This window comes from Streptomyces sp. NPDC107654, assembly GCF_055639035.1.
In genome coordinates this window covers 450,357-507,358 of sequence record NZ_JBVKBI010000004.1, presented here as the reverse complement: position 1 = coordinate 507,358, position 57,002 = coordinate 450,357, and the positions used below count along the sequence as shown (strand labels likewise).

The following is a 57,002-nucleotide window of genomic DNA, read 5'->3' as shown; positions in this document are numbered from 1 at the left end:
AGTTCCATGCCGACCGGCTCCGCGGTGGCCGCGGCGCCTCCGGGCACCTTCAGTCCGTACGCCTGCCAGGCGCGGCGGGCCAGCGGCCAGTCCTGCAGGGCGGTCGCGGCGATGCCGACGTTCCACCAGTCGGGCGCCCCGGTCTCCCGGTCGAGCAGGGCCACCGCGCGCAGTCCGGCCGCGCGGGCCTGCTCCCAGTCGTGCCGGAACTTGTGCAGCAACGCCAGGTTGAACCAGGACTCCGACAACCAGGGTTCCAGATCGGCGGCGCGTGTCAGCAGCTCGCCCGCGTCCTCGTACCGGCCGTCGCCGATGAGCGTGAACGCCCGGTCGGTGGCCTGCCGCCAGGAGGCGGAGGGCCGGTGCCGTCCCTTGCCGAAGATCCTCACGATTCCCGCCTGCCAGTTCCATTTCCCGCTGTGGGCTGGCTTGTGCCCCCGGACACCCTCTCCCTCGCATCCAACCACGTACGGCGGGAAAGGCGCTCATTACCCATGGGTTACCCAGCCGGGCACGGGGTCAGACAGTTCCGTTCGTCTCACCGGCGCGGGCTCGCGGGTGCCGGGGGGCCGGGCCAGCACCCGGGCGAGCGACTCCACGACCTCGGGGGCGTAGGTGCCGGCGGTGCCGAGCCGCAGCTCCTCCAGCGCGCGCAGCGGACCCTCCGGGCCGGCGCCCCGGGTCCTCTCCTCGTAGGCGTTCACGGCCCGGACGATGCGGGCGGCGAGCGGCTGCTCCGGGTAGGGGTCGGCCTGCCGCTCGACGACCACGGCGACGGCCGGGTCGACGCCGGTCTGCCGGACGACGGCCCCGCCGAGCAGGGCGATCCGCCGCTGCTCCGCTGCGGGCAGGGCGGCGGTGACACCGCCCGGCACCGGGTCGACCAGGCTCAGCTGGCCGATGTCGTGCATCAGCGCCGCGTACTCCAGGACGGTCAGTTCGGGGCCGCTCAGGCCGAGGTCCCGGCCGACGGCCTGGCTGAGCGCGGCGACGCGGTGGGCGTGCCCGGCGGGGGTGCAGCCGGCGATCTCGGTGGCGCGGGCGAGGGAGGCGATGGTCTGCCGGTAGGTGGCGCGGACGGCCGCGTACCGGCGCAGGGACAGCTGGACGAGCAGCATGGGCAGGCAGAACACGGGCAGCGCCCACAGGCCGACGACGGCGACCGCGAGCGCCATCACCGCGCCGGTCGCGCAGACGGCGGAGCCGATGCCGAGCAGCCCGCGCAGTTCCTCGCGCAGCAGCGGGCCGAACGGCCAGCGGGTGCGGCAGTGGGCGAGCGCGGCGGCCAGCACGGCGCCGCACAGGGAGGTGAGGGCGAGCAGGGTGAGCAGCAGCAGGGCGTAGGCGGGGCCGCTCCAGGGGGTGAAGACGCCCCGGTTGTAGAGGGGTTGGAAGCAGACGACGGCGAAGCCGACGGTGAGGAGACGGCGGGCCAGGTGGTCGGCGGTGGGGCTGCCGCCGGACCAGATGTGCGGGACGGCGCCGAGCACGGTGGCGACGAGGACGACGGTGACGACCTGGGCGGCGCCGTGCCGGCTGGGCTGCCCTGCGTCGTCGCCCAGCAGGGCGTACGCGAGGGAGCAGGCGGCACCGAGGGGCGCGGCCTGCCGGCGTCCGTGGGCGTCGCTCCACCGGGTCAGCTCGCCCACGGTGACGAGCACGCCGAAGGCCAGCGCGACGCCCCGGTCGTGCAGGCCGGTCCACAGGGTGCCGGCGAGGGAGCCGGCCGCGAGGAGGGCGGCGGCGCCGTGGATGAGCCACAGAACCGCCATCGGGACGCTACGGCGCCGACGACCGTCACCCCGGACCGGCTTCACCGGAACCCTCCGGTGCCGGCGGCCCGCTCCACAAGCCGGCTTCGCCATGGCCCTCCCCTGCCGACGGCCCCCTTCACGAGCGGCCTCACCGGACCCCTCCGACACCGACCACCGTCTCCACGCGCCGACCTCACCGGGACTCTCCGGTGCCGCCGACCGTCACCGCGGACCGGCCTCACCGGACTCCACCGACACCGACCACCGTCTCCACAAGTCGGCCTCACCGGGACGCTCCCGTGCCGGCGGGTCGCTCCACGGGCGGGCCGGCGTGGGCCGGTTCGTCGGCGGTGACCGCCGGGTGCCAGCCCGAGCGGCGCAGGGCGCGGACGAGGGCGCCGACCATGCGGGGGTCGAAGTGCGCGCCGGCGCAGCGCTCCAGCTCGGCGACGGCGGCCTCGACCGGGCGGGCCCGGCTGTAACTGCGGGTGGAGGTCATGGCGTCGAAGGCGTCCGCGACGGCGACGATCCGCGCGCACTCGGGGATCCGGTCGCCGCTCAGGCCGTACGGGTAGCCGCTGCCGTCGAGCCGTTCGTGGTGGTGGAGGATCGCCGCGCGGGCCTCGCCGAGGAAGGAGATGCCGCGGACCATCTCGTGGCCGTACTCCGGGTGCAGCTCGATGATCCGCCGCTCCTCGGGGGTGAGCGGGCCGTTCTTGCGCAGCAGCCGGGTGGGCACGCCGAGTTTCCCGACGTCGTGCAGGATGCCGGCGAAGCGGAGCACCTCCACCCGGTCGTCGTCCATGCCGAGTTCGCGGGCGATCAGCACGGAGGCCTGTCCGACGCGTTCGCTGTGCCCGCGGGTGTAGCCGTCCTTGATGTCGACGGCCTGCACGAGGGCGCGGATGGTGGCCTGGTGGGCGGCGCGTTCGCGGTGGTACTGGGCGAACACCCACCAGGAGACGCACATCGGCAGCAGCACGAGCAGCGCGGCGACCGAGCCGTACGGGCTGCGCCACAGCACGGCCATCATCAGGCCGGCGAGTCCGTGGACGGCGACGGGCGCGAGGAAGCGGGGAAGCAGCCCGCGCCAGGCCCGCCGCGGCGGCACCAGCCCGGCCGCCGCGCGCAGCCCGCCGTCGAGCGCGGTGAGCACCAGGCAGAAGGCGAGCACGGCCGCGCCGGCGGGCGGCAGAGTGCACGGGAAGTCCGAGCCGGCGAGCGTGGCCCGGCCGCCGAGCCCCTCGTGCACCCGGGCGGCGGCCCACACGGCGAGCGCGGGCTGCGCGGCCCGCCAGACGCGCCGCAGCAGCGCGGGGGCGTGCTCGACCGGCGAGAGCAGGGCGGCGGGCACCGCGACGAGTGCGGCGGCCGACGGGGGCAGCAGGAACGCGCCGGCGAGCAGGACGGGGTAGAAGGGGCCGCCGAAGCGGCGGCGTGCGACGTGCTCGCAGGCCGCGTACAGCGCGGCGAGCAGAGCCGTCGCTCCCCAGGGGCTGGTGTGCGCGACCGGCGGGGGCAGGAGGCAGAGGGCGGACAGCAGGGCGACACCGGTCACATAGCCGCGTGCCCTCGCCGGTACCGCGTCCATCCCGCCCCTCCCCGACCTCCCTGACCGTGCCCGTCCAGGCTCGGAGCGTAGGACGGGGATCGGCGGGCGCGGGGTCTATGACCTGAGGATTAGCACGTTCGGGTGATGCGCCCCTCCCGTGTCCCGGGCGGGTCGGGAGGCGGGTCAGGACTCCTGCGGTGCCGTCGGGGCCTTGGTGACGTCGTGCTCGGGGACGGTCTGCCCGGAGCGGATCAGGTCGATCCGCCCCATGACCTTGGCCCGCAGGTCGGCGGGCACGTCGTCATGCCCGCAGCACCGCTTCACCAGCTTCTTCACGGCCTGCTCCAGGCCGTACTTCTCCAGGCACGGCGAGCATTCCTCGAAGTGGTGCTGGAACTTGTCGCGGTCGACGTCCGGCATCTCGCTGTCGAGGAACTCGTACAGGTGGTCGAGGACCTCACTGCAGTCCGTCTCGTGCGGCTCTCCGCAGCTCATGAGCCCGAGCCTTTCGCTTCGTTCGACTCTCCGGCGCCGGCGGGGACCAGTCCGCGCTCACGGGCGTAGTCCTCCAGCATGCCGCGCAGCTGACGGCGGCCCCGGTGCAGCCGGGACATCACCGTCCCGATGGGTGTCCCCATGATGTCCGCGATCTCCTTGTAGGCAAAGCCCTCCACGTCCGCGAGGTAGACGGCGATGCGGAACTCCTCGGGGATCGCCTGCAGGGCTGCCTTCACGTCCGAGTCGGGCAGGTGGTCGAGCGCCTGCGACTCGGCGGAGCGCAGACCGGTCGACATGTGCGACTCGGCGCGGGCGAGCTGCCAGTCCTCGATCTCCTCCGCGGCGGAGCGCTGGGGCTCGCGCTGCTTCTTGCGGTAGGAGTTGATGAAGGTGTTGGTGAGGATGCGGTACAGCCACGCCTTGAGGTTGGTGCCCTCGCGGAACTGGTGGAAGGACGCGTACGCCTTGGCGTACGTCTCCTGCACCAGGTCCTCGGCGTCGGCGGGGTTGCGCGTCATGCGCAGCGCCGCCGAGTACATCTGGTCGAGGAATTCGAGCGCGTCCCGCTCGAAGCGCGCGCTGCGCTCCGAGGTCGTCTCGTCGGACGCGTCCGCGCCGGCGCCCTGGCCCTCGGGCAGCTCGGCCTGGCCGTTGTCGGTCCCTGCGTCGGTACCGGTGACCGGACCCACCTCCTCAAGATCCCGGGCGGGACCGAAACCGATCCCACTCGTTTCGGAGGATAGAACACGACCCGTGCCCGCCGCCGCTCGGACGGGAGCGGTCCTGGCCGCGGGCAGCACCGTCCAGTCCAGGTCGGCGCTGCGCGTACGGCTCGGGCAAATGGTCGAACCCATGCGGCGGACTTCCTCTCCCACTACGTCGGTGCCGAGACCTCAGCACTTCTGTCCGCCTCAACAGAGGGCCGCCGCGCGGCATTCCCAGGGGTCACCCGAGTGACGCGATCCACTCCACGACACCGTCGGTGATGATCTCCAGGGCCCGCTCCTGGGTGATCTCCGCCCGCTTGGGGACCGCGAACCCGTGATCCCCGTACGGCACCTCGATCAGCCCGAAGTCACCGTCGGGGAACTCCTCCGGCTTCCCGAACGGGTCGTTGCCGCCCTGCACGACCAGCGTCGGCACCGAGGCGGCCGACAGTTCTCCGGCCCGGGACTTCTCCGGCCTGCCCGGCGGGTGCAGCGGGAAGCCGAGCGCGAGCACGGCGTGCGCGCCCAGCTCGGCCGCCGTACGGCAGGCGACCCGGGCCCCGGCGCTGCGGCCGCCGGAGATCACCGGCAACCCCGTCCCTGACAGGACGGGCCAGATGCCGCGCCATCCGGTGTCCAGGGTCTTCGGGGCGGGGGCGACCTTCTTCCCGGCGACGCGCCAGGGCTGTTCCACGAGGGCCACGGTCACCCCGTGCCCCGGGAGCACCCGGGCGAGCGCCTGCAGGTCCCGTGCCTCGATGCCACCGCCCGCGCCGTGGCTCAGGGCCAGCACCAGCCGTGCCCGCTCCGCCTCGTGCCAGGTGACGCGGGCGGTGCCGGCGTCGGTCTCGACCATCTCGTTCACGCTAGAAGAGTGTGCCCTCTTCCGGCGCCTCGAGCTCCTTCAGTAGCTCCGGACCGTTGTTGCGGACGTTGCTGACGGCCGTGGAGACCGGGTAGGCGCGCATCAGGCCGGGCGGGGGCGGGGCGAGCAGCTCACGCAGGTCGTCGGGGTCGGTGCGGGAGGGGTCGAGCCAGGCGTCCCAGCGGTCCGGGGTGAGCATCAGCGGCATCCGGGGGTGGATCTCGGCGAGGGAGTGCGGGCCCTCGGCGGGGGCGACGGCCAGCGGGGTCCGCTCCGCCTCGGTGGTGATCACCGAGCAGGTCACCCACCAGGCCTGGGGGTGGTCGTCGGGCAGGGTGCCGTCGCGCCAGAACTCGTACAGGCCGGCCATCGCGAACACCGAGCCGTCGGCGGGCAGCACGAAGTACGGCTGCTTGCGGGGCCGCTTCTTCCTCCCCTCCACCTCCAGCTCGCGCTCCTGTCTGCCGGTGACCCATTCGTAGTAGCCGTCGGCGGGCAGGATGCAGCGGCGGGCGGCGAAGGCGCGCCGGAAGGCGGGCTTCTCGTGCACGGTCTCCGCGCGGGCGTTGATCATCCGGGCGCCGCCCTCGGGGGTCTTGGCCCAGGACGGGACCAGGCCCCACCTCAGCCTGCGCAGCTGGCGAACCGGACGCGGGGAGTCCGCGTCTTTCAGGGGACGGTCGAGGACCGCGTAGACCTCCTTGGTGGGAGCGACGTTGAAGTCGGCCTCCAGAGTCTCCTCCGGCTCCCATTTCTCGATCTCAAAGGTTCCCGCGAGATCCTCGGGCCTACGACTCGATGCAAACCGTCCGCACATACGTGCCACACTGCCAGATTCCGCACAGGGAAAGGGAGCCATCAGCCCCCATGGACAGCCTCGCCGCCACCGCGCTGCCCGACCTCTGGGACCGGCTCACCGGGACCCAGCCCGATCCCGACCTGTGGGTGGTGCTGGCCACCCTGGGCGCGGCGCTCGCCGTGGTCGTCCCGCACCCCGTGTGGCGGATATCCCGCAACGCGGTCACCATCGCGCACGAGGGCGGCCACGGTCTGATCGCCTTGCTCACCGGCCGGCAGCTCACCGGCATCCGGCTGCACTCCGACACCAGCGGGCTCACCGTGAGCCGGGGCAAGCCCTACGGGCTGGGCATGATCCTGACGGCGGCCGCGGGGTACACCGCGCCCTCCCTGCTGGGCCTCGGCGGGGCCGCGCTGCTGGCCACCGGACGGATCACCCTCCTGCTGTGGGCGGCCACCGCCCTGCTGGTGGTGATGCTGGTGATGATCCGCAACGCGTACGGCGTGCTGACCGTGGTCCTCGCGGGCGGGGCGTTCCTGCTGGTGTCCTGGCTGGCGGGACCGCAGGTGCAGGCGGCGTTCGCGTACGCGGTGGTGTGGTTCCTGCTGTTCGGCGGGGTCCGGCCGCCGTTCGAGCTGCAGGCCAAGCGGTCGGGTGGAGGTGCGGCCGACTCGGACGCGGACCAGCTGTCGCGGCTGACGCACGTACCGGCGGGCCTGTGGCTGTTCCTGTTCCACGCGGTGTCGCTGTGCTCGCTGATCGGCGGGGGCCGCTGGCTGCTGGAGGGTTGACACCGGGCCCTCCTTATAAAGTGGCCTCATGGCCCCGAACACCGCCTCTCCCGCCCTCTGGCCCGCCCCGCACGCGAGCGGAGCCGTCGACGCGACGGTCCACGTGCCGGGGTCCAAGTCGGTCACCAACCGCGCCCTGGTCCTGGCCGCCCTGGCCGCCGAGCCCGGCTGGCTGCGCCGCCCGCTGCGGTCCCGGGACACCCTGCTGATGGCCGGGGCCCTCAGGGCCATGGGCGTCGAGATCGAGGAGGGGGTGGGCCCCGACGGCACCGGCGAGGCCTGGCGGGTGCTGCCGACGGAGCTGCGCGGCCCGGCCACGGTCGACGTCGGCAACGCGGGCACGGTGATGCGGTTCCTGCCGCCGGTGGCCGCGCTGGCCGACGGCCCGATCTGGTTCGACGGGGACCCCCGGTCGTACGAGCGTCCCCTGCACGGTGTGATCGACGCGCTGCGCGCGCTGGGCGCCCGGATCGACGACGACGGCCGGGGCGCCCTGCCGCTGACCGTGCACGGGGGCGGCGCCCTGGACGGCGGCCCGGTGTCGGTCGACGCCTCCTCGTCCTCCCAGTTCGTCTCCGCGCTGCTGCTGTCCGGCCCCCGCTTCAACCAGGGCGTCGAGGTCCGTCACACCGGCGCGAGCCTGCCGTCCCTGCCGCACATCCGGATGACGGTGGACATGCTGCGCGCGGTGGGCGCCCAGGTGGACACCCCGGAGTCGGGCGGCGAACCGAACGTGTGGCGGGTGACGCCGGGCGCGCTGCTCGGCCGGGACCTGACGATCGAGCCGGACCTGTCCAACGCGCAGCCGTTCCTGGCGGCGGCCCTGGTCACCGGCGGCAAGGTGCTGATCCCGGACTGGCCGGCCCGCACCACCCAGCCGGGTGACCGGCTGCGGGAGATCTTCACCGAGATGGGCGGTTCCTGTGAACTCACCGAGTACGGGCTGGAGTTCACCGGTTCGGGTGCGATCCACGGCATCGACGTGGACCTGGGCGACGTCGGCGAGCTGACCCCGGGCATCGCGGCGGTCGCCGCGCTCGCCGACTCCCCCTCCACCCTGCGGGGCGTGGCCCACCTGCGGCTGCACGAGACGGACCGGCTGGCCGCGCTCACCAAGGAGATCAACGAGCTGGGCGGCGACGTCACCGAGACGGCCGACGGCCTGCACATCCGCCCGCGCCCGCTGCACGGCGGGATCTTCCACACCTACGAGGACCACCGCATGGCGACCGCCGCTGCGATCATCGGCCTGGCCGTGCCGGGGGTGCGGATCGAGAACGTGGCGACGACGGCGAAGACCCTGCCGGACTTCCCCGAGCTGTGGACCGGGATGCTCGGGCAGTAGGGACGTACGCCATGCGCCGCTACGGCAAGCACACCGACGAGGACGACATCCGCAGCCGTCCCAACCGCAAGGGCAACCGGCCGCGGACGAACATCCGGCCCAAGCACGAGGACGCGGCCGAGGGGATGGTCCTCACCGTCGACCGGGGACGGCTGACCTGCCTGGTCGAGGACCGGATCGTGATGGCGATGAAGGCCCGCGAACTGGGCCGCAAGGCGGCCGTCGTCGGTGACCGGGTGGCCCTCGTCGGCGACCTGTCCGGCAGCAAGGACACCCTCGCACGGATCGTCCGCATCGAGGAGCGCACGTCGCTGCTGCGGCGCACGGCCGACGACGACGATCCGTACGAGCGGGTCGTCGTGGCGAACGCCGACCAGCTGGCGATCGTCACGGCCCTGGCCGACCCCGAACCACGCCCGCGCCTGATCGACCGCTGCCTGGTCGCCGCGTTCGACGGCGGCCTGGAGCCGCTGCTGGTGATGACCAAGTCGGACCTGGCCTCCTCGGACAAGCTGCTGGAGCTGTACGGCGACCTGGACATTCCGTACGTCGTCACCAGCCGCGACGAGCTGGAGAACGGGGACGCGGCGGACCGGGTGCGCGCCCACCTCGACGGCAAGATCACCGCGTTCGTGGGCCACTCGGGCGTCGGCAAGACGACCCTGGTCAACGCGCTGGTGCCGGAGGAGCGCCGGCGCGTGACGGGCCATGTGAACGCGGTGACGGGCCGCGGCCGGCACACCACCACCTCCGCCCTCGCCCTGCCGCTGACCGGTGCGGAGGGCTGGGTCGTCGACACCCCGGGGGTCCGCTCCTTCGGCCTGGCCCACATCGATCCGTCCCGGGTGATCCACGCCTTCCCGGACCTGGCACCGGGCACGGAGGGCTGCCCGCGCGCGTGCAGCCACGACGAGCCGGACTGCGCGCTGGACACGTGGGTCGAGGAGGGGCACGCGGACCCGGCGCGGCTGTACTCGCTGCGCCGGCTGCTGTCCACCAGGGAACGCAGGGAAGGCGACTGAGGAAGGCTGCTGAGCCTGGCGTTGTTTGCCGTGGCGTGAGTCCGGTAAGTGCATAATCGCACCAGCCGGAGATCCGGACCAACGGGAGGAACGCACATGGCGTGGCTGCTGGTCATAGTGGCCGGGATGCTGGAGACCGGTTTCGCCGTGTGCCTGAAGCTCTCGCACGGGTTCACGCGCCTGTGGCCGACGATCGCCTTCGCGTCGTTCGCCCTGGGCAGTTTCGGTCTGCTCACCCTCTCCCTGAAGAAGCTGGACGTCGGCCCGGCCTACGCCGTCTGGACCGGCATCGGCGCGGCGGGCACCGCGATCTACGGCATGGTCTTCCTCGGCGACCTGGTCTCCACCCTGAAGATCGTCTCGATCAGCCTGGTCATCGTCGGGGTGATCGGACTTCAGCTGTCGGGGTCGGCGCACTAGGGGGACACGGGGGCACGGATCGTTCCCGGGGGGCCACGGGGAACACGGATCCGTCCCGGGGAACACCGCAGGCACGGATCCCTCCCGGCACTGCGACACCGACGCCGCGCACGGACACGGGGACCGGCCCCCGGCACTGCGCGGCCCTGTACGTCCGGAGCGGCCCCCACGAGGACGGCGTCCGAGGCCGGCCTCACACCAGGTGCCCCGGCAGTGCCGCCCGCACCAGCTCCCCCATCCCGCCCTCGCCGGGCGGGGCCGCCACGCAGGACAGGGCGAGGCGTACGACCAGTTCGCAGGAGCGCAGCAGTTCGGCGGTGTCGGCCGGGTCCGCGCCGGGGCCGGCCAGCGCGGTCGCCGCGCGGTCCCGGACCATCCGCACGAAGTCGCGGGGCGCGGGCAGCGGCCCGTCCGCCCGGCGCTGCGCCGGTACCGCGGTGGTGGTGGGCACGGCGGTGAGCGGCGGACTCGGCAGCCACTCGGTCCAGCAGCCGGTGAGCATGGCCCGGACCAGCGCGTTCTCCCGGGCCGCCGTGGCCGTCCACTCGGCGGTGGCGGTCAGCCGGTCCCGCGCCCCGGCCGCGCCGGCGAGGGCCCGCTCGACACCGGCGAGGTATCCGTCGGCCTCCCGCCGCACCAGCGCCCTGGCCAGGCCGTCCTTGCTGCCGAACTCGTTGTACAGGGTCTGCCGGGACACCCCCGCCTGCACGGCCACGTCGACCATCCGCACGGCGGACCAGGGCCGGCGCAGGAGCGCCCGGTACGCGGCGTCCAACAGCGATTCCCGGGCAGCAGGCATCCTCGCCTCCCTGGAGCACAGCGACTCTGCGCCCAGATTTGACGCGCTCGTATGCACTGTCAAGGGTTCGCACCCGTCGTACGCGGGTCGTCGGCAGCTCTCACGCGGGCGTACGACACCGCGTACGGCCGTGCCGCCACCGCCCCCTGTAGCCCGGCACCGGCCCCGGCGGATACCGTGCCTTACATGCCCGACTACCTCGACGACCTGCGCCTCGCCCACGTCCTCGCGGACGCCGCCGACGCCGCCACCATGGCCCGCTTCAAGGCCCTCGACCTGAAGGTGGAGACGAAGCCGGACATGACGCCGGTGAGCGAAGCGGACAAGGCGGCGGAAGAACTGATCCGCGGCCAGCTCCGGCGCGCCCGCCCCCGGGACGCCGTCCTCGGCGAGGAGTACGGCATCGAGGGCACCGGCCCCCGCCGCTGGGTCGTCGACCCGATCGACGGCACCAAGAACTACGTGCGCGGCGTCCCGGTGTGGGCCACGCTCATCTCGCTGATGGAGGCGGGCGAGGACGGCTACCAGCCCGTGGTCGGCGTGGTCTCCGCCCCCGCCCTCGGCCGCCGCTGGTGGGCTGCCAAGGGCCACGGCGCGTTCACCGGCCGCAACCTCACCTCCGCGAGCCGCATCCACGCCTCCCGGGTCGGCAAGCTCGCGGACGCCTCGTTCGCGTACTCCTCGCTGTCCGGCTGGGAGGAGCAGGGCCGCCTGGACGGCTTCCTGGAGCTCGGCCGCCAGGTGTGGCGCACGCGCGCGTACGGTGATTTCTGGCCGTACATGATGGTCGCCGAGGGTTCCGTGGACATCTGCGCCGAGCCGGAGCTGTCCCTGTGGGACATGGCCGCCAATGCGATCATCGTGACGGAGGCGGGCGGCACGTTCACCGGTCTCGACGGCCGCCCGGGCCCGCACAGCGGCAACGCGGCGGCCTCCAACGGCCTGCTCCACGACGAGCTGCTGGGGTACCTCCAGCCGCGTCGATGAGATGCCGCCGAGGGGCCGCTGGGACTCCGTGAGGCAGGGGAGTACTCCCGGTACGCCCTCAACGGGCCTCGCGCGCCCCCTTGTTGACTCTTCCTTTACCTGGCACTCTGGGTCCACCCCCACATGTGAACTTGTGAATCCCCGAATCGACCGGGGATTCCTAGGAGGTGGCCCATCCATGCTCGTCCGTGACGCCATGAGCACGGTGATCCTCACCCTCGGCCCCGCCCACACCCTCCGCCAGGCAGCCGCCCTGATGTCCGCCCGCCGCATCGGCGCCGCCGTGGTCCTGGACCCGGACGCCGGCGGCATCGGCATCCTCACCGAACGCGACATCCTCAACTCCGTCGGCCTGGGCCAGAACCCGGACGCGGAGCGCATCCACGCCCACACCACCACCGACGTCGTCTTCGCCGCCCCGACCTGGACCCTGGAGGAGGCGGCCCGGGCCATGGCCCACGGCGGCTTCCGGCACCTGGTCGTCCTCGACCGGGGCGAGGTGGCCGGGATCGTCTCGGTCCGCGACATCGTCCGCCGCTGGGCCCCGGCCCGCGAACCGGCCCCCGTGCCCTGAACGCGCGAAGCGGGCCGGACCCCGAGCACCGTGGGGTCCGGCCCGCCCAGCCGCGAAGGCGGCCGGCTCAGCCGCGCAGCGCCTGCACCGCCGCCTCCAGCCGCTTGCCGAAGTCGGCGTCGGCGTTGCGGAAGTTGCCGACGGCGCGCTCGACGATGTCCTCGCGCGAGACCTTGGAGAGGAAACCGGCCAGGTTGGCGACCAGCCGCTCCTTCTCCGCCTCCGACATCAGCCGGTAGAGGTTGCCCGCCTGCACGAAGTCGTCGTCCTCGGCGTGCAGGGGCGTCGGGTGGTCGCCGGTGCCGCCGGTGAAGCCGTCGAACGGCTGCCACAGCGGACGGCCGGTCTGCTGCGGCCCGCCGAAGCTGTTCGGCTCGTAGTTCTTCGCCGCGCCGTGCCGGCCGTCGTAGAGGAAGCCGTCGCGGGAGTTGGTGCGCGCCTCGGTGGCGTGCGGGCGGTTCACCGGCAGATGGTCGGCGTTGATGCCGACGCGGTAGCGGTGCGCGTCACCGTAGGCGAAGAGCCGGCCCTGGAGCATCTTGTCGGGGGACGGTCCGATGCCGGGCACGAAGTGCGCCGGGGAGAAGATCGACTGCTCGACCTCGGCGAAGACGTTCTGCGGGTTGCGGTTCAGCTCCAGCTTGCCGATCTCGACGACCGGGTAGTCCGCGTGCGGCCACACCTTGGTCAGGTCGAACGGGTTGAAGCGGTACGTCGCCGCGTCCGCCGCCGGCATGATCTGCACACCCACGGTCCAGCTCGGGAACTCGCCGCGCTCGATCGCCTCGCGCAGGTCACGCTGGTGCGAGTCGGGGTCCTTGCCCGCGAGGACCTCGGCCTCCTCGGCGGTGAGGTTCTTGATCCCCTGGTCGGTCTTGAAGTGGTACTTGACCCAGAAGGCCTCGCCCGTCGCGTTGTTCCACTGGTAGGTGTGCGAGCCGAAGCCGTCCATGTGCCGGTACGACGCCGGGATGCCGCGGTCGCCGAACAGCCAGGTCACCTGGTGGGTCGACTCCGGGGACAGCGACCAGAAGTCCCACACGTTGTCGGCCTCCGTGGAGCCGGTGTACGGGTCGCGCTTCTGGGTGTGGATGAAGTCCGGGAACTTGATCGCGTCCCGGATGAAGAAGACCGGGGTGTTGTTGCCGACGAGGTCGTAGTTGCCCTCCTCGGTGTAGAACTTCAGCGCGAAGCCGCGCGGGTCGCGGACGGCGTCCGCCGCGCCGAGGTTGCCGGCCACGGTCGAGAAGCGCAGGAAGACCTCGGCCTGCTTGCCGACCTCGGAGAGGAAGGCCGCGCGCGTGTACGGCGTGACGTCGGCGGTCACCGTGAAGGTGCCGTAGGCGCCGGCGCCGCGGGCGTGCACCACGCGCTCCGGGATGCGCTCGCGGTTGAAGTGGGCGAGCTTCTCCAGCAGCAGCTGGTCCTGGACCAGGACCGGTCCGCCGACGCCGGCCGTCTCGCTGTTCTGGTTGTCGGCGACCGGAGCACCGGCCTCCGTGGTGAGCGGTCCCTGCGTCACGTGCGCCTCCTGCGTCATCACTGACTAGTCCTGTCCTGTGGTCAAAGCCGTTCCCGATCCTACAATGGACTTTGTCTAAGTCAAGCGTCGATCCAAAGTCACACCTATTCCCGACCTGGTACTCCTTCCTGTTAGGCTGGTGGCCATGAGCGACCTACTGGAACGGCTGCGTGGACGCGGATGGCGGATGACCGCGCAGCGGCGCGTGGTGGCCGAGGTCCTGGACGGCGAGCACGTCCACCTGACGGCCGACGAGGTCCATGCGCGCGCTGTCGCGAAGCTGCCCGAGATCTCCCGGGCGACCGTCTACAACACCCTGGGCGAGCTGGTCACGCTCGGCGAGGTGCTGGAGGTCACGACGGACAAGCGCGCCAAGCGGTACGACCCGAACGCGCACCGGCCGCACCACCACCTGGTCTGCGCCCGGTGCGGTGCGATCCGTGACGTGCACCCGATCGGCAACCCCCTCGCCGACCTCCCCGACGCCGAGCGCTTCGGCTTCACGGTGTCGGACGTCGAGGTGACGTACCGGGGGCTGTGCCCGAACTGCGCGAGCGCGTAGCGCACCTGCTTCGCAAAGGAGCCCCGGCATCCGCCGGGGCTCCTTTGCCGTATGCGCGCACGACAAAAACCGAGGGCCGGAACCCATCTCTGGATTCCGGCCCTCGGCCTTCAGTAGCGGGGACAGGATTTGAACCTGCGACCTCTGGGTTATGAGCCCAGCGAGCTACCGAGCTGCTCCACCCCGCGTCGGTAAACACGACACTACGTGACTCCTACGTCCGGATGCAAATCGCTTCACGGCAGTGCCCCAGGTCACGCCGACAGCTCCTCGCGCAGCGCGTCCCGCAGCCGCCCGGCGCGCTCCGCCACCTCCGCCGGCCCCAGGGCCACCGCCCGGTCGGCCCACCGCTGCCCCTCCGCCAGTTCGCCGCGACGCGCGTAGACCAGGGCCAGCCGGAGGGCCGACCGGCCGTGCCCGGCGTCCGCCGCGCGGGTCCACCACACCGCGGCCTCCGGCTCACTGCCCTCGCGGGCGAGCAGCAGGCCCAGGTTGAAGGCGCCGTTGCGGGAGCCGGCCTCGGCCGCCGCCCGGTACCAGCGCGCCGCCTCCACCACGTCGCCCCGGGCCGCCGCGAGCATGCCGACCCGGACCTGCGCCCGCCGGTGCCCCTGCGAGGCGGCACGCTCGTACCACTCCTCGCACTCGGTCTTCTCCTGGACGGTCTCCCCCAGCTCGTGCGCGGGCTCCGGCGGCCGGCGCGCGTCGAGCAGGGCGGCCAGCCGGTATGCGCCCTCCGCGCTGCCGCCGCCCGCCGCACAGCGCAGATGCCGTTCGGCCTCCTGCTCGTCGCCCTCGCGCAGCCGGGCGATCCCGACCTGGAGCGCGGCCTCGGCGTGACCCGCGGCCGCCGCCCGCTCGTACCAGCGCAGCGCCGTCTCCTCCTCGCCGCGTCCGGCGTAGAGGATGCCGAGGTTGAACGCGGCGTCCACGCTGCCGGCCTCGGCGGCCTTGGAGAACCACGGCTCGGCGCCGGTGGTGTCGCCGCCCTGGAGCAGCAGGATGGCCAGCGCGTTCGCGGCCTCCCGGTGCCCGGCGTAGGCGGCCCGCCGGTACCACTGCTCGGCCTGGGCGGTGCGGCCCTGCTCGGCGCAGAGCAGCCCGAGGTTGTAGGCGCCGTTGTCGTCGCCGGCGTCCAGCGCGGCCCGGTACCAGCGCTCGGCGGTCTGGGTCTCGCCGCGCTCGGCGTGCAGCGCGCCCAGCGCGTTGGCCGCGTTGCCGTCGCCCTCCTGGGCGGCGCGCAGCCACCACACGGCCGCGCTCTCGGTGTCGCCGGCGTCCCGCAGCAGGAAGCCGAGCGCGCAGGCGGCCCGGGGCTCGCCGTCCTTGGCCGAGGTCAGGTACCAGCGCCCGGCCTCTTTCAGCTCGCCCCGCTTCTCCAGGATCGCCCCGAGGTGCAGCGCGGCCCGCCGGTGACCGCGCGCGGCGGCCTGCCGGTACCACTGCTCGGCCTCCGCGACAGCGTTGTCAGTCGCGCTCTCCTCCCCCGGCACGGCCGTGCGGTCGAGCGCGCGCGCCAGCCGGTAGGCGGCCTCCCGGTGTCCGCGTTCGGCGGCGGCCCGCATCCAGTGCTCGGCGCCGACGTCCCCGCGGTGCTCCAGCAGGTCGGCGAGCGCGTAGGCGCCGAGGACATGGCCCTGCTCGGCGGCCTGGCGCAGCCAGTACTCGGCGGCGGGCTCGTCCCCGCGCTCGCGGTGGTGGCGGCCCAGGGCGTGCGCGGCGGCGGCGGAACCGGCTACGGCGGCGATCCGCCACCAGCCGGCCGCCTCCTCCGGGTAGCCGCGCTGGTGCAGCAGGACGCCCAGGTTGTTGGCGGCGGCCCGGTCACCGGCCGCGGTGGCCGCGCGCAGGTGGGGCTCGGCTCCGTCGAGGTCGCCGCGGCGCAGCAGCATGGCTCCGAGGACGCTCGCCGCCTCGACGTCACCGCTCTGCGCGGCGAGCGCGAGGCGCGTCTCCTCGGCGGCCTCCCCCATGTCCGCCATCTCGTCGCGGGCCGGCTCCGTACCGGCAGGTTGCACAAATCGCCCTGTCCCGAACAGATTTGCCTTGTCCCCCATAACGTCCATCGTCGCACCACCTGCAACCTGGGTACACCCGGTATACCGCAGCCCGTGAGGTCACTTCAGCGTTTTGTCGACATGCCCACAGGGAGACAAGTCAAACACATACCGCCCAACTCCCCACGGCGGCGCGTCCGTCCCCTCCCCCAGTACATGAGTTCGCACACCACGAAGGCCCGGATCCCTGTTGGATCCGGGCCTTCGACTTCAGTAGCGGGGACAGGATTTGAACCTGCGACCTCTGGGTTATGAGCCCAGCGAGCTACCGAGCTGCTCCACCCCGCGCCGTTGCTGGTCAACCGTACCACGGCGCGGAGGCGTCTTGATCAATTCCCGTTCTTGCCGTTGGTTCTGTCACCGGTCTTGTCGCTGGTCGCGGCCTTGTCGCCGTTCTTGCCACCGGTCCGCTCACCGGTCTTGCCGGCCTTGGACTGGGCTTCCTCGGCCCGCTTCAGCGCGTCCTGGAGCTCCTTCTGCGCCTTGGCGTACGCACCCCAGTCCGGCCCCTCCTGCAGCGCCTTCTGCCCGGCGTCGAAGGCCTTCTGGGCGTCCTCCAGGGCCTGCCTGACCGTGGGGTTGGCGGTGCCCGGCGGGTTGGTGGTGCCGGTCCCCGGTGGCTCGGCGGCCGAAGTCTTCGTACCGAAGACCTTGTCGAGCGCCTCGCCGAGCGTGTTCTCGAACGCCGTCTCGCCCTCGTAGGTGACCAACACCTTGCGCAGCAGGGGGTACTTCAGACCACCACCGCGGACGTAGACGGGTTCGACATAGAGCAGGCCGCCGTCCAGGGGCACGGTCAGCAGGTTGCCGTACTCGACCTCCGAGTCGCCGCCCTTGAGGAGTTTGATCGCGGCGGCGATGTCCTGTTCGGAGTTGAACTGGCTCTGGACCTGTTTCGGTCCGTCGACGGTCGTGCTGGTCGGCAGTTTCAGGATTCTGATCCGGCCGTAGTCGGACGTGCCGGCCTCGGCGTCGACGGACATGAACGCGCTCAGGTTGTACCGCCCGTTGGGCGTGAACGTCGTCGACAGCGAGAACGCCTGCCGCGTCTGGTCCGGCATCTTCATGCTCAGGTAGTAGGGCGGCACCGCGTTGCCCGACTTGTTGGTCGGGTCGTCCGGCACCTGCCACACCTCGCTGCCGGTGAGGAAGGTCTCGGCGTCCGTCACGTGGTAGCGGGTGAGCAGCTCGCGCTGCACCTTGAACAGGTCCTGCGGGTAGCGCAGGTGGCCCATCAGCTCCGGGGAGATCGCGCCGCGCGGCTCCACCGTGCCGGGGAACGCCTTCATCCAGGTCTTGAGCACGGGGTCCTTGGTGTCCCACTCGTACAGCTTGACCTCGCCGGTGTAGGCGTCGACCGTCGCCTTCACCGAGTTGCGGATGTAGTTGACCTGGTTCTGCTGGGCCACCACCGCGCGCGAGTTGTTCGTCGCCGTCAGCGAGTCGGCCGTCGTGTCCCCGAGGGTCGTACGGGAGGAGTACGGGTAGCCGTTGGTGGTCGTGTAGGCGTCGACGATCCACTGGATGCGGCCCTTGACGACGGCCGGGTAGGCGTCGCCGTCGATGGTCAGCCAGGGGGCGACCGCCTCGACCCGCTCCTTGGGCGTCCGGTTGTACAGGATCCGCGAACCCTTGCCGATCGCACCGGAGTAGAGGATCTGCGGCTCGTTGAACGCCACCGCGTACGCGGCCCGGTTGACCGGGTTGTCGAGGTTGACCCCGCTGCCGCCCCGGTAACTGGTGGTCTTCTCACCCTTGTTGTCGGAGTAGTCGATCTCCTTCTGGGGGCCGCCGACGATCGAGTAGGCGGTGGTCTTCTCGCCGTAGTAGACCCGCTGCTGGTACGTGCCGAGATCACCCCGGGACGGCAGGTCGTACTCGGTGAAGACCGGCTCGCCGTTGCCGTTGGCCTCCGTGCCCTTGGCGGCGACCACGCCGTAGCCGTGCGTGTAGCGGAAGTGGTCGTTGATCCAGTTGTTCTTCGGGATGCCGTCCAGGTTCAGCTCGCGCAGACCGAGGACGGTGTCCTGCTCCTTGCCGTCCTTCGTGGGGTACCGGTCGACGTCCAGGTTGGTCGGGAACCCGTAGTAGTTCTTCATCTGCTGGAGCACCTGGAACGTCGGCGAGACGATGTTCGGGTCCAGGATGCGGATGCTCGCCGCGTCGTTCGCGTCGTCGCGGAGCTTCGCCTTGTCCGTGGCGGTCGACTTGCCCGCGTACTCGGTGACCTCGGTGTCGTCGATGCCGTACGCGTCGCGCGTCGCCTTCAGGTTCTTCTGGACGTACGGCGCCTCCTTCGCCTGCTCGTTCGGCTGGACCTGGAACTTCTGCACGATCGCCGGGTACAGACCGCCGATCAGGATCGCGGACAGCACCATCAGACCGAAGCCGATGACCGGCAGCTGCCAGGTGCGCCGCCACAGCGTGGCGAAGAACAGCAGCGCGCAGATGACGGCGATGCAGAACAGGATCGTCTTCGCCGGCAGGTAGGCGTTGGCGTCGACGTACCGCAGCCCGGTCCAGTTGTCGGTCGCCTTGAAGTCGCTGGACTTGACCGCGAGGCCGTACCGGTCGAGCCAGTAGGCGACGGCCTTGAGGGCGACGAAGATGCCGAGCAGCACCGACAGGTGCCCGGTCGCGGCGGCCGTGGCCCGCGCGCCGGGGCTGGTGACGCGCAGCCCGCCGTACAGGTAGTGGGTGAGCGCGGCGGCGATCAGGCACAGGATGGCGGCGGCGAAGCCGAAGCCCAGCAGGAAGCGGTACCAGGGCAGGTCGAAGGCGTAGAAGGAGACGTCCAGGTGGAACTGCGGGTCCTTCTGGTGGAAGGGCACGCCGTTCACCCACATCAGCCAGATCCGCCACTGGCTCGACGCCGACGCGCCCGCGATCAGCCCGACCAGGGCGGTCACCGCGAGCAGCAGCCACTTCTTGTACGGCGCGACGGCCATGCGGTAGCGGTCGAGGCTCTGCTGTTCCATGGACATGGCGCTGAGCGGGGGCCGCAGCCGGTGCGCGAGCCAGATGTTGAGGCCGACCGCGGACGCCATCAGCAGACCGAAGACGAAGAACAGCCCGATCTTGGTGGACAGGGTGGTGGTGAACACGGACGAGTAGTGCACCGACCGGTACCACAGCCAGTCCGTCCAGAAGCCCGCGAACATCGTGAACGCCATGCCGAGGACGGCAAGGACGCCCAGTGTCACGAGCAGGACTCGGACCCTCCGGGACGGGCGGCCCGCTCTGATCCGTGGCCCCGTCGGGCCTCCGCCGCGGTCCGGCATCTGGAAAGCCAAGGTGCGCACCTCGAAGTTCGCTGTCGATCCGTCAGGCCCCCGGGTTCGCGGGCCCGCCGTGGCCCCCCGTGATCGCGGGCCCACACTTATGCAACTTACTCACGGTTTACTCGGTTCCCGATTCCGGCCGGGAACGAGGCAGGATTGTGACCATGTCCAACACTCCCATGGCAGCGAGCCCGCTCACCCGGGCCGTACTCGAAATCGACGAGTACGTCTCCGGCCTCGGCTGGGACCAGCCCGCTCGCCTCTTCGCCCTCGTAGACACCGCACGGCTGCGGGCTCAGGAACCCTCGCTCGCGGCCCAGCTGGGCCTGGACGACGAGTCCGTGACCGCCGGTCTCACCCCGATCGAGCAGGACGAGATCCCGTCCGGCAAGCCACTCGACGAATTCCTCGGCACCATCGCCTGGCCCGACGCCGTGGTCGGCTGCGCGCTCTCCGTGGAGCGCCTGATGCTGCCGCCGTCCGCCGAGGCGCAGGTGCCGCAGGGCCTGAGCGAGGCCAAGCTGACCAAGTGGGTGGCGGAGCACCCCGAGCGCCAGGAGGTCCGGATGACGGTGGCGGTGCTGCGCGACGGCGGCCGCGAGTCGGCGCTGCGGCTGCGCGAGAAGGACTCCCCGACGGAGGTCCTGACCGGCCCGGACCTGGTGCCGGGTCTGGCGGAGGCGCTGGCGGCCACGTTCGCCGACTGAGGTCCTCTTCCGGTACGGCGACGGGGGCGCCCCTGGTGTTCAGGGAGCGCCCCCGGCCGTGTCACGGTCCGCTCAGCCCTTGGTGGTGCACTTCGGCAGGTCGGCCGTGTCCCCGCTGCGGATGTCCTTCAGCGCGTCGAGGGCGTCGCCGATGGTCTTGACCCGGACCAGGGTGAGCCCGCCCGGGGTGTCCTTGGCGGCCGCCGCGCAGTTGTCGGCGGGTGTCAGGAAGTACCGGGCGCCCTTGTTGCGCGCGCCGACGGTCTTCATCTCGATGCCGCCGATCGGGCCGACCGTGCCGTTGTCGTCGATGGTGCCGGTGCCGGCGACGAAGCTGCCGCCGGTGAGGTCGCCCGGGGTGAGCTTGTCGTAGATGCCGAGGGCGAACATCAGGCCGGCGCTGGGCCCGCCGACGTCGGCGAGCTTGATGTCGATGGTGAACGGGAAGGTGTGGTCGGTCCCGGCGGAGATGCCGACGATGGCCCGCTTGGCCCCGGTGTCATCGGAGGTCGCGGTCGTGATCGTGACGTCCTGTGTCCGGGTGGCCGCCTTGTGGGTCTTCTCGGCGGCCTCCTGGTCCTTGGCGGGGACGACGGTGAAGACGACGTTCTGCCCGGGCTTGTGCTTGGTCACCAGCTTGGCGACGTCGGCCGGCTGCTTGACCGCCGTACCGTCGACGGCCTTGATCACATCGCCGGCGTGCAGCCTGCCCTCGGCCGGGGAGCCCTTGACGACGGTGGAGACGATCACCCAGGACTTCACCGGGACACCCAGTTCCTTCAGGGCGGCGACCTTGGCGCTCTCCTGGGACTGGCTGAACTCCTCGGCGTTCTCCTGGGTGGACTGCTCCTCCGTCTTGCCGTCCGGATAGAGCGTGTCGTGCGGGACGATCTTGCTGTCGTGGGCGAGCCAGCCGTAGACGGCCTCGACGAGATTCATCCGGTAGTCGGCGCTGGTGACCCGGACGGTGGTCATGTTGAGATGACCGGACGCCGGATAGGTCTTGTGCCCGGCGATCTGCAGCACCGGCTCGCCGTCGTGGTCCCCGAGCGTGTTCACGGTCGGGCCGGGGGACATCTCCGCGTACGGCACGGGGATGAGCACTCCCGCGCACAGGAGCGCGATCAGCATCAGGGTCGAGGCGAGCATCGTCGCGGTGCGGCGTGGCATGCCTCGACAGTACGGGACGCCTCTGTCAGCGCACCGTCAGGGCACCCCGGTCACGCGCCGCGCGCACCCGGGTGCGACTTCTCCATGGCTTCCCGGAACCGGGCGTATCCGTCCAGCTCAGGACCATCGCTGCGGGCCTTGCGGGTCCGATTGGCCCAACTGCCCCACAGCCCACCGCCGATCGCAGCCACAAGCGGAATCAGCAGCCAGACAAGCACCCCCATGCCGACCTCCCATACGCCATGAGCGTCCGCAACTGACTGATCAGCAGATTAACCATCCGCACGGACAACGCTCACGCCAGGGGGGCGGTTACGCAACCGGAGTGCACGGTTGGCGCAATGTGACCGGAGGGACGGCCGGTGACGACGAGGGGTACGGCCGTGGCTCGGCGGGCCCCGGTCGGCTCGGCACGGCCGGGCTGGGCGGGCCCCGGTCGGCTCGGCACGGTCAGGCTCGGGGCGGTGCGGCGCGGCCCCTGGCGGCGCGGTCGGCGTCAGCAGGCGCCGACCCACTCCTCCGTGCCGTCCGAGAACGTCTGGTGCTTCCAGATGGGCACCTCGTGCTTGAGGTCGTCGATCAGCTTGCGGCAGGCGTCGAAGGCCTCCCCGCGGTGCGGGCAGGCCACGGCGACGACGACGGCGAGATCCCCGACCCGCAGGTCCCCCACCCGGTGCACGGCGGCCAGCGCCCGCACCGGGAAGTCGGCGACGACCTTCTCGGCGATCCGCCGCATCTCTGCCTCGGCGCTGGGGTGGCACGAGTACCCGAGCGCGTCCACGTCGGCGCCCCCGTCGTGGTTGCGCACGGTGCCCACGAACAGCGCGACGCCCCCGGCCGCGTCGTCCCCGACGGCCCGGAACACCTCCTCCACGGAGAGCGGCGTCTCGCGGATGCCGATCAGCTTGATGGGATCCTGAGCGGCCTGCTCACCCGGGTGGTCGTTCGTGTCTGCCATGCGTCCATCGTGCCGTACGGGTCCGACAACGCGGAATACGAGTTTCGCCCGTCACCCGCGCGGGGCGCTTTGGAGGCTCGTACAGCGCCCGTGGCTCACACGCGCCGCCGGACCTTGCGGGCCCGCCGCACGACCGCGGCCGCGCCCAGCAGAGCGACCGTCGCGCCCGCCGCGCCGGCCGCCGTCGCGTCCTTGCGTCCGAGCCGCCGCCCGGCCACGGTGTGCCGTCCGGCGACCTCCTCCAGCAGCTCGGCGAGCACCTCCTCGTTGGTCCACCTCGGCCGCCATCCGGCGTCGTGCAGCCGGCTGCCGCTGACCACCCAGGGGTACATCGTGTAGGCGAGGTCGCCCGCCGGGGACGGGGTGAGCCCGATCCGGTGCAGCCGGGCCGCCGCGCCGAGCGCGACCGCCGACGGCAGCTCCATGCGCCGGATCCCGCTCAGCTCCTCGACCTCCTCCTGCTCCAGCCAGCCGTCGCAGCCGACGGCCAGCTCCCCGTCGACCTTCTCCAGGACGGCGTACTCCAGGGCGCTGCACAGGTCCTCGACATGGCAGAACTGCCACACGGGCCGCGAACCGGCCACGACGAGCAGCCGCGGTGACTCGAAGTACCTGGTCAGCGCGGTGTCGGTGCCGCCGACCAGGACGGCCGGACGGACCACGGTGACGTTGAGCCCCGGGTGCGCGCGCGGGGCTCGGCGCGCCAGCCGTTCGATCTCCAGCAGGTCCCCGACCCCGGTCGCCTCGGCGGTCGCGCGCAGCTCGGCGTCCTCCGACAGGGGCAGCTCGTTGTCCGGCAGCGCGCCGTAGACCATCGCCGAGGTGCACAGCACCACGCGGTGCACCCCGGCCGCGGCGGCGGCGGTCAGGACGGTCTGGGTCCCCCGGACGTTGTAAGCGGTGCGCGCCGCCGGATCGGTCTCCAGGTCCAGGTCGAGCGCGAGGTGGACGACCACGTCGGCGCCCCGCAGCTTGTCCGCGATGGCGGGGTCGCGCACGTCGAGGATGTGCCACTCGGCGCCGGCGCACTCGCCGCGCCGCTCGTCGATGGCGACGACCTGTTTGATCTCCTCGGAGGCGGCGAGCCGCTCGGTGAGCAGCGCGCCGACCCCGGTGGCGGCGCCGGTCACCGCGACGACGGGCCCGCGGGCGGCGGTCGTCCCGCCGGCGCGCAGCGCCGTCGTCGAGGGGCGGTGGTCGGGCGACGGACGGGCTGAGGGGTTTCGCGCTGCGCGAACCTGTGGATCTGGGGAACTCACCGGGCGTCTCCAGCGGTTGTCTTCAGTACGGGCGCGAGTGACGCGCGCGTACCAGGTGCATCCATCCTGCCGCAGGCCTTCCGCAGGCGAAGCACCGAGGCCCGATCGGGTCCGGGTGTCTACGCTGGGTGGTGTTGTCGGGCAGCCGCGCCGCCGGAGGAGACCGGTGGCCTTACCAGCCGAGGAATCCCGTGAGTGACACCCCATTCGGTTTCGGCCTTCCGCCGGAGGAGCCGGAAGACGGCGACGAGGGCAAGAAGAAGGACCAGCAGAGCGGTGGTGAGCAGGGACCGGCCAATCCGTTCGGTTTCGGCGGCCTGCCCGGAGCCGGCGGCTTTGGCGGCCCCGGCGCCGACAACCCGCTCGCTGCCATGTTCGGTTCCCTGAACCCCACCGACCTGGGCGCCGCGTTCCAGCAGCTGGGCCAGATGCTCTCGTACGAGGGCGGCCCGGTGAACTGGGACATGGCCAAGCAGATCGCCCGCCAGACGGTCGCCCAGGGCACGTCGGACGGCACGAAGGACTCCAGTGTCGGCCCGGCCGAGCGCCGGGCGGTGGAGGAGGCCGTGCGCCTGGCCGACCTGTGGCTGGACGACGTGACGTCCCTGCCGTCGGGTTCCGCCTCGGCGGTGGCCTGGTCCCGCGCGGAGTGGGTCGAGGCGACCCTGCCGGCCTGGCAGGAGCTGGTCGACCCGGTCGCCGAGCGGGTCGGCGCGGCCATGGGTGACGTCCTGCCGGAGGAGATGCAGGCCATGGCGGGCCCGCTGATCGGCATGATGCGCTCGATGGGCGGCGCGATGTTCGGCACGCAGATCGGGCAGGCCGTGGGCGTGCTGGCGGGGGAGGTCGTCGGTTCGACCGACATCGGCCTGCCGCTGGGTCCCGCCGGCCGGGCCGCGCTGCTCCCGGTCAACGTGGAGGCGTTCGGCAAGGACCTGAGCGTGCCGCAGGAGGAGGTGCGGCTGTACCTGGCCCTGCGCGAGGCGGCCCACCAGCGGCTCTTCGCGCATGTGCCGTGGCTGCGCTCGCACCTGTTCGGCGCGGTCGACGGCTACGCGCGCGGGATCAAGGTCGACACCGCCAAGCTGGAGGACGTGGTCGGCCAGTTCGACCCGCAGAACCCTGAGCAGCTGCAGGACGCGCTCCAGCAGGGCATGTTCCAGCCGGAGGACACGCCCGAGCAGAAGGCGGCCCTGGCCCGTCTGGAGACCGCTCTGGCGCTCGTGGAGGGCTGGGTGGACGCGGTGGTGCACGCCGCCGCCAAGCCGCGCCTGGGGTCGGCCGACGCCCTGCGCGAGACGCTGCGCCGCCGCCGCGCGACCGGCGGCCCGGCGGAGCAGACGTTCGCCACGCTGATCGGTCTGGAGCTGCGTCCGCGCCGGCTGCGCGACGCCTCCCGGCTGTGGGCCTCGCTCACGGACGCGCGCGGCATCGACGGCCGGGACGGTCTGTGGGCCCACCCGGACATGCTGCCGACCGCGACCGACCTGGACGACCCGGACGGCTTCGTCCACCGCGAGCAGCTGGACTTCTCCGAGCTGGACAAGATGCTCGGCGAGGCGGCGGGCGGCGCCCACGGCAAGCCGGACCTGCGCAAGAAGGACGACGGCGAGACCGAGGACGACGACACCGAGTGAGCCTGTACGACGACGCGGTCCTCGTCCTGAAGGGGTACGAGGGCCAGGGAGAGCTGCGCCAGGCCTACCTGGACCATCTGGCGGCCCACCCGGACGGGATGTGGAAGGCCTGTCACGCGGGCCATGTCACGGCCAGCGCCCTGGTGATCGATCCCGAGCGCGGCCGGGTGCTGCTCACGCTGCACCGGAAGCTGCGGATGTGGCTGCAGATGGGCGGCCACTGCGAGCCGGGCGACCCGACGCTGGCGGCGGCGGCCCTGCGCGAGGCGGCGGAGGAGTCCGGGATCGCGGGGCTGACGCTGCTGCCCGGCGGCCCGGTGCGGCTGGACCGGCATCCGATCCCGGCGCCGTGCCACTGTCACTTCGACGTGCAGTACGCGGTCCTGGCCCCGCCCGGCGCGGTGCACGAGATCAGCGACGAGTCGCTCGACCTGCGCTGGTTCGCCTACGACGAGGTGGCCGGTGTGGCCGACGAGTCGGTGGCACGTCTGCTGGAGGCGACCCTCGCCAGGCTCTGACCGGGTGAGGGGCGACCGCAGGTGACCTCGGCCGCGCCTGGCGTCACCGACGTCACCTGGCCGCCAGTGACCGTCGCCGGCCGCCGGGGCGGACGCGGGCGGCGGGCGTGGGCGCTGGTGGACGCCGGCGGTCACGGATGGACGCGGGCGGGCGCGGCCGTCGCAGACGGTCGCGCCCGCCTCTCCGGTGGCTCAGCTCCAGACGTTGCCCTGGTTCTGGGCGCGCGCCCCCTGCTGGCCCATGCCGAACTGGGCGGCGAGGCCCTGCCCGATTACGGCGTTCTGCGGCGGCAGCAGCTCGCTGGGCTGCACGAGCGCGAACCCGGTGCCCATGAAGCTCAGCTCCCAGCCCTCACCGGTGGTGCCGCGCCGCCGCCACACGCCGGAGGAGTGCGTCTGGGCCTGCATCTGCACGCGCAGCCCGGTGGACCAGGCCACGATCGCGTCGGCGTCGCAGTTGACGTACCGGTCGGGCGTGACCTGCATCAGCAGCGGGGCGCCCGAGGTCATCAGGGCGACCTTGCCGCGCCCGGTGATGTTGAGCTGGTACTTCCCCGAGCCGGAGATGCCGTAGAGGCTGTCGACGGCGATGACCTCGTGGTGCAGCGAGGAGTCCATCGCGAGGACGTAGGAGCTGTCGACGGTCAGCCCGTCCTGCTCGACGTCCATGATGTGCACGTGCTGGGCGAGGTTGGCGAGGTAGACCGTGCCCTGGCCGTGACAGCGCATCAGGTCCAGGCCCTCGCCGGTGCGGGCACGGGCGCGCGCCTGGTTGTTGCTGCGGTACTCGGCGTCGAACTCGACGAGGCCCTGGTAGGCGACCATGGTGCCCTTACGGGCGAGGAGGTCGTCGTGGCCCCCCAGGGTGATCCGGAGCATCTGCTGGTTCTGCAGGCTCCAGCGCTCCTGGGTCTGGAGGTCGTTGTGTGCGAAAAGCGGGCTCTGCATGGTGTTCTGGCTCCCCCTCAGCCCCGGAACCGGAGGCGGTCGGTGCTGTCCTCGCTGGGCTGGACGACGACGATGCCCTGGCCGGAGAAGGCCATCTGGTAGGCCTCGCCGCTGCCCCGTCCGATCAGCGACTGCGCCTTGAAGCTGCGCTTGCCCTTCACCTTCAGGTTCGGCGACCAGGCGACGAGCGCGTCCGGGTCGACGTACGTCTCGTCCTCGCCGCCGCCGCAGTCCACGACGATCGGCTTGCCCCGGGAGGTCAGCGCGACCCAGCCCTGCCCGGAGATCTTCGTGTTCCACAGGCCCTGCCCGGCGAACTTCGCGAGCCCCTTCACCCGCTCCACGCCCCAGGTCAGGTGCGCGTCGAAGGCGAGCAGGTTGGTGGCGTTGACGGAGATGCCGTCGCCGTTGAGGTTGATCACGACGACGTCGGCGCCGTAGTCGGCGAGGTAGAGCAGGCCGTCGCCGGTGCACTTCATCAGCGGGGCGCCCTCGCCGGTGACCCAGTCGCGGGCGATCTGCCGGACGGCGGGCGGGTTGGGCTCGTACTGGATGAAGCCCTCGTAGGCGACCATCGAGCCCACGCGCGCGAGGAGGTCGTTCCCGGTCTGCAGGGCGACCTTCAGCATGTGGCTGCCGTGGTTCTCCATGCGGGCGGTGACGGGTGCGGGGGCGTAGCCCGCGAGCGGCTGGTTCATGACGGGCTCCCCTTAGACCTCGTACGGCTGGACGACGATGAAGTTGCCGGGCGCGCCCCGGAACTGGAGGTTGACGCTCTCGCCGGTGTCGCCCGGGTAGGCGTTGCGGCGCATGCGGACCTGGCTGGAGACGATCACCTGGGAGGCGGCGGACCAGGCGACGACGGCGTTGCAGTCCGCGAAGGTGGTCGGCGTGACCGGCAGCACCACGGGCGTGCCGTGGGTCTTGACGACGATCGTGCCGGTGCCCTGGAACTGCATGGTGAACAGCGCGCCGCCCGGGATGCCGTGGCCCTCGACGCGGCGGACCTCGTACTGCAGGCTCTCGTCGAAGGCGAGGACGTTCTCGGCGGAGACACAGATCGCGTCGCCCTGCAGCTCCACCGGGTGCAGGTGGGTGGAGTTCTCGGCGAGGAACACCTGGCCCTGGCCGGTGCAGCGCATCAGCTGCATCTCCTGGCCGGTGGCGTTGCCCACGACCCGGCCCATGAAGCCGGCGCCCTTGTAGCCGAAGTCGACCTTGCCCTGGTAGAGGACCATGCTGCCCTGCCGGGCCAGCACGGGCTGGCCGCCGATGCCGAGGTCGACGCGGACCAGCTTCTTGTTCTGCTGCGTCCAGCGCTGGCCGGTCGGCGTCTCCTTGAACGCCTGGAGCGCGGCCGTCACCCCGGCACCGCCCTGGGGCACGCCCTGCGGCACTCCGTAGGGGGCGGCCTGCTGTCCGGGGACCTGCCCGTAGCCCGGGGGCATGGGCGGGGCGGGCTGGCCGCCGCCGTAGGGGGCCTGCTGCTCGCCGTAGCCCGGGGGCAGCGGCGCGCCGGGCCCGCCGTGGGAGGGCTGCTGGGGCGGCTGGCCGTAGGGCGCGGGGGCCGGGGCGGTGGGGGCGGCCGGCGGCGGGACGCTGCCGGCGGGCGGGGTCATGGGCGCGATGATCGTCGGCGCACCGTGCACGCCCGGCGCGGGGGCCGGGGCCGGGGGTGCGGGCGGCGTGTGGCCGGGTGGCGGCGTGTGGCCGGGTGGCGGGGCGAAACCCTGCGGTGCCGGGGCGGGAGCGGGAGCGGGCTGTGGGGCGGACGGGGCGCCGAACGCGGGCGGCGGCGTGGTCTGGGCGGGCGGGGCGAAACCGGGAACCGCACCGGGCTGCTGCTGCGGCTGCTGGGGCTGCTGCGGGGCGGCGGGCGTCTCCTCCTCCGCCACCTCGCCGCCGAAGTTCTTCAGCAGCGCCTCCAGGCCGCCGTCGAAGCCCTGGCCGACGGCGGCGAAACGCCACCCGTCCTTGAAGTAGAAGTCACCGAGCATCACGGCCCGCTCGGTGGAGAACTCCGCCCCGTCGAAGGAGTACCGCGCGACCTCCTCGCCGCCCGCCACGATGCGCAGGTAGCCGGGAGCGATCTGCGACATCTGGCCGGCGCCGTCGATGGTCGCCGTGAAGGACAGCTTGCGGATGTGCGGGGGGATCCGGTCGAGCGTGACCCGGAACGACTCCGTGTCACCCGCCTGGGCACCCAGCAGCTGGACGGACTCCTCCGGGGACTTCGGCTGGTTGAAGAAGACGAAGTACCGGTCGTCCGAGAGACGCTCGTCGGCGTCCAGGCCGAAGCAGCTGATGTCGAACGTCAGTCCGGGTGCGGAGATCTGCACGCCTACGTACAGATCCGTGCCCGCCGTGAGGTCACTGATCCTGGCCTTGTGGCCGCGTTGGAATTCCCTGGCCATGCGTTACGACCGTCCCCCATCCCGAATGTGAGTGCGTCGCGCCAGGCTAACGGCAAAGACCGACAACGGCCCCGGAGGGTGGCCGTCGGTACAGACCCGGTACACAACCGCGTCCGGCCGCTCACATCGGGACGCTCAGGCGTCCTGCTCGTCCCGCTCGTCCCGCGCTCCCGGCACGTGCGGCAGCCGCGCGGCGGCGACCACTCCTTCCAGGTAGCCGCGGGCCCGCTCGGTGCGCGGGTAGGCCTCCAGCAGCCGCCAGAAGTCGGGGCCGTGGCCGGGGACCAGCAGATGCGCCAGCTCGTGGCAGAGCACGTAGTCGACGACGTACTCCGGCATTCCCTGCAACCGGTGCGAGAGCCGGATGCTGCCCTCGGCCGGGGTGCACGAACCCCAGCGGGTGTTCTGGTTGGTGACCCAGCGCACGGAGGCGGGCCGGGCCCGGCCGGCGAAGTACTGGGCCGACAGCCGCTCGGCCCGCCCGGCCAGCTCGGCGTCGCCCAGCACCCGCCTGCTCTCCTGGGCGGCGAGTTTGTCGAGCATGACGGTGACCCAGCGCTGCTCCTCCGCCTTCGACATCCGGGCGGGGATCAGTACGACGGTGCGATCGCCCTCGCGGTACGCGGAGACGGTCCGGCGGCGCCGGGCACTCCTGCGGACCTCGATCGCGCTCGCCCCCGAGCCGCCGGGCGGCTGGCTCGTCGTGCTGCGCTGTGGTTCACCGGCGCGGTGCAGTGGGTCGGCGGGCACGCCCCGACGTTACCCGGTGGGCAAGGGCAAAGTCCCGGCTCCCGGACGGTCGGCCGCCGATACCCCCACCATGTGTTTGATTCGTACGACCGACCCGGTTACCCGATTTACACCCCTTCGCCCCGACTTACCGGTATGACAAACCACCCCTGCCTGTGGATAACTCCCGACACCCGCCGCTCCGGGCGGGCATGCTGGCAGGCATCGGCGAAGCACGACCGGCTCCGCCGGCGCATCTCCGCAGACGTACGCGGCACATCCACACAGCCGTACGCGACACACCCGCACAGACTCACGCGACACATCCACGGAACACGTACACGGATACAGGGGGCAGCATGCATCCGGTGATGAAGCCGGCGCTGCGGCGCGGCTGGCGCGACCGCAACACCGTGCAGTTCGGGATGACCCCGGCGCACGCCGTGACACTGGGCCCGATGGACACGGCGACCGGGAGCTTCCTCGACCTGCTCGACGGCACCCGCGGGCTGCCCCTGCTGCGCGAGGAGGGCCGCCGTGCGGACGTGCCGGCCCGCCACGTCGACGCACTCGTGCGGCGGCTGGCCCGGGCGGGCCTCGTCGACGACGCGCGCGGCGGCGGACCGGCCGCGGACGCGCTGCGGGAGAAGACGGACGTCCTCGAACGGCTGCGCCCCGACCTCGCCTCGCTCTCCCTGCTCACGCCCGAGCCGGGCGGCGCCACGGCCCGGCTCGCGGCCCGCCGTGCACTGCGGGTGCGGGTGCGGGGAGCGGGCCGGGTCGGCGCCCTGCTGGCGTCGGTCCTGTCGGGCGCCGGCGTCGGTGAGGTCGACGTACGTGACGTGGGCCGCGTGGAGCCGTGGGACGTGGCCCCGGGCGGGCTGCCCGCCGACTCCCTCCGCGACCGCCGGGACGCGGCGGCGCGGGCCGCCGTCCGCCGCGCGGCACCGGACCGCCCACCCCGCCACGCCCACTCCCCCGGATCCGGCGCCGAGGACCCCGGCCTCTCCCTGGTGATCTTCGCGCCCCGCGACGACGTCGCCGTGCACGCCCCCGACCCGTTCACCGCCGAGCCCCTCATGGCCACCGGCACCCCCCATCTGTACGCCGGTGTCGTGGAGGGCACCGGAGTCGTCGGCCCTCTCGTGCTGCCCGGCGAGTCCGGCTGCGCCGGCTGTCTGCACCGGGACCGCACGGACCGGGACCCCGCCTGGCCCCGGCTGGTCACCCAGTGGCGTTCCGGCCGGGCCCGCCGCGTCGGGGCCTGCGACCTGACCCTGTCCACGGCGGTGGCCGGACTGGCGGCGGCGCATGCCCTGGCCTTCCTCGACGGGGAGTCGCCCTCCAGCGCCGGCGCCCGCTGGGAGGTGTCCCTGCCCGGTCTGACCTGGCGCTCCCGGCCGGTCCCGGCCCATCCTGAGTGCGGCTGCGGGGCCGCGGAGAGAGGTAAACGGGAGCGCCCCTCAACCACGGGGGATCCGCGCGCGACAATGGCGGTGCAACGGCCGTCGGCGCGGTGGCGACACACAGCGGGCGCGGCACGGCCGACTGGGACCTGGAGGGCGCATGTCTGATCTTCCCCGGAAGGCGGTCACCCGTACCGCCAAGCTCGCCGCGCTCCCGCTCGGCTTCGCCGGCCGGGCGACCTGGGGGCTGGGCAAGCGGATCGTGGGCGAGTCCGCGGAGATCGTCGGTCGCGAGCTGCAACAGCGCACCGCCGAGCAACTCTTCAAGGTGCTCGGCGAGCTGAAGGGCGGCGCGATGAAGTTCGGGCAGGCGCTGTCCGTCTTCGAGTCGGCGCTGCCGGAGGAGATCGCCGGTCCCTACCGTGCGGCCCTGACCAGGCTGCAGGACGCGGCCCCGCCGATGCCGACCCGCACCGTACACCGGGTCCTGGAGGAGCGGCTGGGACCGGACTGGCGCGAGCTGTTCGAGGAGTTCGAGGACAAGCCGGCCGCCGCCGCCTCGATCGGCCAGGTGCACCGGGCGGTGTGGCACGACGGCCGTGAGGTCGCGGTCAAGGTGCAGTACCCGGGCGCCGGCGAGGCCCTCCTCTCCGACCTCGGCCAATTGAGCCGCTTCGCCCGGCTGCTGGGTCCGCTTATCCCGGGCATGGACATCAAGCCGCTGATCACCGAGCTGCGGGACCGGGTCTCCGAGGAACTGGACTACGGCCTGGAGGCGCAGGCCCAGGCCGCGCACGCGGAGGAGTTCGCGGACGACCCCGACGTGGTCGTGCCGGCCGTGGTGCACCAGTGCGAGCAGGTCCTGGTGACCGAGTGGATCGACGGCATCCCGTTGTCCGAGATCATCGCGGACGGCACCCCGGAGCAGCGCGACCGCGCCGGTCAGCTCCTGGCCCGCTTCCTCTTCTCGGGCCCGGCCCGCACCGGCCTGCTGCACGCCGACCCGCACCCGGGGAACTTCCGTCTGCTGCCCGGCGGGCCGGCCGGTGAGGACGACTGGCGCCTGGGGGTCCTGGACTTCGGCACGGTCGACCGGCTCCCCGGCGGCCTGCCGGCCCCGATCGGCGTCTCCCTGCGGATGACGCTGGACGGCGAGGCCGAGACGGTCTACGAACTGCTCTGCGAAGAGGGATTCGTCAAGGAGAACATCGAGCTGGAGCCGGACGCCGTCCTGGACTACCTGCTGCCGATCATCGAGCCGGCCCGGGTGGAGACGTTCACCTTCACCCGCTCCTGGATGCGCAGCCAGGCCGCCCGCATCGCCGACCCCCGCTCCCCCGCCTACCAGCTCGGCAAACAGCTCAACCTGCCCCCGGCCTACCTCCTGATACACCGGGTGACCCTGAGCACCATCGGCGTCCTGTGCCAGCTGGGCGCCAACGTACGCCTCCGCGAGGAACTTCAGGACTGGCTCCCTGGCTTCCTGCCGGACACCTCCGAGGACACCGGCACGGAGGAGCCGGCGGCGGGGGCGTGATGGGGGCTGCCTGCGCGGGGTGAGGGGTGGGGAGGGGGGTGGGGGCGGGGGGGGAAGGGGCCCCCACCGCAGCATTTCGCCTTCTGTCGGCCGGCCGAGGCCCTCACCACCAGGGCGAGTCCAGGCATCCCTCGATCGCGCGGAGGTTCTCGCGGGCGCAGGTGGCGCAGAAGTAGTGGCGGACGCCGTTCTCCACGGAGCAGGTCCAGGTGGCCGGCCGGGGGCTGTCGGCGGTGGTGCCGCAGCGGGCGCACACGAGGGGGTGGGGCTGGGGCTCCGGGGTGGAGCCGCTCTGGTCGCTTCCGCCGGGAGGACTCGTCACCCGGTGACGATAACTCCGGGACCCGCCGAGCGCCCTGCATACCGCACCGCGGGGGCCGGTCCGTTCGGCCGGACCGGCCCCCGCGGGAAGGCTTCGCCTCCCGGGTCCGGGAGGCCACCGCTGTTCGGGTGTGTTCCTTACTGCATGACCGCCATGGCGAGCGCACGGCGGGCACGGAGCGAGGCCCGCTCGGCCCGGCGCTGCATGCGCTGGGCTACCGCCAGGCGCATGGCCCGGCGTTCGTGCACCGCCTCATGGAGTCGCTCGTGCATATGCGCACGAGCGAGGGCTTCTTGCATGAGTTGCATTTCTCGGTTCCTGTTCTGACGCGCTTCGGTCGCGCCGGTGGTGGTGAAGTCTGTGGTCGCGGAGCCGGCGGGCTCGCTGGTGGACGGCTTCATCGGGGCCTGCTTCTTGGGGTCGTGCGTGAGGGGGCGGTCGATCGTTCCTGCGGTGTTCATGCGGTGACCGGGTTCTTGCGCGGGCGGCCACGCGGCCGCTTCCGGGCGACGACGACACCCTGGACGAACAGCTCGCCACCCCAGACGCCCCAGGGCTCACGCCGCTCCTTGGCGCCGGCGAGGCAGGCCTCGATCAGCGGGCAGGTACGGCAGAGGGACTTGGCGTACTCGACGTCCGCGGGCGACTCGGCGAAGAAGACCTCCGGGTCGTAGGAGCGGCAGGGAACGGGTACGCCCAGGTTCTCGATGGCGTCGTCGAGCGCGGTGAGCGCGGTGAGGGGGATCAAGGTGGAGTCCTCCGTGAGGCCGGGCGGGGGGATCGTTTGCGAAGGCGGTACGGACGGGGCGTGCGCTTCGAGTTGCACGATTGGTCTTCCTCGTCTGGTCGTTCCGGCCGGTTGACCGGGTGTCGGCTTGGTACCGGGTTCCTTGTCCCGAGGCCCCTTCGCTCCGTCGTCCCCGTTCGGGGAAAACAGAAGGGCCGCGGATCCCGGGTGGGGTTCCGCGGCCCTGAAGGCGCCGGCCTGATCGACGATCAGGCTGGATCACTCCAGGGTTTTGGCCCACGGAAGGCCCACATCAGGTGGTGGTGCGTCGTCTGCTTCCGGAATCCGGCACCGGCCGCCGCAAAGGCATAGGCGTGTGCCTGTGCCGCTACCGCTTCCAGTGCCTTGGTCGGTCGCTCATTGCGCTCACGGATGGGAAGACCCGCGAGGGCAGGGGAGGACGCCGGACGCACGGCACGGATGCCGGACAGACCGGTGCCCTGGTTCGAGGCGCCGAGCATGCACGTGGAGACGGTCGAGCGATCGGTCAGTTTGGCCGTGCTGACGGTGGTGCTGATGTTGATGCTGATCACTGGACTCGCCTCCTCTCGGCGTCTCTGGGACTGGGGTGAGCCAGTCCGTTCGGATATGCAAGTACAACACGGGAGCCGCGCCTTCGAGAAGGCCGCTGCTTCCGTGCCTAGAACCTATGGGGATTGCCGGGGCATGCGCAAACTATTTTTTCGACGAGTTCGCATCAGTCGTTCCCGTCGTCCGCGCCGGGCTGTTGACCTGCGCAGATGGCCAGAACGTCGGCTCCGTAGCTGCGCAGCTTGCGGCTGAGGACGCCGGGGATGCGGGCCAGTTCGGCGGAGCTCTCGGGGCAGGCCTCGGCGATGGCCATGAGGGTCCGGTCGGTGAAAACGCAGAAGTCGGGCTGGCCGCTGCGCTCGGCCTGGACGGCACGCCAGTCCCGGAGCCGTTCGTAGAGCCCCTCGTCCATGTCCGAGGGGCAGTCCTCGCAGCGCATCAGTTTCATCTCGCCCGCGTCGGTGAGCGTGCGGCCGCAGACCCGGCAGCGGGCCGGGGTGCGCTGGACGCGCCGGGGGGCCGCGGCGGCTCTCGCGGTGATCCCGTGTTCGACGCCTCCGCCCGTGCCGGCTCCGGTGCGGCCGACGGTGGGGGTGGTGCCGGGGCGCAGCCCGTCGAGGAAGCGGCTCGGCCGGCGGTTGGGGCGTCCGCCGGGTGAACGGGACAGGGCCCAGGAGAGGTGGAGGCGTTCCCGGGCGCGGGTCACGCCGACGTAGAGGAGGCGGCGTTCCTCCTCGATCTGTTCGTCGGTGCGGGCGTAGGTGATGGGCAGCATGCCCTCGGCGACGCCGACGAGGAAGACGACGTCCCACTCCAGGCCTTTGGCGGCGTGCAGGGAGGCGAGGGTGACGCCCTGGACGGTGGGGGCGTGCTGGGCGTTGGCCCGCTCGTCCAGTTCGGCCACGAAGTCGGCGAGGGTGGCGGTGGGCCGGGCGGCGGCGATGTCGTGGGCGAGGCTGACCAGCGCGGCCAGGGATTCCCAGCGTTCTCTGACGGCGCCGGATCCGGCGGGGGGCTCGCTGGTCCAGCCTTCGCCGGAGAGGACGGCGCGGACCTGGGAGGGCAGGTCCACGGCTTCGTCGAGGAGGGAGTCGTTGCCGCCGAAGCGGGCGGCGCCGCGCAGGGCGATGCCGGCCTTGCGGATCTCGGGCCGGTCGAAGAAGCGCTCGGCGCCGCGCAGCTGGTAGGGGACGCCGGCGTCGGCGAGGGCCTGCTCGTAGGTCTCGGACTGGGAGTTCGTACGGAACAGGACGGCGATCTCGGCGGCGGGGACACCGGCGTCGATCAGCTCGCGGATGCGGCGGGCGGCGCCCTCGGCCTCGGCGGGCTCGTCGGTGTACTCGGTGTAGACGGGTTCGGCTCCCGCGGGGCGCTGGGAGACGAGTTCGAGCCGGTGGTCGGCGGCGCGGCCGCGGGCCTGGGCGAGCAGGCCGTTGGCGAGGCGGACCACCTGGGGGGTGGAGCGGTAGTCGCGGACCAGTTTGACGACGGTGGCTCCGGGGTGGCGGAGGCGGAAGTCGAGGAGGTGGTCGGGGGTTGCTCCTGTGAACGAGTAGATGGTCTGGCTGGCGTCACCGACGACGCACAGGTTGTCACGGTCGCCGAGCCAGAGGTCCAGCAGTCGCTGCTGCAGGGGGCTGACGTCCTGGTATTCGTCCACGACGAAGTGCTGGTACTGGGTGCGGACCTGTTCGGCGATGTCGTGCCGGTCCTGGAGGATGGCGACGGTGAGCAGCAGGACGTCTTCGAAGTCGATGACCGAGCGGTCGCGCTTGAGGTCCTCGTAGGCCGCGTAGAGGTGGGCGATCTCGGCCGGGTCGCGGGGGACCTCGCGGCCGGCCTTCGCGGCAGCGTACGGGTAGTCGGCGGGGACGGTCTGGGTGACCTTGGACCATTCGATCTCGGCGGTCACGTCCCGCAGCTCGTTGCGGTCGAGGCGGGTGCCGAGGGCGGCGGCCGCGTCGGCGACGAGTTGGATCTTGCGGTCGACGATCCGGGGCAGAGAGCCACCGATCGCTTTCGGCCAGAAGTACTGGAGCTGGCGCAGGGCCGCTGAGTGGAAGGTGCGGGCCTGGACGCCGTGGGCGCCGAGCTGGCGCAGCCGGCCGCGCATCTCTCCGGCGGCGCGGTTGGTGAAGGTGACGGCGAGCACGCTGGACGCGGGCAGGATGCCGGCACGCACTCCGTAGGCGATGCGGTGGGTGATCGCCCGGGTCTTGCCCGTGCCCGCTCCGGCCAGGACGCACACCGGGCCGTGCAGGGAGGTGGCGACCTCGCGCTGCTCGGGGTCGAGCCCTTCGAGCACCGCGTCGGCCGTGTCCGGTGCCTGCGGGAAGAGGGGGGAGTGCGTTGCTGCTGTCACACCGCCATGCTGCCAGGTCGGTCGGGACGGCTGCGCCGGTTGTCCACAGGCGGGGGCCTGCGGTCGTACCAATGCGGCCGGTGTCACACGAGGGGCGGGTGTCACTCCGGTGGGGGTGGACACCCCCACCGGGGATGGGCGGCCCGGTGCCGCTCGGGCGGAGGGATACCCCTGCCGGGAATCGGCGTGCCCGGTGGTACTCGGGCAGGGATACCCCCGCCGGGAATGGTGGGCCGGTCGCTTGCGTTCTCCTCGTGGACGACCTTTTCCGAGCTGCCTGAGGAGCGCGAGAGATGCAGGGCACTGTGACGATGTACAGCACGACTTGGTGCGGCTACTGCCGTCGGCTGAAGAGCCAGATGGACCGGGAGGGCATCGCCTACACCGAGATCAACATCGAGCAGGACCCCGAGTCCGCCGCTTTCGTGGAGAAGGCGAACGGCGGCAACCAGACCGTCCCGACCGTGCTCTTCGCGGACGGCTCCACGCTGACGAACCCGTCGCTGGCCCAGGTCAAGCAGAAGCTCGCCGCGTAAGCCCGGGCTGCGCCGGACGGCGGCTCCGGAGCCCGGAAGGGCTCAGGGGCCGCCGTTCGTCGTGTGCGCGGTCCTCCCCCGTCTTCCCGTCTCGGACGGGGGTTCTCCGTCTCATCCGTCTCAGACGAAACTGCGGGTGGGCAGCGGCTTGCCGTACCACATCTCGATCAGTCGGGCCGCGATGGAGATGCCGTAGGGCGGCAGCACCTCGCCGGATTCGAAGGCCGCGTGCAGTTCCTCGCGGGAGAACCAGCGGGCCTCGTGGATCTCGTCGCCGTCGACCTCGATCTTGGTGGAGGTGGCGCGGGCCATGAAGCCGAGCATCAGGCTGGACGGGAAGGGCCAGGGCTGGCTGGCGACGTACTCGACCTGGCCGACGGTGACCCCGACCTCCTCGGACACCTCGCGGCGCACCGCCTGCTCGATGGACTCGCCGGGCTCGACGAATCCGGCGAGCGTGGAGAAGCGGCCCTCGGGCCAGTGGACCTGGCGGCCGAGCAGGATGCGGTCGTCCTCGTCGGTGACCGTCATGATCACGGCCGGGTCGGTGCGGGGGTAGTGCTCGGCGCCGCAGGCCGGGCAGCGGCGGATGTGGCCGGCCGCGGCGATGACGGTGCGCTCGCCGCAGCGGGAGCAGAAGCGGTGGGTGCGCTGCCAGTTCTCCAGGCCGACCGCGTGGACCATGAGTCCGGCGTCGCGCGGGGACAGCAGCAGGCCGGCCTCGCGCAGTCCCGCCGGGCGCGCGGACTGGTCGATACGGCCGGGCAGCGAGTCCTTCTGGAGCGCGAAGTAGCTGACGCCCTCCTCGTCGATGCCGAGGAAGTAGCGGTGCGCCTCGGTGAGCGGGGCCTCGAAGGACGGCGTCATGACGAGTTCCGTCCGGCCGTCCGGGGTCTCGTCGATCAGTACCTGGCCGCCGGAGACCACGAAACAGCGGGTGGTGGGGTGGCTCCACGCCGCCGCGAGCCAGGCCTCGTCCAGCCGGTGGTGGGCGGCGCGGTCGATGCCGCTCGGGGCGGTCAGCGAGATGGGTCGGTCGGCTGTGTCGTCGGTCCAGGTGGTCACGGGTGCTTCCAACTCCCCCAGTACGGCGGTTCTTTCGGCGGGCGGTTCGGCGGGATGTGGGCGGGCGGGCACCGGGCCGGGAGCGGCCGGGGCGGGCGGGGCGGTCCATCCAGTGTGCCCCGCGCGCGGTGCCCCTCCGTACGGCGCCGACCGGTCAGAGTGCGGGACGCCAGTTCCGGGCCAGGTCACCCCACAGGTACGCGCTGGTCTCGACGCCCTTGAGGAGGAGGTCCAGCTCGACCTTCTCGTTGGGGGCGTGCCAGCCGTCGGAAGGGACGGAGATGCCCAGGAAGAGGACGGGGGCGCCGAGGACCTCCTGGAGGTCGGCGGAGGGTCCGGAGCCGCCTTCCCGGGTGAAGAGGACCGGCCGCTCGAAGGCGCGGCCCATGGCTCGGACCACGGACTGGAGCGCTGGGTGGTCGAGCGGCGTCAGGCAGGGGCGGGTGGCCGAGCCGAAGTCGATCTCGTACCGGATCCCGGCGGGTACCTGCTCGGCGGCCCAGGCGCGGACGGCCTTCTCGATGTGGTCCGGGTCCTGGCCGGCGACCAGCCGGAAGGAGAGCTTCACCATCGCCGTGGAGGGGACGATCGTCTTGCTGCCGGCGCCCTGGTAGCCGCCGCCCATGCCGTTGACCTCGGCGGTCGGGCGGGCCCAGATGCGCTCCAGGGTGGTGTGACCCGCCTCGCCGTGGGTGGCGTGGGACTTCGCGGTGCGCAGCCACCGCTCCTCGTCGAAGGGCAGCTGGGCGAAGAGTTCGCGCTCGCGGTCGGTCAGCTCGATGATGCCGTCGTAGAAGCCGGGGATCGCCACGCGCGCGTGCTCGTCGTGCAGGGCGGCGACCAGGCGGGCGGCGGCGGTGGCCGGGTTGGGTACGGCGCCGCCGAAGGAGCCGGAGTGGATGTCCTGGTCGGGTCCGTGGAGCCGGATCTCGCACTCGGCGAGGCCGCGCATGCCGGTGCACACGGTCGGGGTGTCCTCGGACCACATGCCGGTGTCGGAGACGATCACGGCGTCGGCGGCGAGGCGCCCGGCCCGCTCCTCGACGAGTGCCCGGAAGTGCGGGGAGCCTGATTCCTCCTCGCCCTCGATCAGCAGCTTGAGGTTGACGGCCGGTGCGGTGCGGCCGGTGGCGGCGAGGTGGGCGCGGACGCCGAGTGTGTGGAAGAACACCTGCCCCTTGTCGTCGGCTGCGCCGCGCGCGTAGAGGCGGTTTCCGCGGACGACCGGCTCGAAGGGGTCGCTGTCCCAGCCGTCCTCGCGGGCGGCGGGCTGCACGTCGTGGTGGCCGTAGACCAGGACCGTGGGCGCCTGCGGGTCGCCGGAGGGCCATTCGGCGAAGACGGCGGGGGCGCCCGGGGTCGGCCAGATCTCGGCGGTCGGGAAGCCGGTCTCCTTGAGCTTGGCGGCGAGCCAGTCGGCGCTGCGCATGACGTCGGGCGCGTGGTCGGGCTGGGCCGACACGGAGGGGATGCGCAGCCAGGCGGCGAGGTCGTCGAGGAAGGCGGCGCGGTGCTGCTCGATGTACGTGCGGACGGCGCTGTCCGGGGTCTGGCTCATGGTCCGAGCCTATCCGCCCGCACGGACATCCTCGGCGGGCTGTTCGTCACACTCAGCTCGCCTCCTGTGTGCTCTCCGTCTCACCCGTGAGCAGCCGCTCCAGCGCGGCCCGGTCCGGGAGCCCTTCGGGGCGTACGACCTCGCCGCTGCGTACGTACAGGAAGGAGGCCGTGACCGACTCGAGGGGTATGCCCTGCTGCTCGGCCCAGGCCAGCCGGTACACGGCGAGCTGGAGCGGGTCGGCGGTGCGGGCGCGGTTGGTCTTCCAGTCGACGATCTCGTACGTCGCCCCGTCGCCGTCGCCGTGCCGGTAGACGGCGTCGATGCGGCCTCTGATGACGCGGCCGGCGAGGGTGAGCTGGAACGGGGTCTCGACCCGGTAGGGGGTGCGCCGGGCGTACTCGGTGCGCTCGAAGGCCTCCTTGAGGGCTTCCAGGTCGCGTTCGTCGGCGATCTCGGCGTCGGTTCCGGGCAGTTCGTCCGGTTCCAGCAGGGGCAGGGTCAGCTCCTCGAAGCGGGCTTCCACCCAAGCGTGGAACCGGGTGCCCCGGCGCGCGGCCGGTTGCGGGGGGCGCGGCATGGGGCGCGCGAGTTCCTGCGCGAGCCCGTCCGGGTCCTCGGCGAGCCGCAGCAGCTGGGAGGCGGTGAGGGTGGCGGGCAGGGGCACGTCGGTGACGGTCTGCCGGGCGCGCAGCAGCTCTCCGGTGAGCGCGTCCAGGTCGCGGTCCCAGGAGGCGACGGTGCGGGTTTCCTCCGGGGTGAGGGAGGCAGGGGGCGGCGGCTCGGCGGAACCGGGGCGGACACGGTCCTGCGGGGCCGAGGCCTGGTGGGGGACGTGGGGGACGTGCGGCGCGGCCACGGGCCGCTCGGCGCTCGGGACGTCCTCGCCGGAGTGCGCGTCGGAGCGCTCGTCGTGGGGCGGCGGGCCCGGTTCGGGCGGGAGATCGTCGTACGGCTCCTCGTACGGCTCGTGGACGAACGGGTCGCCGTAGGGGTCGTCGTCGTAGGGCCCGTCGGTGAACGGGGTGCCGTACGGGTCGTCCCCGTACGGGTCGTCGTCCGGTGGCGCGGGCCAGTCCGGGTGTTCGTCGCCGGCCGGGTCGTGCAGGGCGGGGCGGCCGGGGCGGCCGCCTGGGGGCAAGCCCAGGGCGAGGGGCTCGGCGGCGAGGGTCTCCAGGTGGGTGAGGACGGTCTCGGCGGCGGCACGGCGGCGGGCCAGGGCGGCGGCGTCCAGCGGAAGCGGCCACACCTGGTCGGCGCCGGCCGTGTGCAGGGCCGGGTTCTCCTCGTCCTCGGCGGGCTCGTCCGCCCAGACCTCGATCTCTCCGTACCCGGCGGCGCAGTGGTCGTACAGGGCCTTGAGGAAGTCGGAGGGGCCGCGCGGCTTCTTCTGGCTGGGTCCCCACCAGTGTCCGGATCCGAGCAGGAGCGAGCGGGGACGGGTGAAGGTGACGTAGCCGAGGCGCAGCTCCTCGGTGTGCTGGTGGTCCTTCATGGCCTCGTGGAAGGCCTTCATGCCGCGCGCGTCCCAGCTGTCGACATCGGGCAGGGTGTCGGTGTCGCCGCGCAGGGCGTGCGGCAGCACCTTGGCCTGGGCGGTCCACTTCTCGCGGCCCTGGGCACTGGGGAAGGTGCCGGTCACCAGTCCGGGGACGGCCACGACGTCCCATTCCAGGCCCTTGGACTTGTGCGCGGTGAGCACTTTGACGGTGTTCTCTCCGCCGGGCAGGGCGTTGTCCAGGCCCTTCTCGTACTGGGCGGCGGTGCGCAGGAAGCCGAGGAAGGCGAGCAGGGTGGCCTCGGCGTCGCTCGCGGCGAAGGAGGCGGCGACGTCCAGGAAGTTGGACAGGGTCTCGCGGCGGCGGGCGGCGAGCGCGTGCGGCGACGCCGACAGCTCGACCTCCAGGCCGGTGACGGCGAGGACGCGGTGCAGGACGTCCATCAGCGGGTCGGACAGCGAGCGGCGCAGGTCGCGCAGCTCGGCGGCGAGCCGGGCGAAGCGCACGCGCGCGTCCGGTGAGAACGGCAGCCCGTCGTCGTCGCCGTCCTCCAGGGACGCTTCCAGGAAGGTGTCCAGGGCGTCCGCGAGCGAGATCACCTCGGCCGGGTCGACGCCCTCCACGGCGGCGGCGAGCCGGCGGTCCGGATCGTCGGTGGCGTCCACGCGCGCGTGGGCGACGAGCAGACGGGCCCGGCGGCCGAGGAGGGCGAGGTCGCGGGGGCCGATGCGCCAGCGCGGCCCGGTCAGCAGGCGCACCAGGGCGGCGTTGGCGCCGGGGTCCTGGAGGACCTCGCAGACGGCGACGAGGTCGGCGATCTCGGGCAGGTGCAGCAGCCCGGAGAGGCCCACGACCTCGACGGGGACGTCGCGGGCGACGAGGGCGCCCTGGATCTCGGCGAAGTCGGTCGCGGTCCGGCACAGTACGGCGATCTCGCCGGGCGGGGTGCCGGTGTGCACGAGGTGGGCCAGGGAGTCGGCGATCCAGTCGATCTCCTCGGCGTGGGTGGGCAGCAGGGCGCAGCGGACCGTGCCGTCGTACTCGGCGCCGGGGGCGGGGCGGAGGGCCTCCACGCCCGCGTGCATGGCGCGCAGCGGCTCGGCGAGGCCGTTGGCGAGGTCGAGCAGGCGTCCGCCGCTGCGGCGGTTCTCGCTGAGGGCCTGCCGGGTGGCGGGCCGGCCGTCGGCACGGGGGAAGTGGTCGGGGAAGTCGTCGAGGTTCGCGACGGAGGCGCCGCGCCAGCCGTAGATGGCCTGGCAGGGGTCGCCGACGGCGGTCACGGGGTGGCCGGTGCCGCCGCCGAAGAGGCCCGCGAGGAGGACGCGCTGCGCCACGGAGGTGTCCTGGTACTCGTCCAGGAGCACCACGCGGAACTCCTCCCGCAGCAGGCGGCCCACCTCGGGGACGCGGGCGAGGCGGGCCGACAGGGCGATCTGGTCGCCGAAGTCGAGCAGGTCCCGTCGGCGTTTGGCCGTCCGGTAGCGCTGGACGAGGTCGGCGAGTTCCCGGCGGGCGGCGGCCGTCTCGGGGACCTTGCGCAGGTCGGCGTTGGTGAGTCTGGCGCCTTCCAGGGTGCGCAGCAGGTCGGTGTCCCAGGCGCGCAGTTCCTCGGGGTCGACGAGGTGTTCGGCGAGTTCGGAGTCGAGGGTGAGCAGGTCGCTGACCAGGTCGGCGAAGGAGCGGGTCAGCGCCGGGTAGGGGCCGGGGGCCTCGCGCAGGACGCGCGCGGCGAGCTGGTAGCGGGTGGCGTCGGCCAGCAGCCGGGAGCTGGGTTCCAGGCCGATGCGCAGGCCGTGGTCGGTGAGGAGGCGGCCGGCGAAGGCGTGGTACGTCGAGATGACCGGTTCGCCGGGCGGGTTGTCCGGGTCCGGCCAGGAGGCGTCGGCGCGAGGCGCGGTCGTTGCGGGGTGGTGGTCGGGTGACGGGAGGGCGTCGGGGTCGGTGACGCCGGCCTTGACCAGTGCGGTGCGGACGCGTTCGGCGAGCTCGCCGGCGGCCTTGTTGGTGAAGGTCAGGCCGAGGACCTGTTCGGGGGCGACCTGTCCGGTGCCGACCAGCCAGACCACGCGGGCCGCCATCACGGTGGTCTTGCCCGAGCCGGCTCCGGCCACGATCACCTGCGGGGCGGGCGGCGCGGTGATGCAGGCCGTCTGCTCCGGGGTGAAGGGGATGCCGAGGAGCTGCTTGAGCTGCTCGGGGTCGGTGATACGGGCGGACATGTCGAAAGAGGCTAGCGGCGGGCACTGACAGTCGAGGACGAATCGGTCGCTCGGGGCGGAAGAAGCGCAGGTCAGCGCGTGAGGTGCTGTACGTCACCCCGGACGCGGGCAGCTCAGCGGGCCCACTGGCCGCTCCCGGAGCCCGGATTCCGGGACCCGCGCGGCTCGCTCCGGCCTCATGCGGTCGTCCGGCCCCGGGCAGCTCACTGTGGCGGCCCGGAGCACCCGGCGTCCGCGGACGCCGGGCGCGCGGACGCACCCGGCGTCCGCGCGCCCGGGCAGCTCACTCGATCACGTGCCGTCCCTCCGGCCGGGCACTGCACGAGGCGCGGAACGCGCAGTGCGTGCAGTGCTGCCCGGTGCTGGGGGTGAACCGTTCGTCCAGCACCTTCCCGGCGGCGGTGGCCAGCAGCTCGCCGACCCACTCCCCCGCCAGCGGCTCCTGGGTCTGCACCCTGGGCAGGCTGTCGCCGCCGTCGCGTTTGGCGGCGCCCTGGCGCAGATGGACCAGTTCGGCGCCGCCCGGTTCGGGGCGTACACCGTCGAAGGCCTCGTCGACGGCGCCTTCGCGGAGGGCGAGCTGGTAGATGGCGAGCTGCGGGTGCCGCTCCACCTCGCGCGCGGTGGGAGCCTGCTTGCCGGTCTTGAAGTCGACCACGTAGGCCCGGCCCTCGGCGTCCGTCTCCACGCGGTCCATCTGGCCACGGATGCGGACCTGGTAGTCGCCGGCTTCGAGGGTGACGTCGAAGTCCTGCTCGCTCGCCACCGGGGTGCGGCCGGCCCGGTCCAGGACGTGCCAGTTCAGGAGGCGTTCGAGCGCCCCGCGCGCGTTGTCCTTCTCCTGCTGCGACTTCCAGGGCGCGTCGAAGGCGAGCGCGTTCCACACGGAGTCCAGGCGCTCCATGAGGACGTCGAGGTCGGCGGGGGTGCGGCCGGAGGCGACCTCGTCGGCGAGGACGTGGACGACGTTGCCGAAGCCCTGCGCGACGGTGGCGGGGGCGTCGGCCTTCACCTCACGGCCCAGGAACCACTGCAGCGCGCAGGTGTTCGCGAGCTGGTCGAGGGCGCTGCCGGAGAGCACCACGGGCTGGTCGCGGTCGCGCAGCGGCACCTTGCTCTCGGTCGGCTCGAACATGCCCCACCAGCGGTAGGGGTGCGCGGACGGCACCAGCGGGCGACCGTCCTCGTCGGCGAGCGCGGCGAGCCGGGCGAGCCGGTGGGCGGCGGCCTCCCGCAGCGCGGCCGACGCGCGCGGGTCGACGGTGGTCGCGCGCAGTTCGGCGACGAGGGCCGCGACGGACAACGGGCGGCGGGGGCGCGCGGTGACGTCCCTGGGCTCGACGCCCAGCTCGGTCAGGAACCGGGACGGCTGGTCGCCGTCGTCGGCCGGGGCCTTCACGGCGGTGACGACGAGCCGGTCACGCGCGCGCGTGGCGGCGACGTAGAACAGGCGGCGCTCCTCCGCGAGCAGCGCCCCCGGGGTGAGCGGCTCGGCGAGTCCGTCACGGCCGATGCGGTCGGCCTCCAGCAGGGAGCCGCGCCGCCGCAGGTCGGGCCACAACCCCTCCTGGACACCGGCGACGACGACGAACCGCCACTCCAGGCCCTTGGCGCGGTGCGCGGTCAGCACGCGGACGGCGTCGGGCCGTACCACGCGGCGGGCGAGCGTGTCGGCGGCTATGTCCTCGGCCTCGATCTCCTCCAGGAAGTTCAGGGCGCCTCGGCCTCCGGTGCGTTCCTCCGCGCGCGCGGCGGTGGCGAACAGGGCGCAGACGGCGTCCAGGTCCCGGTCGGCGTTGCGGCCGGCCGCGCCGCCGCGCCGGGCGGCCCGCTCCAGGCGCCCGGGCCACGGCGTGCCCTCCCACAGGTCCCACAGCGCCTCCTCGGCCGTACCGCCGCCGGCGAGGCGTTCGCGGGCCTTGCGGAGCAGCGCGCCGAGGCGCTGCGCCCCGCGCGCGTAGGCCGGGTCGTGCACGGCCAGGCGCTCGGGTTCGGCGAGCGCCCGCGCGAGCAGTTCGTCGGACGGGGGCGGCAGCGGGTTTCCGGCGGCCCGCTCCTCCTCGCGCAGGGCGCGTCCGAGGCGGCGCAGGTCGGTGGCGTCCATGCCGGCGAGCGGGGAGGTGAGCAGGGTGAGGGCGGTCTCGGTGTCCAGCCAGCAGGTGCCGGGGGCGGCGTCAGGGGTCCCGGCGTCGTCGGCGGCTGCCTCTCCCGGTGCCGCGTCGCCCTCCTCGGCCGGTGTTGCGTCGCCCTCCGGGGAAGGTGCCGCGCTGCCGTCCGCGGAAGGTACAGCGTCGCCGTTTGCGGCCGGAAGCTCCTCGCCGGTGGCGGGCTGCTCGTCAGTGGCGGGCTGCTGGTCAGTGGCGGGCTGCCCCTCGTCGGCAGGTTCCTCGTCGGCGGCGCGCTGCTCGTCGGCAGGCTCCTCGCGGCGCCGTGTCTCCGCCGTGGCCACCGCGCGCAGGGCCGTGAGCAGCGGGGCCACGGCGGGCTCGTGCCGCAGGGGCAGGTCGTCACCGTCGATGTCCACGGGGACGCCGGCCGCGGTGAGGGCCCGGCGCAGGGTCGGGAGGCGGGAGCCGGCGCGCACCAGGACGGCCATGTCGCTCCAGCGGACGCCGTCCTCCAGGTGCGCGCGGCGCAGCAGGTCCGCGATGTTGTCCAGTTCCGCGCCGGACGTCGGGTACGTGTGGACCTCGACCCGGCCGCCGTCGCGTACGGCGGCCGGCTCCCGGTGGGCGCGGACCTTGTCGGCGGGCAGCCGGGTCAGCGGCATGCGCTGGGTGACGAGACGGGTGGCGGCGAGCAGGGCGGCGCCGGAGCGGCGGGAGGTGCGCAGCACCTCGACGGGGGCGGGGCGGCCGTCCGCGCGCGGGAAGGCCGCCGGGAAGTCGAGGATGCCGTTCACGTCGGCGCCGCGGAAGGCGTAGATCGACTGGTCCGGGTCGCCGAACGCGACCAGGGTGCGGCCGCCGCCGGCCAGGGCGTGCAGGAGCCGGACCTGGGCGGGGTCGGTGTCCTGGTACTCGTCCACGTACACGGCGTCGTACCGGGCGGCGAGCCGGGCCGCCGTCTCCGGGCCGCGGGCGAGCAGGACCGCGCGGTGGACCAGTTCCGCGTAGTCGATCACGCCCTGGAGGTCGAGGGTGTCGAGGTACTCGGCGAGGAAGGCGGCGGCCGCCCGCCAGTCGGGGCGGCCGATACGGCGGGCGAAGGCGTCCAGGGCGTCCGGGCCGAGCCCCAGCTCGCGGCTGCGGGCGAGGACGGCGCGGACCTCGTCGGCGAAGCCGCGCGTGGTCAGGCAGGCGCGCAGCTCGTCCGGCCAGCGCACGTGGGTCAGGCCGAGCCGTTCCAGTTCGGGCTGGCCGGCGAGCAGCTCCCGGACGGTCACGTCCTGCTCGGGGCCGGAGAGCAGGCGCAGGGGTTCGGCGAACCGGCCGCTGTCCTGGTGGGCGCGGACCAGCGCGTAGCAGTACGAGTGGAACGTGGTCGCGCGGGGCGCGCGGGCCGCGCCCATGCGCAGGGCCATGCGGTCGCGCAGGTCGACGGCGGCCTTGCGGCTGAACGTGAGCACCAGGATCCGCTCGGGGTCGCCGCCCCGGGCCATCCGGGCGGCCACGGACTCGACGAGAGTGGTGGTCTTGCCGGTGCCGGGGCCGGCCAGGACGAGAAGCGGCCCGGTGCGGTGGTCAACCACAGCCTGCTGCCGCGCGTCCAGTCGAGGGGGATCCACGACGGCCGGCGGGGTACGGACCAGTCGGTAAGCGCCACGGCTCCCCTGCCGCACCGGGGGGTGCGGCAGGCGACTGGTGGAGGAAGAGGTGCTCACGTGGTTGGCCGGTCCTGGTGGTCGTGCTGGCGGGCGGGCGGTCACGCGCGCGAGGCGGTGACCGCGGGGTGAGGGGGACACGTGCTGCCGACGCTACGCCGCCGCTCCGGACGAAAGCAGGGCTTCCGGTCGTTCCCTCGTGGCACCGGCGCCGCGCGCGTCCCTCACCCCACGAACGTACGGCATGCCTCGGACGTCCCCCGTGTCCCTCGAACGGGCCACAGGTCTGCCCTGGCGGCATCCGATGGCGGAAGCTGTCAGGTGTGACCCTCCGCGTCCGCGTCACCGTCCCATCGGGCCCGTCGCATGTCGAGCCGCGGCAGATGGCCCTCGGTGGTCCTGCCGGCCTGCTTCAGCGGGGTGCCCTCCACGCGGTAGTGGTCGAGCGCGCGCAGCTCGTGCCCGGGCAACAGCACACCGTCGGCACGCACCACACGCCACCAGGGGACGGCGCCGCCGTACAGGGCCATCACCCGGCCCACCTGACGCGGGCCGCCCTCCTCCAGCCACTCGGCGACATCGCCGTACGTCATCACCCGGCCCGGCGGAATCCGCTCCGCGACGTCGAGGACCCGCTCGGCGTACTCCGGCAACGCGTCCGCGTACCCCTCGCGGGCGTCCTGGGGAGGGCTCTGCTCGCTCATTCCCCCCATCCTGCCGCACCCCGCCGGTGTCCCCGCGGGCTGCGCGGGGCACGGCCCCCTCGCCCCCGGGCGGTCCTTCCGGCAGACTGTGCGCCCGCGCATCCGCACCCTGATGCCCGCGTGTGTCGGCGGGGCATGCCACCATCGTGCGGGCGGTGACTGGTGATACGAGACCAAGAAGAGACCACGAAGGAGCAGGGCGTGCACCCCGATGGAGCGGCGGGCACCCCTGACGCCTCCGCGCGCCCCGGTACCGCCCGCACGGGCGAGAGCGGCACCGGCGCGCACCAGGAAGACACCGGTCCGCACACGGACGACGACACGCGCGCGGGGGAAGGGCGACCCGCGAGCCGGGAGGCGGGGGAAGGCGAACCCGCGGCCGGGGAGAAGGACGTCACGCGCGCGAGGACAGAACCCGCGGCCCGGGAGAACGACGCATCCCGCGCGGGGACACGCGACCCCGGAGACCGGGAGAGCCGGGAGAGCGACGCCACCCGCACCGGGACAGGCGCCCCCGGACCCCGGAAGACCGCCGTCACGCGCGCGCGTGACGGCGGCACGGAGGGCCCCGCGGAAGGCGCGTCCGGTCCCGGGGTTCCGCCATCGGACCAGCCTCCGTGCGCCGACGACGACCCGCACGCCGAGCAGGTGGAGGGCGACGAACCGCTGCTCCCCGCGCGTGTGCACCGCCCCTCCGACCTCATGCGGCTCCTGGTGGGCGTGCTCGCCATCGCGGTGCTGCTCGCGATCGCCGCGTTCGCGCACGGCACCACCTCCGGCCTCGAACAGGACATCAACAAGGGCACCGGCCAGGCCCCGGACCTGCTCATCAAGATCGCGGGGCTGGCGTCCAGCATCGCGATCCTGCTGGTGCCGGTGGCCTTCGCCATCGAACGGCTGATCAAACGGGACGGGCTGCGCATCGCCGACGGCGTTCTCGCGGCCGTCCTGGCGCACGGGGTGACCCTCGCCACCGACCTGTGGGTCGCCCGGGCCGCCCCGGACTCGATCCAGGAGGCACTCACCCAGCCCTCGCCGGGCGACATCCACGCCCTGACCGACCCGGTGCACGGCTATCTGGCCCCCGTCATCGCCTACATGACGGCCGTCGGCATGTCCCGCAGACCCAGATGGCGCGCGGTGCTGTGGATCGTGCTGCTGCTCGACGCGTTCTCGATGCTGGTCACCGGCTACACGACCCCCTTCTCGATCATCCTTACGGTCCTCATCGGCTGGACCATCGCCTACGGCACCCTGTACGCGGTCGGCTCCCCCAACGTCCGCCCGACCGGCCAGACCCTCATGGCGGGCCTCAGGCACGTCGGCTTCCACCCGGTGTCCACGGCCCGTGAGGAGGCCGTGGACACGGAGAACGGTGACCGGGGCCGGCGTTACTTCGTCACCCTGGAGGACGGCCCGCCGCTGGACGTCACCGTCGTGGACCGGGAACAGCAGGCGCAGGGCTTCTTCTACCGCGCGTGGCGCAATCTCACCCTGCGCGGCTTCGCCACCCGCTCCAGCCTCCAGTCGCTGCGCCAGGCGCTGGAGCAGGAGGCGCTGCTGGCGTACGCGGCGATCGCGGCGGGCGCCAACGCGCCCAAACTGATCGCCACCTCCGAGCTGGGCCCGGACGCGGTCATGCTCGTCTACGAGCACACCGGCGGGCGCACGCTGGACTCGCTGGCCGACGAGGAGATCACCGACGAGCTGCTGCGCAACACCTGGCACCAGGTGCGGGCGCTGCAGTCCCGGCGCATCGCGCACCGCAGGCTGGCCGGGGACGCGATTCTGGTGGATCGTTCCGGCAGAGTGATCCTCACCGAGCTGCGCGGCGGCGAGATCGCGGCCGGCGAGCTGCTGCTGCGCATGGACGTCGCCCAGCTGGTCACCACGCTCGGCCTGCGGGTCGGCGCCGAGCGGGCGGTGGCCTCGGCGGTCCGCGTGCTCGGTCCGGACGCCGTCGCCGACTGCCTGCCGATGCTCCAGCCGATCGCGCTGACGCGCTCCACGCGCGCGACGCTGCGCCGGCTGGCCCGGGAACGCGCCCAGCGCGAACGCGAGGCGGTGCTGGACGCCTCCCGGCAGGCCAAGCAGGCCCGCCCGGAGGAGGCGTCCGAGACGGCGCCGCCCGCCGTGGACAAGCCCGACAAGAAGACGGTCCGCGCCGAGCAGCGCGCGGAGAAGCGTGCCATCGACGAGGCCGTCGAAGAGGCCCGCGAGGAGGACCTGCTCACCCAGATCCGGCACGAGGTCCTGCGGATCAGGCCGCAGGCGCCCGTGGAACCGGCCCGGCTGGAGCGGATCCGCCCCCGCACGCTGATCAGCTTCATCGCCGGTGCGATCGGCGCGTACTACCTGCTGACGCAGCTCACCCACATCGAGTTCGGCACGCTGTTCGCGCAGGCCCAGTGGGGCTGGGTGATCGCCGCGGTGCTGTTCTCCGCGCTCAGCTACGTCGCCGCGGCGATGGCCCTGCTGGGCTTCGTACCGGAGCGGGTGCCGTTCCCGCGGACCGTGGCGGCGCAGGTCGCCGGGTCGTTCGTGAAGATTGTGGCACCGGCCGCGGTCGGCGGTGTGGCCCTCAACACCCGCTTCCTGCAACGCGCCGGCGTACGGCCGGGGCTCGCGGTGGCGAGTGTCGGTGCCTCCCAGCTGTTCGGGCTCGGCTGCCACATCCTGATGCTGCTGTCCTTCGGCTATCTGACCGGCACCGAGAAGACCCCCTCGCTGTCGCCGTCCCGCACGGTCATCGCGGGCCTGCTGACCGTGGCCGTGCTGGTCCTCGTGGTCACGTCGGTGCCGTTCCTGCGGAAATTCGTCGTCACGCGCGTGAGGTCGCTGTTCGCCGGTGTCGTGCCGCGCATGCTCGACGTGCTGCAGCGGCCCCAGAAGCTCGTCACCGGCATCGGCGGCATGCTCCTGCTGACCGCCTGCTTCGTGATGTGCCTGGACGCCTCCATCCGGGCCTTCGGCGACGGGTCGGTGTCGCTGAGCATCGCCAGCGTCGCCGTCGTCTTCCTCGCCGGCAACGCGCTCGGATCCGCGGCGCCCACCCCGGGTGGCGTGGGCGCGGTGGAGGCGACGCTCACCGTCGGTCTGATCGCCGTGGGCCTGCCCAAGGAGGTCGCCGCCCCGGCCGTGCTGCTGTTCCGGCTGCTGACCCTGTGGCTGCCGGTGCTGCCGGGCTGGCTGGCCTTCAACCACCTCACCCGGAAGGGAACCCTGTGAGGACACCGCGGCCGGGCGAGCGTCCCGCCGGGTGAGGTAGCTCGTACGGCCCGTGCCCCGCGCGCCCCGGCGCGCGCGCCCCCACGATGGGAGCATGGCGAACCGCTCCGGGCTGCGTGCCGTCGCGCTGACCACCACCGCTGTACTGCTCTCCGTTGCGCTGGCCGGTTGCGGCGGCAAAGAGGAGCACGGGGACCTCACGGCGCAGCAGCTGGACTGGCAGGACTGTGCGGCGCCCTCCGACGCGGAGGGCGGCGGCAGCGCCCCGTCCCCGCTGCCGGGCGGCGCCAAGTGGCAGTGCGCCACCATGAAGGCGCCGCTGGACTGGGGCAGGCCGAAGGGCGACACGATCGACATCGCCCTGATCCGCGCCCGGGCCAGTGGTCCTGCGAGCAAACGGATCGGCTCGCTCGTGTTCAACTTCGGCGGCCCGGGCGGCAGCGGCGTCAGCACGCTCCCCGCGTTCGGCTCCGACTACACCGCCCTGCGCACCCGCTACGACCTGGTCAGCTTCGATCCGCGCGGGGTCGGCCGCAGCGCACCGGTGGAGTGCGAGAGCGACGCTCAGTTGGACGAGTACTTCCAGCAGGACGCCACCCCCGATGACGCCGCCGAGCGTGCGCAGCTGCTGCAGCGCACCCGGCAGTTCAACACGGCCTGCGAGAAGAACTCCAAGAGGGTCCTCCCGCATGTGCGCACCACCGACGCGGCCCGCGACATGGATCTGATGCGGCGGGTCCTCGGTGACGACAAGCTGCACTACTTCGGCATCTCCTACGGCACCGAACTCGGCGGCGTCTACGCCCACCTCTTCCCCGGGCACGTCGGCCGGGCCGTCCTCGACGCCGTCGTGGACCCCACGGAGAACCCGGAGCAGAGCGCCCTCGGCCAGACCAGGGGCTTCCAGCTCGCGCTCGACAACTTCGCGAAGGACTGCACCTCGAAGACCACGGACTGCCCGATCGGCGACACCGAGCAGGACGTGAAGGACCGCATCGCGAAACTCCTCGGCGACCTGGAGAAGAAGCCGATCCCGGGAATCTTCCCGCGCCAGCTGACCCAGACGGCCGCCACCAACGGCATCGCGCAGTCCCTGTACTCGAAGGACTTCTGGCAGTACCTCACCGAGGGGCTGGAGGAGGCGTACGACGGTGACGGCAGGATCCTCATGCTGCTGTCCGACTCGATGAACGGCCGCAACGAGAACGGCGAGTACAGCAACCTCACCGCGGCGAACATCGCCATCAACTGCTCCGACGACAAACCGCGCTACACCACGGACGACGTCCAGCGGGTTCTGCCCGAGTTCCGCGCCGCATCCCCGCTGTTCGGGGACTACCTGGCCTGGGGCATGGTCAGCTGCACCGACTGGGCGGTGCCGGGCGCCGCCGACCATCCCGACGTCCGCGCACCGGGAGCGGCGCCCATCCTCGTCGTCGGCAACACCGGCGACCCGGCCACCCCGTACGAGGGCGCGCGGAAGATGGTGGACGCGCTCGGCAAGGGTGTCGGCGTCGAGCTGACGTACAAGGGGCAGGGGCACGGCGCGTACGACAGCAAGAACAAGTGCGTGCAGGGCGCGGTGAACGGCTACCTCCTCGACGGGAAGGTGCCGAAGGCCGGCACCGTCTGTTCCTGACCGACCCCCCTGAGAGCGGGAATCCGCAGGTCAGACGGCTATCCACAGGCTTCCGTACGGCGAGCCCGGGGCGCCTACCATGGCCTGGAACGCCCGGCGCGACACATGCGACGGGCCTGTCAGGGGGTGGGCATGGTGCGATTCCTGCGGTGGGCGGCCGCGGTGGCCGCGGGGCTGCTGCTGACCGGCTGCGGCTCGTCCGACGGGGGCGGAAGCAGGGACGAGGGCAAGGGAACCGGCTCGGCTCCCCCGTCGGCGTCGCGTTCCACAGCCGCACCACCCCCGGCGCCCCCTCCTTCCTCCCTCACCTCCCAGCGCCTCGACTGGCAGCGCTGCAAGGCCGCCGGCGGCTCCTCCGCACCGGGCGACGCCTGGCGGTGCGCGACACTCAAGGTGCCGCTCGACTGGTCCCGACCGGACGGCGGCACGATCGGTCTGGCCCTCATCCGCGCCCGGGCGACCGGCGGCGACCGCATCGGCTCGCTGCTGTTCAACTTCGGCGGCCCCGGCGGCTCGGGTGTCTCGACGATGCCCTACTTCGAGTCCTCCGTCTCCGCACTGCACAAGCGCTACGACCTGGTGAGCTGGGACCCCCGCGGAGTCGGCGGGAGCGAGGGTGTCCGCTGCCGCGGCGACCGCGAGATCGAGGCCGCCGAGTCGGTGGACGCCACCCCCGACACCCCGGCCGAGGAGAAGGCGTACTTCCAGGACGCCACCGACTTCGGCAAGGGCTGCCAGAAGGCCGCCGGGCCACTGCTGGCCCATGTCTCCACCACGGACACCGCACGCGACATGGACCTGATGCGCCAGGTCCTCGGCGACGACGAGCTGCACTACTTCGGCATGTCCTACGGCACCGAACTCGGCGGCGTCTACGCCCATTTGTTCCCGCGGCGGGTGGGCCGGCTGGTGCTCGACGCGGTGGTCGACCCGACCGCGGACACGGTGGGCCACGCCGAGAACCAGGCCCGCGGCTTCCAGCGGGCCCTGGACGACTACCTGAAGTCCACCGGCCAGGACCCCGAGCAGGGCTCCCGGAAGATCGCCGCCCTGCTGACCCGGCTCGACGCCAAGCCGCTGCCGACGTCCTCCGAGCGGAAGCTCACCCAGACGCTCGCGGTCACCGGGATCATCGTGCCCCTGTACAGCGAGTCGATGTGGCCGCGGCTGACCAGCGCCCTCAAGTCGGCGGAACGGGGCGACGGTTCGGGCCTGCTGGCGCTCGCCGACGAGTACAACGACCGCGACTCCTCGGGCCGCTACGGCACCATGACCCACGCCCAGCGGGTCATATCGTGCCTGGACGACAGGCAGCGGCCGACGCTCGCCGAGACGAAGCGGCGGCTGACCGGGTTCGAGCGCATCTCACCGGTGTTCGGGGACTTCCTGGGCTGGGACACGGCCGGCTGGTGCCACGACTGGCCGGTGCCGGGTCAGTACGACACCCCGGAGGTCGGCGCACCGGACGCGGCACCGATCCTGCTGGTCGGCACCACCGGCGACCCCGCCACCCCGTACGAGGGCACCCGCAGGATGGCCGACGAGCTGGGCCGGGGCGTGGGCGTCGAACTCACCTGGAAGGGCGAGGGGCACGGGGCGTACGGCAACGGGAGCGACTGCGTCGACTCAACGGTGGACGCCTACCTGCTGAACGGCAAGGTGCCGAAGGACGGCACGGTCTGTTCCTGACGCGAACGGTCCGGACCGGCGGGACCGGGACCGGGTGGCGAGCAAGCGCAACTGCCCGTCTGAGCTGCTGGAGCGGTTGGCCGACGATCCGCATGACTCGGTGCGGAGGCTCGTCGCAGGCCATCCACGCGCGCCGCGCTCGGCGGTTGCGCGTCTGGTCGACGACCCGTGGGCGGTCGTTGCGCGGGAGGCCCGTCTTCGGCTGGCCAACCGGCCGTCGACGGGGTCGTCCGAGCCTTCCTGACTCGATACCCAATCGATCTTCCCCTCGGTCTTCCGGCGGTTGTGTCCACCGGAGGTGCGGGACCCGCGACGCAGCATCATTCACAATCGGCCTGTTGCGGGTTCGCGGGGTCTGGCACAGGCGGCGGTGGTGGCGGGAACAGGCGGTCTTCCAGAGCAGGCAGCCCGAACAGCATGAGAAGCAGCACTACCGGGAGGAGCAGAGCCAGTACGATCACGGCGCCCTCCCGAGAAACTACCGGTCAATGGCTGTCGCTTGACGCAAGCAGGCCACGTCCACCGTGCGGCCGAACGAGGGACGCCGCACACGGGGCCGTCCCTCGCGTAGGCCGACCGGGTGATGCGTCGGCGTACGCACGCCAGAGCGGGCGGCCACTGAGGCGGCTCGGATCCGGCCGTGCGCCGGTCCGTTGAGGAAGACGACCCCACTCCCGTCACTCTCCGTCACCGTCGGGGTGCGCGGCGACGCAGCTGCCCATACCGTCGCAGGTGTGGCCCAACCAGGGAGTGGACATGAGCCGAACCAAGCGCATCAGGACCCGTAGCACGGCTCGTCTGCGGGCGCCGAGGATCGGATCCCGCAGCGTGACGGCACCGACGGCGCCCACCCCGACGGCATCCGAATCCGAGTCGCCGCCGCCCGTGCCGAGCTCTGGCCAGTCCCTGCCGCACGCTCCACCGCGCCGCTCCGCCCGCGTGCGCATAATCGAGACCAACCCGTGGTCCGTCACGGTGATGAGCTTCCTGTTCCTGGGAGGTCTTGGGGCATGCGTGCTGGGGACCGTGCTCACCGCGTCGGTGATGTTGAACATCCTGATCCCGGGCGTGTGGCCGACACCGTCGGAGACGTTGTCCATCGCCACCGTGGTCGTCACCCTGGAGGTCTTCCTGGGCACCGGCCTGGCAGGCATGTGCAGCCTCCTGTACAACTACACCGCTCAGTTCAGCGGCGGCGTCGAGGTGGCCCTGACCGACGACCTGAGCGATCCGACACCGGTCGCCCAGGCCCTCCGGCTCATGACGCGGCTGCACGACCACGCCCGTCGGCGTCTGCGTACTCGTCTGCCGCTCAACTTCCCGGACAGCCATCGCCTCGCCCGCGGACGTCGTGGCGACGCTCCCCCACCCGGCGCCGAGGACGGCCGACCCCCCACCGGCCGTGACCTCGGATTCCCGCTCCCACCCGGGCAGGGCCCTGAGGGCAAGCGGACTGAGCAGGCAGGGCACCGGCAGAACAGGGCCGCCGACACCAGCGGCTGACATCCGGCCCGGAAGCCCGGGGCCGTCCGAGCTCAGCCGACGCCGCCCGACAACGACAGAAGCCCACGGCATCCGAACTGGTCGGAGCCGTGGGCTTCGTCAGCCTCGCTGGTGGGCAAGGTCCGTGATCAGTAGACCGGCTTGTGCGGTTCGATCTGGTTGACCCAGCCGATGACACCGCCGCCGACGTGGACCGCGTCGGCGAAGCCCGCGGACTTCAGGACCGCGAGGACTTCCGCACTGCGGACGCCCGTCTTGCAATGCAGGACGATCTTCCTGTCCTGCGGGAGGCCCTCCAGGGCGGTGCCCATGAGGAACTCGTTCTTCGGGATCAGCCGGGCGCCCGGGATGGAGACGATCTCGTACTCGTTCGGCTCGCGGACGTCGATGATCTCGATGTTCTCGCCGTCGTCGATCCACTCCTTGAGCTGCTTCGGAGTGATGGTCGAGCCGGCGGCCGCCTCCTGGGCCTCCTCCGAGACGACGCCGCAGAAGGCCTCGTAGTCGATCAGCTCGGTGACGGTCGGGTTCTCACCGCAGACCGCGCAGTCGGGGTCCTTGCGGACCTTGACCTGGCGGTACTGCATCTCCAGGGCGTCGTAGATCATCAGACGGCCGACCAGCGGCTCACCGGTGCCGGTGAGGACCTTGATCGCCTCGGTGACCTGGATGGAACCGATGGACGCGCACAGCACGCCCAGGACACCGCCCTCGGCGCAGGAGGGAACCATGCCGGGGGGCGGGGGCTCCGGGTAGAGGCAGCGGTAGCAGGGGCCGTG

General features: G+C 72.6%; 47 protein-coding genes and 2 tRNA genes (2 of these 49 cut by a window edge). 17 read left to right on the top strand and 32 right to left on the bottom strand.

What is annotated here, in order from left to right; genetic code table 11:
* The 7 genes from ACZ7N4_RS10575 to ACZ7N4_RS10545 all read right to left on the bottom strand — a co-directional run.
* Positions 1–389 carry the beginning of a hypothetical protein gene (locus ACZ7N4_RS10575; protein ID WP_471356116.1) on the bottom strand. 592 nt of this gene lie to the left of the window's left edge, so the window shows 389 of its 981 coding nt (coding positions 1–389); its start codon is at positions 387–389; its stop codon lies beyond the left edge, outside the window.
* A 99-nt stretch (positions 390–488) separates the two neighbouring features.
* Positions 489–1,772, bottom strand: a complete 1,284-nt coding sequence (locus tag ACZ7N4_RS10570) for an HD-GYP domain-containing protein (protein WP_471356113.1) — start codon at positions 1,770–1,772, stop codon at positions 489–491.
* 265 nt (positions 1,773–2,037) lie between these two features.
* A complete protein-coding gene (locus ACZ7N4_RS10565; protein ID WP_471356111.1) occupies positions 2,038–3,345 on the bottom strand; it encodes an HD-GYP domain-containing protein in 1,308 nt (435 codons plus the stop codon).
* Between the two features lie 144 nt (positions 3,346–3,489).
* Positions 3,490–3,801, bottom strand: coding sequence for a mycothiol system anti-sigma-R factor (rsrA, locus tag ACZ7N4_RS10560; protein ID WP_398785267.1), 312 nt, complete (start codon positions 3,799–3,801; stop codon positions 3,490–3,492).
* Positions 3,798–4,493 (bottom strand): RNA polymerase sigma factor SigR, encoded by a 696-nt coding sequence (gene sigR, locus ACZ7N4_RS10555; RefSeq protein WP_471356205.1) that lies wholly within the window; start codon positions 4,491–4,493, stop codon positions 3,798–3,800. The genes rsrA and sigR overlap by 4 nt, the downstream gene beginning before the upstream one ends.
* Positions 4,494–4,749: 256 nt before the next feature.
* The gene (locus ACZ7N4_RS10550) at positions 4,750–5,367 is read right to left on the bottom strand and encodes an alpha/beta hydrolase family protein (RefSeq protein ID WP_471356203.1); all 618 of its coding nucleotides are present in this window, start codon (positions 5,365–5,367) and stop codon (positions 4,750–4,752) included.
* Between the two features lie 10 nt (positions 5,368–5,377).
* On the bottom strand, positions 5,378–6,193 hold the full coding sequence (locus tag ACZ7N4_RS10545; protein ID WP_471356108.1) for an SOS response-associated peptidase: 816 nt from the start codon (positions 6,191–6,193) through the stop codon (positions 5,378–5,380).
* 50 nt (positions 6,194–6,243) lie between these two features.
* Here ACZ7N4_RS10545 and ACZ7N4_RS10540 point away from each other — a divergent pair, with 50 nt between their 5' ends.
* The 4 genes from ACZ7N4_RS10540 (at position 6,244) to ACZ7N4_RS10525 (ending at position 9,753) form a co-directional block, all read left to right on the top strand.
* Positions 6,244–6,966, top strand: coding sequence for a M50 family metallopeptidase (locus ACZ7N4_RS10540; protein ID WP_471356106.1), 723 nt, complete (start codon positions 6,244–6,246; stop codon positions 6,964–6,966).
* A gap of 28 nt (positions 6,967–6,994) precedes the next feature.
* Complete coding sequence (gene aroA / locus ACZ7N4_RS10535) at positions 6,995–8,311, top strand: 3-phosphoshikimate 1-carboxyvinyltransferase (RefSeq protein WP_471356103.1); 1,317 nt, start codon at positions 6,995–6,997, stop codon at positions 8,309–8,311.
* Between the two features lie 11 nt (positions 8,312–8,322).
* On the top strand, positions 8,323–9,333 hold the full coding sequence (gene rsgA, locus ACZ7N4_RS10530; protein WP_471356100.1) for a ribosome small subunit-dependent GTPase A: 1,011 nt from the start codon (positions 8,323–8,325) through the stop codon (positions 9,331–9,333).
* 96 nt (positions 9,334–9,429) lie between these two features.
* A complete protein-coding gene (locus tag ACZ7N4_RS10525; RefSeq protein WP_228623413.1) occupies positions 9,430–9,753 on the top strand; it encodes a DMT family transporter in 324 nt (107 codons plus the stop codon).
* A gap of 193 nt (positions 9,754–9,946) precedes the next feature.
* Here the strand turns inward: ACZ7N4_RS10525 and ACZ7N4_RS10520 are convergent, their stop codons facing one another.
* Positions 9,947–10,552: a TetR/AcrR family transcriptional regulator gene (locus ACZ7N4_RS10520; protein ID WP_471356094.1), complete on the bottom strand. Its 606-nt coding sequence runs from the start codon at positions 10,550–10,552 to the stop codon at positions 9,947–9,949.
* Positions 10,553–10,738: 186 nt separating this feature from the next.
* Between ACZ7N4_RS10520 and hisN the strand changes: the two genes are divergently transcribed.
* On the top strand, positions 10,739–11,539 hold the full coding sequence (gene hisN, locus ACZ7N4_RS10515) for a histidinol-phosphatase (RefSeq protein ID WP_471356090.1): 801 nt from the start codon (positions 10,739–10,741) through the stop codon (positions 11,537–11,539).
* Between the two features lie 178 nt (positions 11,540–11,717).
* Positions 11,718–12,113, top strand: coding sequence for a CBS domain-containing protein (locus ACZ7N4_RS10510; RefSeq protein ID WP_471356088.1), 396 nt, complete (start codon positions 11,718–11,720; stop codon positions 12,111–12,113).
* A 67-nt stretch (positions 12,114–12,180) separates the two neighbouring features.
* Here ACZ7N4_RS10510 and ACZ7N4_RS10505 read toward each other — a convergent pair whose 3' ends face one another.
* The gene (locus ACZ7N4_RS10505; protein ID WP_471356086.1) at positions 12,181–13,635 is read right to left on the bottom strand and encodes a catalase; all 1,455 of its coding nucleotides are present in this window, start codon (positions 13,633–13,635) and stop codon (positions 12,181–12,183) included.
* Between the two features lie 145 nt (positions 13,636–13,780).
* Between ACZ7N4_RS10505 and ACZ7N4_RS10500 the strand changes: the two genes are divergently transcribed.
* Positions 13,781–14,197: a Fur family transcriptional regulator gene (locus ACZ7N4_RS10500; protein WP_471356083.1), complete on the top strand. Its 417-nt coding sequence runs from the start codon at positions 13,781–13,783 to the stop codon at positions 14,195–14,197.
* 114 nt (positions 14,198–14,311) lie between these two features.
* Here ACZ7N4_RS10500 and ACZ7N4_RS10495 read toward each other — a convergent pair.
* The 4 genes from ACZ7N4_RS10495 to ACZ7N4_RS10480 all read right to left on the bottom strand — a co-directional run bounded on the left by ACZ7N4_RS10495 (position 14,312) and on the right by ACZ7N4_RS10480 (position 19,535).
* Positions 14,312–14,385 (bottom strand) — tRNA-Met (locus ACZ7N4_RS10495).
* A 66-nt stretch (positions 14,386–14,451) separates the two neighbouring features.
* Positions 14,452–16,263 (bottom strand): tetratricopeptide repeat protein, encoded by a 1,812-nt coding sequence (locus ACZ7N4_RS10490; protein ID WP_471356081.1) that lies wholly within the window; start codon positions 16,261–16,263, stop codon positions 14,452–14,454.
* A gap of 205 nt (positions 16,264–16,468) precedes the next feature.
* Positions 16,469–16,542 (bottom strand) — tRNA-Met (locus ACZ7N4_RS10485).
* 41 nt (positions 16,543–16,583) lie between these two features.
* Complete coding sequence (locus ACZ7N4_RS10480; RefSeq protein ID WP_471356200.1) at positions 16,584–19,535, bottom strand: UPF0182 family membrane protein; 2,952 nt, start codon at positions 19,533–19,535, stop codon at positions 16,584–16,586.
* A 164-nt stretch (positions 19,536–19,699) separates the two neighbouring features.
* Here ACZ7N4_RS10480 and ACZ7N4_RS10475 point away from each other — a divergent pair, with 164 nt between their 5' ends.
* Entirely contained in the window at positions 19,700–20,242 is a 543-nt protein-coding gene (locus ACZ7N4_RS10475; protein WP_471356078.1) for a PPA1309 family protein, read from the top strand.
* A gap of 72 nt (positions 20,243–20,314) precedes the next feature.
* On the opposite strand, the gene ACZ7N4_RS10470 is transcribed toward ACZ7N4_RS10475, so the two are convergent.
* The 4 genes from ACZ7N4_RS10470 to ACZ7N4_RS10455 form a co-directional block, all read right to left on the bottom strand.
* Positions 20,315–21,412 carry a YlbL family protein gene (locus tag ACZ7N4_RS10470; protein WP_471356076.1) on the bottom strand — a complete coding sequence of 366 codons (1,098 nt, stop codon included), beginning with the start codon at positions 21,410–21,412 and terminating at the stop codon, positions 20,315–20,317.
* Positions 21,413–21,462: 50 nt separating this feature from the next.
* Positions 21,463–21,636 (bottom strand): hypothetical protein, encoded by a 174-nt coding sequence (locus tag ACZ7N4_RS10465; RefSeq protein ID WP_467931590.1) that lies wholly within the window; start codon positions 21,634–21,636, stop codon positions 21,463–21,465.
* A gap of 272 nt (positions 21,637–21,908) precedes the next feature.
* Complete coding sequence (locus ACZ7N4_RS10460) at positions 21,909–22,370, bottom strand: molybdenum cofactor biosynthesis protein MoaE (protein ID WP_471356072.1); 462 nt, start codon at positions 22,368–22,370, stop codon at positions 21,909–21,911.
* A gap of 95 nt (positions 22,371–22,465) precedes the next feature.
* Positions 22,466–23,629, bottom strand: coding sequence for an SDR family oxidoreductase (locus ACZ7N4_RS10455; protein ID WP_471356070.1), 1,164 nt, complete (start codon positions 23,627–23,629; stop codon positions 22,466–22,468).
* 191 nt (positions 23,630–23,820) lie between these two features.
* Between ACZ7N4_RS10455 and ACZ7N4_RS10450 the strand changes: the two genes are divergently transcribed.
* Both ACZ7N4_RS10450 and ACZ7N4_RS10445 read left to right on the top strand, forming a co-directional pair.
* Complete coding sequence (locus tag ACZ7N4_RS10450) at positions 23,821–25,266, top strand: zinc-dependent metalloprotease (protein ID WP_471356068.1); 1,446 nt, start codon at positions 23,821–23,823, stop codon at positions 25,264–25,266.
* Entirely contained in the window at positions 25,263–25,784 is a 522-nt protein-coding gene (locus tag ACZ7N4_RS10445; protein ID WP_471356065.1) for an NUDIX hydrolase, read from the top strand. Before ACZ7N4_RS10450 ends, ACZ7N4_RS10445 begins: the two co-directional genes overlap by 4 nt.
* Before the next feature lie 192 nt (positions 25,785–25,976).
* On the opposite strand, the gene ACZ7N4_RS10440 is transcribed toward ACZ7N4_RS10445, so the two are convergent.
* The 4 genes from ACZ7N4_RS10440 to ACZ7N4_RS10425 form a co-directional block, all read right to left on the bottom strand.
* The gene (locus ACZ7N4_RS10440; protein ID WP_471356063.1) at positions 25,977–26,732 is read right to left on the bottom strand and encodes an AIM24 family protein; all 756 of its coding nucleotides are present in this window, start codon (positions 26,730–26,732) and stop codon (positions 25,977–25,979) included.
* A gap of 17 nt (positions 26,733–26,749) precedes the next feature.
* Entirely contained in the window at positions 26,750–27,430 is a 681-nt protein-coding gene (locus tag ACZ7N4_RS10435; RefSeq protein ID WP_471356061.1) for an AIM24 family protein, read from the bottom strand.
* A 12-nt stretch (positions 27,431–27,442) separates the two neighbouring features.
* A complete protein-coding gene (locus ACZ7N4_RS10430) occupies positions 27,443–29,146 on the bottom strand; it encodes a TerD family protein (RefSeq protein ID WP_471356058.1) in 1,704 nt (567 codons plus the stop codon).
* Between the two features lie 135 nt (positions 29,147–29,281).
* A complete protein-coding gene (locus tag ACZ7N4_RS10425; protein WP_471356055.1) occupies positions 29,282–29,896 on the bottom strand; it encodes a M48 metallopeptidase family protein in 615 nt (204 codons plus the stop codon).
* Between the two features lie 338 nt (positions 29,897–30,234).
* Here ACZ7N4_RS10425 and ACZ7N4_RS10420 point away from each other — a divergent pair, with 338 nt between their 5' ends.
* Both ACZ7N4_RS10420 and ACZ7N4_RS10415 read left to right on the top strand, forming a co-directional pair.
* Positions 30,235–31,449 (top strand): TOMM precursor leader peptide-binding protein, encoded by a 1,215-nt coding sequence (locus ACZ7N4_RS10420; protein ID WP_471356052.1) that lies wholly within the window; start codon positions 30,235–30,237, stop codon positions 31,447–31,449.
* The gene (locus ACZ7N4_RS10415; RefSeq protein WP_471356050.1) at positions 31,442–32,818 is read left to right on the top strand and encodes an ABC1 kinase family protein; all 1,377 of its coding nucleotides are present in this window, start codon (positions 31,442–31,444) and stop codon (positions 32,816–32,818) included. Before ACZ7N4_RS10420 ends, ACZ7N4_RS10415 begins: the two co-directional genes overlap by 8 nt.
* Before the next feature lie 103 nt (positions 32,819–32,921).
* Here the strand turns inward: ACZ7N4_RS10415 and ACZ7N4_RS10410 are convergent, their stop codons facing one another.
* From ACZ7N4_RS10410 to ACZ7N4_RS10390, 5 genes are all read right to left on the bottom strand, one after another.
* Positions 32,922–33,140, bottom strand: a complete 219-nt coding sequence (locus ACZ7N4_RS10410; RefSeq protein WP_471356047.1) for a hypothetical protein — start codon at positions 33,138–33,140, stop codon at positions 32,922–32,924.
* Positions 33,141–33,277: 137 nt separating this feature from the next.
* Positions 33,278–33,601 (bottom strand): hypothetical protein, encoded by a 324-nt coding sequence (locus ACZ7N4_RS10405; RefSeq protein ID WP_471356045.1) that lies wholly within the window; start codon positions 33,599–33,601, stop codon positions 33,278–33,280.
* A complete protein-coding gene (locus ACZ7N4_RS10400; RefSeq protein ID WP_053664703.1) occupies positions 33,598–33,966 on the bottom strand; it encodes a WhiB family transcriptional regulator in 369 nt (122 codons plus the stop codon). The genes ACZ7N4_RS10405 and ACZ7N4_RS10400 overlap by 4 nt, the downstream gene beginning before the upstream one ends.
* A gap of 170 nt (positions 33,967–34,136) precedes the next feature.
* Positions 34,137–34,460: a hypothetical protein gene (locus ACZ7N4_RS10395; protein WP_471356042.1), complete on the bottom strand. Its 324-nt coding sequence runs from the start codon at positions 34,458–34,460 to the stop codon at positions 34,137–34,139.
* Positions 34,461–34,624: 164 nt separating this feature from the next.
* Entirely contained in the window at positions 34,625–36,907 is a 2,283-nt protein-coding gene (locus tag ACZ7N4_RS10390; protein WP_471356040.1) for an ATP-dependent DNA helicase UvrD2, read from the bottom strand.
* Positions 36,908–37,113: 206 nt separating this feature from the next.
* Between ACZ7N4_RS10390 and ACZ7N4_RS10385 the strand changes: the two genes are divergently transcribed.
* Complete coding sequence (locus ACZ7N4_RS10385) at positions 37,114–37,356, top strand: mycoredoxin (RefSeq protein WP_030338954.1); 243 nt, start codon at positions 37,114–37,116, stop codon at positions 37,354–37,356.
* Positions 37,357–37,476: 120 nt separating this feature from the next.
* Here the strand turns inward: ACZ7N4_RS10385 and nudC are convergent, their stop codons facing one another.
* From nudC to ACZ7N4_RS10360, 5 genes are all read right to left on the bottom strand, one after another.
* Positions 37,477–38,421, bottom strand: coding sequence for an NAD(+) diphosphatase (nudC, locus tag ACZ7N4_RS10380; protein WP_471356038.1), 945 nt, complete (start codon positions 38,419–38,421; stop codon positions 37,477–37,479).
* 154 nt (positions 38,422–38,575) lie between these two features.
* Complete coding sequence (locus tag ACZ7N4_RS10375; RefSeq protein ID WP_471356035.1) at positions 38,576–39,979, bottom strand: dipeptidase; 1,404 nt, start codon at positions 39,977–39,979, stop codon at positions 38,576–38,578.
* Between the two features lie 52 nt (positions 39,980–40,031).
* The gene (locus ACZ7N4_RS10370; protein WP_471356033.1) at positions 40,032–43,697 is read right to left on the bottom strand and encodes an ATP-dependent helicase; all 3,666 of its coding nucleotides are present in this window, start codon (positions 43,695–43,697) and stop codon (positions 40,032–40,034) included.
* Between the two features lie 283 nt (positions 43,698–43,980).
* Positions 43,981–47,520: an ATP-dependent helicase gene (locus tag ACZ7N4_RS10365; protein ID WP_471356030.1), complete on the bottom strand. Its 3,540-nt coding sequence runs from the start codon at positions 47,518–47,520 to the stop codon at positions 43,981–43,983.
* A 257-nt stretch (positions 47,521–47,777) separates the two neighbouring features.
* Entirely contained in the window at positions 47,778–48,164 is a 387-nt protein-coding gene (locus ACZ7N4_RS10360; RefSeq protein WP_471356027.1) for an MGMT family protein, read from the bottom strand.
* Positions 48,165–48,365: 201 nt separating this feature from the next.
* On the opposite strand from ACZ7N4_RS10360, the gene ACZ7N4_RS10355 reads away from it, so the two are divergent.
* The 4 genes from ACZ7N4_RS10355 to ACZ7N4_RS10340 all read left to right on the top strand — a co-directional run bounded on the left by ACZ7N4_RS10355 (position 48,366) and on the right by ACZ7N4_RS10340 (position 56,223).
* Entirely contained in the window at positions 48,366–51,392 is a 3,027-nt protein-coding gene (locus ACZ7N4_RS10355; RefSeq protein WP_471356025.1) for a lysylphosphatidylglycerol synthase domain-containing protein, read from the top strand.
* Between the two features lie 94 nt (positions 51,393–51,486).
* Entirely contained in the window at positions 51,487–53,031 is a 1,545-nt protein-coding gene (locus ACZ7N4_RS10350; RefSeq protein WP_471356023.1) for an alpha/beta hydrolase, read from the top strand.
* 132 nt (positions 53,032–53,163) lie between these two features.
* Positions 53,164–54,720 carry an alpha/beta hydrolase gene (locus ACZ7N4_RS10345; protein WP_471356020.1) on the top strand — a complete coding sequence of 519 codons (1,557 nt, stop codon included), beginning with the start codon at positions 53,164–53,166 and terminating at the stop codon, positions 54,718–54,720.
* Between the two features lie 939 nt (positions 54,721–55,659).
* A complete protein-coding gene (locus ACZ7N4_RS10340) occupies positions 55,660–56,223 on the top strand; it encodes a DUF3566 domain-containing protein (RefSeq protein ID WP_471356017.1) in 564 nt (187 codons plus the stop codon).
* A 128-nt stretch (positions 56,224–56,351) separates the two neighbouring features.
* On the opposite strand, the gene moeZ is transcribed toward ACZ7N4_RS10340, so the two are convergent.
* On the bottom strand, positions 56,352–57,002 hold the 3' portion of the coding sequence (moeZ, locus tag ACZ7N4_RS10335) for an adenylyltransferase/sulfurtransferase MoeZ (protein WP_471356014.1). The gene runs 528 nt beyond the window's last position; 651 of the gene's 1,179 nt are visible here — the last part of the coding sequence; the start codon falls outside the window, past its right edge — the gene reads right to left on this strand; the stop codon is at positions 56,352–56,354.

Coding starts and splice junctions, on each gene's coding strand:
- ACZ7N4_RS10570 (WP_471356113.1), bottom strand. CDS start 1,772: ATGGCGGTTCTGTGGCTCATCCACGGCGCCGCCGCCCTCCTCGCGGCC.
- ACZ7N4_RS10565 (WP_471356111.1), bottom strand. CDS start 3,345: ATGGACGCGGTACCGGCGAGGGCACGCGGCTATGTGACCGGTGTCGCC.
- rsrA (WP_398785267.1), bottom strand. CDS start 3,801: ATGAGCTGCGGAGAGCCGCACGAGACGGACTGCAGTGAGGTCCTCGAC.
- ACZ7N4_RS10550 (WP_471356203.1), bottom strand. CDS start 5,367: ATGGTCGAGACCGACGCCGGCACCGCCCGCGTCACCTGGCACGAGGCG.
- ACZ7N4_RS10545 (WP_471356108.1), bottom strand. CDS start 6,193: ATGTGCGGACGGTTTGCATCGAGTCGTAGGCCCGAGGATCTCGCGGGA.
- ACZ7N4_RS10540 (WP_471356106.1), top strand. CDS start 6,244: ATGGACAGCCTCGCCGCCACCGCGCTGCCCGACCTCTGGGACCGGCTC.
- aroA (WP_471356103.1), top strand. CDS start 6,995: ATGGCCCCGAACACCGCCTCTCCCGCCCTCTGGCCCGCCCCGCACGCG.
- rsgA (WP_471356100.1), top strand. CDS start 8,323: ATGCGCCGCTACGGCAAGCACACCGACGAGGACGACATCCGCAGCCGT.
- ACZ7N4_RS10525 (WP_228623413.1), top strand. CDS start 9,430: ATGGCGTGGCTGCTGGTCATAGTGGCCGGGATGCTGGAGACCGGTTTC.
- ACZ7N4_RS10520 (WP_471356094.1), bottom strand. CDS start 10,552: ATGCCTGCTGCCCGGGAATCGCTGTTGGACGCCGCGTACCGGGCGCTC.
- hisN (WP_471356090.1), top strand. CDS start 10,739: ATGCCCGACTACCTCGACGACCTGCGCCTCGCCCACGTCCTCGCGGAC.
- ACZ7N4_RS10510 (WP_471356088.1), top strand. CDS start 11,718: ATGCTCGTCCGTGACGCCATGAGCACGGTGATCCTCACCCTCGGCCCC.
- ACZ7N4_RS10500 (WP_471356083.1), top strand. CDS start 13,781: ATGAGCGACCTACTGGAACGGCTGCGTGGACGCGGATGGCGGATGACC.
- ACZ7N4_RS10490 (WP_471356081.1), bottom strand. CDS start 16,263: ATGGACGTTATGGGGGACAAGGCAAATCTGTTCGGGACAGGGCGATTT.
- ACZ7N4_RS10480 (WP_471356200.1), bottom strand. CDS start 19,535: ATGCCGGACCGCGGCGGAGGCCCGACGGGGCCACGGATCAGAGCGGGC.
- ACZ7N4_RS10475 (WP_471356078.1), top strand. CDS start 19,700: ATGTCCAACACTCCCATGGCAGCGAGCCCGCTCACCCGGGCCGTACTC.
- ACZ7N4_RS10470 (WP_471356076.1), bottom strand. CDS start 21,412: ATGCCACGCCGCACCGCGACGATGCTCGCCTCGACCCTGATGCTGATC.
- ACZ7N4_RS10465 (WP_467931590.1), bottom strand. CDS start 21,636: ATGGGGGTGCTTGTCTGGCTGCTGATTCCGCTTGTGGCTGCGATCGGC.
- ACZ7N4_RS10460 (WP_471356072.1), bottom strand. CDS start 22,370: ATGGCAGACACGAACGACCACCCGGGTGAGCAGGCCGCTCAGGATCCC.
- ACZ7N4_RS10440 (WP_471356063.1), bottom strand. CDS start 26,732: ATGCAGAGCCCGCTTTTCGCACACAACGACCTCCAGACCCAGGAGCGC.
- ACZ7N4_RS10435 (WP_471356061.1), bottom strand. CDS start 27,430: ATGAACCAGCCGCTCGCGGGCTACGCCCCCGCACCCGTCACCGCCCGC.
- ACZ7N4_RS10430 (WP_471356058.1), bottom strand. CDS start 29,146: ATGGCCAGGGAATTCCAACGCGGCCACAAGGCCAGGATCAGTGACCTC.
- ACZ7N4_RS10420 (WP_471356052.1), top strand. CDS start 30,235: ATGCATCCGGTGATGAAGCCGGCGCTGCGGCGCGGCTGGCGCGACCGC.
- ACZ7N4_RS10415 (WP_471356050.1), top strand. CDS start 31,442: ATGTCTGATCTTCCCCGGAAGGCGGTCACCCGTACCGCCAAGCTCGCC.
- ACZ7N4_RS10405 (WP_471356045.1), bottom strand. CDS start 33,601: ATGAACACCGCAGGAACGATCGACCGCCCCCTCACGCACGACCCCAAG.
- ACZ7N4_RS10385 (WP_030338954.1), top strand. CDS start 37,114: ATGCAGGGCACTGTGACGATGTACAGCACGACTTGGTGCGGCTACTGC.
- ACZ7N4_RS10375 (WP_471356035.1), bottom strand. CDS start 39,979: ATGAGCCAGACCCCGGACAGCGCCGTCCGCACGTACATCGAGCAGCAC.
- ACZ7N4_RS10370 (WP_471356033.1), bottom strand. CDS start 43,697: ATGTCCGCCCGTATCACCGACCCCGAGCAGCTCAAGCAGCTCCTCGGC.
- ACZ7N4_RS10360 (WP_471356027.1), bottom strand. CDS start 48,164: ATGAGCGAGCAGAGCCCTCCCCAGGACGCCCGCGAGGGGTACGCGGAC.
- ACZ7N4_RS10350 (WP_471356023.1), top strand. CDS start 51,487: ATGGCGAACCGCTCCGGGCTGCGTGCCGTCGCGCTGACCACCACCGCT.
- ACZ7N4_RS10345 (WP_471356020.1), top strand. CDS start 53,164: ATGGTGCGATTCCTGCGGTGGGCGGCCGCGGTGGCCGCGGGGCTGCTG.